The organism is Gillisella vitis (assembly GCF_021559775.1).
In the GTDB taxonomy this organism is placed as follows: domain Bacteria; phylum Pseudomonadota; class Alphaproteobacteria; order Rhizobiales; family Rhizobiaceae; genus Allorhizobium; species Allorhizobium ampelinum.
Genome location: NZ_CP056047.1, coordinates 1314771 through 1372441, shown reverse-complemented (window position 1 = coordinate 1372441; position 57671 = coordinate 1314771). Strand labels below are relative to the sequence as shown.

53 protein-coding genes and 1 tRNA gene (1 of these 54 only partly in view) are annotated in these 57671 nt (G+C 58.1%); 21 read left to right on the top strand and 33 right to left on the bottom strand.

Annotated features, from left to right (window positions below):
* The first annotated feature begins 101 nt into the window (after nt 1-101).
* The 8 genes from AVCG78_RS06470 (at nt 102) to AVCG78_RS06435 (ending at nt 8433) form a co-directional block, all read left to right on the top strand.
* Nucleotides 102-2027, top strand: a complete 1926-nt coding sequence (locus tag AVCG78_RS06470) for an acid phosphatase (RefSeq protein WP_071206659.1) — start codon at nt 102-104, stop codon at nt 2025-2027.
* Between the two features lie 220 nt (nt 2028-2247).
* Nucleotides 2248-2859 (top strand): PilZ domain-containing protein, encoded by a 612-nt coding sequence (locus tag AVCG78_RS06465; protein ID WP_015915994.1) that lies wholly within the window; start codon nt 2248-2250, stop codon nt 2857-2859.
* A gap of 619 nt (nt 2860-3478) precedes the next feature.
* Nucleotides 3479-4093, top strand: a complete 615-nt coding sequence (locus AVCG78_RS06460) for a transglutaminase-like cysteine peptidase (RefSeq protein ID WP_071206660.1) — start codon at nt 3479-3481, stop codon at nt 4091-4093.
* A 287-nt stretch (nt 4094-4380) separates the two neighbouring features.
* The gene (locus tag AVCG78_RS06455; protein ID WP_071206661.1) at nt 4381-5136 is read left to right on the top strand and encodes a hypothetical protein; all 756 of its coding nucleotides are present in this window, start codon (nt 4381-4383) and stop codon (nt 5134-5136) included.
* A gap of 279 nt (nt 5137-5415) precedes the next feature.
* Nucleotides 5416-6840 carry a D-alanyl-D-alanine carboxypeptidase gene (locus tag AVCG78_RS06450; protein ID WP_234617888.1) on the top strand — a complete coding sequence of 475 codons (1425 nt, stop codon included), beginning with the start codon at nt 5416-5418 and terminating at the stop codon, nt 6838-6840.
* 90 nt (nt 6841-6930) lie between these two features.
* Nucleotides 6931-7218, top strand: coding sequence for a hypothetical protein (locus AVCG78_RS06445; protein WP_015915990.1), 288 nt, complete (start codon nt 6931-6933; stop codon nt 7216-7218).
* Nucleotides 7219-7400: 182 nt separating this feature from the next.
* The gene (locus AVCG78_RS06440; RefSeq protein WP_015915989.1) at nt 7401-7769 is read left to right on the top strand and encodes a hypothetical protein; all 369 of its coding nucleotides are present in this window, start codon (nt 7401-7403) and stop codon (nt 7767-7769) included.
* A gap of 118 nt (nt 7770-7887) precedes the next feature.
* Nucleotides 7888-8433: a gamma carbonic anhydrase family protein gene (locus tag AVCG78_RS06435; RefSeq protein WP_071206662.1), complete on the top strand. Its 546-nt coding sequence runs from the start codon at nt 7888-7890 to the stop codon at nt 8431-8433.
* A gap of 93 nt (nt 8434-8526) precedes the next feature.
* Here the strand turns inward: AVCG78_RS06435 and AVCG78_RS06430 are convergent, their stop codons facing one another.
* The 3 genes from AVCG78_RS06430 to AVCG78_RS06420 are packed head-to-tail and all read right to left on the bottom strand — an operon-like array spanning nt 8527 to nt 10649.
* Nucleotides 8527-8925: a Fur family transcriptional regulator gene (locus AVCG78_RS06430; protein WP_070150816.1), complete on the bottom strand. Its 399-nt coding sequence runs from the start codon at nt 8923-8925 to the stop codon at nt 8527-8529.
* A 7-nt stretch (nt 8926-8932) separates the two neighbouring features.
* A complete protein-coding gene (znuB, locus tag AVCG78_RS06425) occupies nt 8933-9745 on the bottom strand; it encodes a zinc ABC transporter permease subunit ZnuB (RefSeq protein WP_071585116.1) in 813 nt (270 codons plus the stop codon).
* On the bottom strand, nt 9735-10649 hold the full coding sequence (locus AVCG78_RS06420) for an ATP-binding cassette domain-containing protein (protein WP_071585233.1): 915 nt from the start codon (nt 10647-10649) through the stop codon (nt 9735-9737). The genes znuB and AVCG78_RS06420 overlap by 11 nt, the downstream gene beginning before the upstream one ends.
* A 185-nt stretch (nt 10650-10834) precedes the next feature.
* On the opposite strand from AVCG78_RS06420, the gene znuA reads away from it, so the two are divergent.
* Both znuA and zigA read left to right on the top strand, forming a co-directional pair.
* A complete protein-coding gene (gene znuA, locus AVCG78_RS06415) occupies nt 10835-11767 on the top strand; it encodes a zinc ABC transporter substrate-binding protein ZnuA (RefSeq protein WP_139191566.1) in 933 nt (310 codons plus the stop codon).
* Nucleotides 11768-11851: 84 nt separating this feature from the next.
* Nucleotides 11852-13066, top strand: a complete 1215-nt coding sequence (zigA, locus tag AVCG78_RS06410) for a zinc metallochaperone GTPase ZigA (protein WP_071585115.1) — start codon at nt 11852-11854, stop codon at nt 13064-13066.
* Between the two features lie 12 nt (nt 13067-13078).
* Here zigA and AVCG78_RS06405 read toward each other — a convergent pair whose 3' ends face one another.
* Nucleotides 13079-14227: an ROK family transcriptional regulator gene (locus AVCG78_RS06405; protein ID WP_071206666.1), complete on the bottom strand. Its 1149-nt coding sequence runs from the start codon at nt 14225-14227 to the stop codon at nt 13079-13081.
* A 138-nt stretch (nt 14228-14365) separates the two neighbouring features.
* Here AVCG78_RS06405 and AVCG78_RS06400 point away from each other — a divergent pair, with 138 nt between their 5' ends.
* Genes AVCG78_RS06400 through AVCG78_RS06380 form a run of 5 tightly spaced genes read left to right on the top strand, consistent with a single transcriptional unit; the run spans nt 14366 to nt 19303 of the window.
* Nucleotides 14366-15595: an extracellular solute-binding protein gene (locus AVCG78_RS06400; protein ID WP_071585114.1), complete on the top strand. Its 1230-nt coding sequence runs from the start codon at nt 14366-14368 to the stop codon at nt 15593-15595.
* A gap of 33 nt (nt 15596-15628) precedes the next feature.
* Nucleotides 15629-16669, top strand: coding sequence for an ABC transporter ATP-binding protein (locus AVCG78_RS06395; protein ID WP_071206668.1), 1041 nt, complete (start codon nt 15629-15631; stop codon nt 16667-16669).
* Nucleotides 16669-17523, top strand: a complete 855-nt coding sequence (locus AVCG78_RS06390) for an ABC transporter permease (protein ID WP_071206669.1) — start codon at nt 16669-16671, stop codon at nt 17521-17523. Before AVCG78_RS06395 ends, AVCG78_RS06390 begins: the two co-directional genes overlap by 1 nt.
* Nucleotides 17523-18386 (top strand): ABC transporter permease, encoded by an 864-nt coding sequence (locus tag AVCG78_RS06385; protein WP_071585113.1) that lies wholly within the window; start codon nt 17523-17525, stop codon nt 18384-18386. The genes AVCG78_RS06390 and AVCG78_RS06385 overlap by 1 nt, the downstream gene beginning before the upstream one ends.
* Nucleotides 18387-18421: 35 nt before the next feature.
* Nucleotides 18422-19303, top strand: a complete 882-nt coding sequence (locus AVCG78_RS06380) for a glycerophosphodiester phosphodiesterase family protein (protein WP_071206671.1) — start codon at nt 18422-18424, stop codon at nt 19301-19303.
* A gap of 69 nt (nt 19304-19372) precedes the next feature.
* Here AVCG78_RS06380 and AVCG78_RS06375 read toward each other — a convergent pair whose 3' ends face one another.
* The 10 genes from AVCG78_RS06375 to pcsA all read right to left on the bottom strand — a co-directional run bounded on the left by AVCG78_RS06375 (nt 19373) and on the right by pcsA (nt 31186).
* Nucleotides 19373-20848, bottom strand: coding sequence for an esterase-like activity of phytase family protein (locus AVCG78_RS06375; RefSeq protein WP_139191560.1), 1476 nt, complete (start codon nt 20846-20848; stop codon nt 19373-19375).
* A 157-nt stretch (nt 20849-21005) separates the two neighbouring features.
* Nucleotides 21006-21713, bottom strand: coding sequence for a DUF502 domain-containing protein (locus tag AVCG78_RS06370; RefSeq protein WP_015915975.1), 708 nt, complete (start codon nt 21711-21713; stop codon nt 21006-21008).
* A gap of 116 nt (nt 21714-21829) precedes the next feature.
* Complete coding sequence (gene glmS, locus AVCG78_RS06365; RefSeq protein WP_071206673.1) at nt 21830-23656, bottom strand: glutamine--fructose-6-phosphate transaminase (isomerizing); 1827 nt, start codon at nt 23654-23656, stop codon at nt 21830-21832.
* A gap of 110 nt (nt 23657-23766) precedes the next feature.
* Nucleotides 23767-25128, bottom strand: a complete 1362-nt coding sequence (glmU, locus tag AVCG78_RS06360; protein ID WP_071585112.1) for a bifunctional UDP-N-acetylglucosamine diphosphorylase/glucosamine-1-phosphate N-acetyltransferase GlmU — start codon at nt 25126-25128, stop codon at nt 23767-23769.
* A 96-nt stretch (nt 25129-25224) separates the two neighbouring features.
* The gene (locus AVCG78_RS06355) at nt 25225-25485 is read right to left on the bottom strand and encodes a pentapeptide repeat-containing protein (protein WP_071206675.1); all 261 of its coding nucleotides are present in this window, start codon (nt 25483-25485) and stop codon (nt 25225-25227) included.
* An 84-nt stretch (nt 25486-25569) separates the two neighbouring features.
* Nucleotides 25570-26643, bottom strand: a complete 1074-nt coding sequence (locus tag AVCG78_RS06350) for a BMP family ABC transporter substrate-binding protein (protein WP_071206676.1) — start codon at nt 26641-26643, stop codon at nt 25570-25572.
* 36 nt (nt 26644-26679) lie between these two features.
* Nucleotides 26680-27597 (bottom strand): ABC transporter permease, encoded by a 918-nt coding sequence (locus tag AVCG78_RS06345; protein WP_071206677.1) that lies wholly within the window; start codon nt 27595-27597, stop codon nt 26680-26682.
* On the bottom strand, nt 27594-28703 hold the full coding sequence (locus tag AVCG78_RS06340; RefSeq protein WP_071206678.1) for an ABC transporter permease: 1110 nt from the start codon (nt 28701-28703) through the stop codon (nt 27594-27596). Before AVCG78_RS06340 ends, AVCG78_RS06345 begins: the two co-directional genes overlap by 4 nt.
* A complete protein-coding gene (locus AVCG78_RS06335; protein ID WP_071206679.1) occupies nt 28693-30291 on the bottom strand; it encodes an ABC transporter ATP-binding protein in 1599 nt (532 codons plus the stop codon). Before AVCG78_RS06335 ends, AVCG78_RS06340 begins: the two co-directional genes overlap by 11 nt.
* 169 nt (nt 30292-30460) lie before the next feature.
* On the bottom strand, nt 30461-31186 hold the full coding sequence (pcsA, locus tag AVCG78_RS06330) for a phosphatidylcholine synthase (RefSeq protein WP_015915968.1): 726 nt from the start codon (nt 31184-31186) through the stop codon (nt 30461-30463).
* A 197-nt stretch (nt 31187-31383) separates the two neighbouring features.
* Between pcsA and AVCG78_RS06325 the strand changes: the two genes are divergently transcribed.
* On the top strand, nt 31384-32592 hold the full coding sequence (locus AVCG78_RS06325) for a UbiH/UbiF family hydroxylase (RefSeq protein WP_071206680.1): 1209 nt from the start codon (nt 31384-31386) through the stop codon (nt 32590-32592).
* A 24-nt stretch (nt 32593-32616) separates the two neighbouring features.
* On the opposite strand, the gene AVCG78_RS06320 is transcribed toward AVCG78_RS06325, so the two are convergent.
* Complete coding sequence (locus AVCG78_RS06320) at nt 32617-33363, bottom strand: cytochrome c biogenesis CcdA family protein (RefSeq protein ID WP_015915966.1); 747 nt, start codon at nt 33361-33363, stop codon at nt 32617-32619.
* 193 nt (nt 33364-33556) lie between these two features.
* Between AVCG78_RS06320 and AVCG78_RS06315 the strand changes: the two genes are divergently transcribed.
* Nucleotides 33557-33632, top strand: a tRNA-Lys gene (locus tag AVCG78_RS06315).
* A gap of 44 nt (nt 33633-33676) precedes the next feature.
* Here AVCG78_RS06315 and AVCG78_RS06310 read toward each other — a convergent pair.
* Genes AVCG78_RS06310 through metG form a run of 4 tightly spaced genes read right to left on the bottom strand, consistent with a single transcriptional unit; the run spans nt 33677 to nt 38685 of the window.
* Entirely contained in the window at nt 33677-35461 is a 1785-nt protein-coding gene (locus AVCG78_RS06310) for a chloride channel protein (RefSeq protein ID WP_071206681.1), read from the bottom strand.
* A 34-nt stretch (nt 35462-35495) separates the two neighbouring features.
* The gene (locus tag AVCG78_RS06305) at nt 35496-36314 is read right to left on the bottom strand and encodes an MBL fold metallo-hydrolase (RefSeq protein WP_071206682.1); all 819 of its coding nucleotides are present in this window, start codon (nt 36312-36314) and stop codon (nt 35496-35498) included.
* Between the two features lie 7 nt (nt 36315-36321).
* The gene (locus AVCG78_RS06300) at nt 36322-37104 is read right to left on the bottom strand and encodes a TatD family hydrolase (protein WP_071206683.1); all 783 of its coding nucleotides are present in this window, start codon (nt 37102-37104) and stop codon (nt 36322-36324) included.
* 3 nt (nt 37105-37107) lie between these two features.
* Nucleotides 37108-38685 carry a methionine--tRNA ligase gene (gene metG, locus AVCG78_RS06295; protein ID WP_071585109.1) on the bottom strand — a complete coding sequence of 526 codons (1578 nt, stop codon included), beginning with the start codon at nt 38683-38685 and terminating at the stop codon, nt 37108-37110.
* Between the two features lie 204 nt (nt 38686-38889).
* Between metG and AVCG78_RS06290 the strand changes: the two genes are divergently transcribed.
* On the top strand, nt 38890-39660 hold the full coding sequence (locus AVCG78_RS06290) for a sulfite exporter TauE/SafE family protein (RefSeq protein WP_234665110.1): 771 nt from the start codon (nt 38890-38892) through the stop codon (nt 39658-39660).
* A 7-nt stretch (nt 39661-39667) separates the two neighbouring features.
* Here the strand turns inward: AVCG78_RS06290 and AVCG78_RS06285 are convergent, their stop codons facing one another.
* The 10 genes from AVCG78_RS06285 to cysG all read right to left on the bottom strand — a co-directional run bounded on the left by AVCG78_RS06285 (nt 39668) and on the right by cysG (nt 50314).
* The gene (locus tag AVCG78_RS06285) at nt 39668-40690 is read right to left on the bottom strand and encodes a DNA polymerase III subunit delta' (RefSeq protein ID WP_409065473.1); all 1023 of its coding nucleotides are present in this window, start codon (nt 40688-40690) and stop codon (nt 39668-39670) included.
* A gap of 1 nt (nt 40691) precedes the next feature.
* Nucleotides 40692-41357, bottom strand: a complete 666-nt coding sequence (gene tmk, locus AVCG78_RS06280) for a dTMP kinase (protein ID WP_015915959.1) — start codon at nt 41355-41357, stop codon at nt 40692-40694.
* A gap of 221 nt (nt 41358-41578) precedes the next feature.
* Nucleotides 41579-42745 (bottom strand): D-alanyl-D-alanine carboxypeptidase family protein, encoded by a 1167-nt coding sequence (locus AVCG78_RS06275; RefSeq protein WP_234665111.1) that lies wholly within the window; start codon nt 42743-42745, stop codon nt 41579-41581.
* Between the two features lie 212 nt (nt 42746-42957).
* On the bottom strand, nt 42958-44067 hold the full coding sequence (locus tag AVCG78_RS06270) for a septal ring lytic transglycosylase RlpA family protein (RefSeq protein ID WP_071206686.1): 1110 nt from the start codon (nt 44065-44067) through the stop codon (nt 42958-42960).
* Nucleotides 44068-44325: 258 nt separating this feature from the next.
* Nucleotides 44326-45030 carry an SDR family oxidoreductase gene (locus tag AVCG78_RS06265; protein WP_071206687.1) on the bottom strand — a complete coding sequence of 235 codons (705 nt, stop codon included), beginning with the start codon at nt 45028-45030 and terminating at the stop codon, nt 44326-44328.
* Between the two features lie 148 nt (nt 45031-45178).
* Complete coding sequence (locus tag AVCG78_RS06260; RefSeq protein ID WP_060715569.1) at nt 45179-45991, bottom strand: ferredoxin--NADP reductase; 813 nt, start codon at nt 45989-45991, stop codon at nt 45179-45181.
* 240 nt (nt 45992-46231) lie between these two features.
* On the bottom strand, nt 46232-46738 hold the full coding sequence (locus AVCG78_RS06255) for a DUF934 domain-containing protein (RefSeq protein ID WP_071206688.1): 507 nt from the start codon (nt 46736-46738) through the stop codon (nt 46232-46234).
* 11 nt (nt 46739-46749) lie between these two features.
* Nucleotides 46750-48423 carry a nitrite/sulfite reductase gene (locus AVCG78_RS06250; protein ID WP_071206689.1) on the bottom strand — a complete coding sequence of 558 codons (1674 nt, stop codon included), beginning with the start codon at nt 48421-48423 and terminating at the stop codon, nt 46750-46752.
* A 116-nt stretch (nt 48424-48539) separates the two neighbouring features.
* Nucleotides 48540-48854 (bottom strand): DUF2849 domain-containing protein, encoded by a 315-nt coding sequence (locus AVCG78_RS06245; RefSeq protein WP_070164641.1) that lies wholly within the window; start codon nt 48852-48854, stop codon nt 48540-48542.
* Between the two features lie 2 nt (nt 48855-48856).
* Nucleotides 48857-50314, bottom strand: a complete 1458-nt coding sequence (cysG, locus tag AVCG78_RS06240; protein WP_071206690.1) for a siroheme synthase CysG — start codon at nt 50312-50314, stop codon at nt 48857-48859.
* A gap of 274 nt (nt 50315-50588) precedes the next feature.
* Here cysG and AVCG78_RS06235 point away from each other — a divergent pair, with 274 nt between their 5' ends.
* The 3 genes from AVCG78_RS06235 to AVCG78_RS06225 all read left to right on the top strand — a co-directional run bounded on the left by AVCG78_RS06235 (nt 50589) and on the right by AVCG78_RS06225 (nt 53324).
* The gene (locus tag AVCG78_RS06235; protein ID WP_071206691.1) at nt 50589-51176 is read left to right on the top strand and encodes a deaminase; all 588 of its coding nucleotides are present in this window, start codon (nt 50589-50591) and stop codon (nt 51174-51176) included.
* 23 nt (nt 51177-51199) lie between these two features.
* A complete protein-coding gene (gene mazG / locus AVCG78_RS06230; protein WP_071206692.1) occupies nt 51200-52042 on the top strand; it encodes a nucleoside triphosphate pyrophosphohydrolase in 843 nt (280 codons plus the stop codon).
* A 211-nt stretch (nt 52043-52253) separates the two neighbouring features.
* A complete protein-coding gene (locus AVCG78_RS06225; RefSeq protein WP_071206693.1) occupies nt 52254-53324 on the top strand; it encodes a hypothetical protein in 1071 nt (356 codons plus the stop codon).
* A 25-nt stretch (nt 53325-53349) separates the two neighbouring features.
* Here the strand turns inward: AVCG78_RS06225 and hflX are convergent, their stop codons facing one another.
* The 4 genes from hflX to AVCG78_RS06205 form a co-directional block, all read right to left on the bottom strand.
* Nucleotides 53350-54699, bottom strand: a complete 1350-nt coding sequence (gene hflX / locus AVCG78_RS06220; RefSeq protein ID WP_143049425.1) for a GTPase HflX — start codon at nt 54697-54699, stop codon at nt 53350-53352.
* Nucleotides 54700-54841: 142 nt separating this feature from the next.
* Nucleotides 54842-55084, bottom strand: coding sequence for an RNA chaperone Hfq (gene hfq, locus AVCG78_RS06215; protein ID WP_003539403.1), 243 nt, complete (start codon nt 55082-55084; stop codon nt 54842-54844).
* A 193-nt stretch (nt 55085-55277) separates the two neighbouring features.
* A complete protein-coding gene (ntrX, locus tag AVCG78_RS06210; RefSeq protein ID WP_015915945.1) occupies nt 55278-56642 on the bottom strand; it encodes a nitrogen assimilation response regulator NtrX in 1365 nt (454 codons plus the stop codon).
* Nucleotides 56632-57671, bottom strand: partial view of a sensor histidine kinase NtrY-like gene (locus tag AVCG78_RS06205; protein ID WP_071206696.1) — the 3' portion only. It continues 1240 nt past the right edge of the window; only the last 1040 of its 2280 coding nucleotides appear in the window; its start codon lies beyond the right edge, outside the window — the gene reads right to left on this strand; it ends in the stop codon at nt 56632-56634. Before AVCG78_RS06205 ends, ntrX begins: the two co-directional genes overlap by 11 nt.

The window sequence follows — 57671 nt, the reverse complement described above, 5'->3', positions numbered from 1 at the left end:
ATAACATCCGCCGCTGCGCGCCTCTACTGAAGCGCAGAGAAACTCGGTAAAACCGCATCTCGTTATTGCAGGGCTTCCAAGCCTCAAGAGAAAGGCCATCCATGAAAAAACTCTCTTCAATCGCCGCTTTCGCGGCTGTCCTTTCACTTGCAACAGCGCTGACGCCAGCCTTGGCAGATGGCCTCACCCTGCCCCCAGTTCCAGCCGGTGTCGGCCATGCCGATAGCGCGCCGCCACCGGCAGGCGTTATGGCCTATGTGGATACCGGCGCCACCAACCAGCGCGGCGATGCCTGCCATGCGACACCACAAACCAATGCTGGCGTGCGGGTTCTGTCCGGTTTCCTGGAGCTTTGGACCCCTCGCACACCCTTTGTCGATGCCGATCAGGAAGCAGCGGCCAAGGATGGCTGCCCGGCGATTGCCAAATCGGACTGGAGCGGCATTCCCGGCAGCCCGACCGATGGCGTCAAGAAGCTCCCGCAATTACATGAGCAGAATCTCGCCTATTCCATCAAGGTCACCGGCGAACATACGCCGGAACGCGATCTGGCCGCCTATCTCGATGACCGGCGTGGCAAGAATGTCAGCATTACCGATGGTCTTGGTCCCCTGGCCGATGCCTGGCGCCAGGGCGTGCGGCAAACAACGACCATCACCGGCATGCCTGCTGACGCGACCACCGTCAAATATGACGACAAGGGCAATAATCGCGGTGTCGGCTCCAAGGACAATACCGATCTCGGCAAGGCCGTCGATCTTATCGAGGCGGGCAGCGCCGATGGTTCGACTGAGCCTGCCAAGCGCTATTACAAATATGCCCGTCCCTACCGCGCTAGCGACAAGGTGCGGATCGTGCCGCAACTGGAACTGGCCAAGAACGACAAACCGGCCTCCGATGGCGGGTTCCCCTCCGGCCATACCGCCGAAGGCTGGCGCGATGCGCTGGTGATGGCCTATCTGGTGCCGCAGCGCTATCAGGAAATGTTGACCCGCGCCGCCATGCTGGGCGAAAACCGCATTCGCGCTGGCATGCACCAAACCTTCGACGTGCTGGGCGGGCGGGTGTTGGCCACCGCCATCGTCGCCTACAATCTAAACCGGCCAGACTATACGCCGCTGCGCGGCGAAGCCTATCAGCAGAGCCAGACATGGCTGATGAAGCAAACCGGTGCAAAAGACGGCCAAGCGCTGCTGGCGGCAGCCCATGCCCTGCCGAAATCGACGGACGCCTATGCCGATTACGCCTGGAACAAGCAATTTTTCGAACCACGCCTGACCTATGGCTATAAGCAGATCGGCGATCCATCCTTGGCGCCCAGCGTGCCCAAGGGTGCCGAAGTGCTGCTGGAAACCCGCCTGCCCTATCTTAGTGCCGATCAGCGCCGGGTCGTCTTGAAAACCACGGAAATTGCCTCCGGCTATCCAATCATCAATGATCCGGAAGGCTGGGGTCGTCTCGACCTGTTCCGGGCCGCCGATGGTTATGGTGCGTTCGACGGTGATGTTACCCTTATTATGGATGGTACCAAAGGCGGCTTTAACGCCGACGACACCTGGAAAAACCCGATTTCAGGCAAAGGCAAGCTGACCAAGCAGGGCAGCGGCACACTGACGCTGTCAGCCAACAACAGCTGGACTGGCGGCACGGTGATCGAGGACGGTCGCCTTGTTGCGCAATCACCGACTGCCTTTGGCAAGGGCGATGTGTATCTTGCTGGCGGCACGATGGACATTGCCTCCGCGCCTCTGACCGTGACCGGCACCCTGACGCTGCGCAAGGATGCGACCCTGGAAATTACCTCCACCAAAGCCACGAAAGCGCCAAGCCTTGTGGTCAACAAGACGCTGTTCATCGACGGTGGAAAACTGGTGGTCAAACATGACGGTCAATGGAAAGCCGGACAGACCATAAAGTTGATCACTGCCACCAGGATTGCTGGAAAATTCGGCGCTATCGAAGTTGATGGCCATAAGGTCAAGGCGGTTTACGGTAAGAAAACCATCTCCCTGCGCATCGAAGGATAAGCCCAATAGCCGGTAGCCTGTCAGGTTCGGATAGAACCAGGCAGGCTACCGTTTCCTTTGTTTTCGCTTGTCTTTTCGAGAAGACCGTTTCATTTCTCTCAGGTCCTATCTTTAGCTTCAGCCCCTGAAGATCTGTGGACAGATCGGTGAAGAGCAAAACACTCTGTTAACGCATAGCGCCTAATATTTCAGGCGACTCAAAGCGTTGAAGAATCGTTGCATGTATTCCTATAACCAGGCTCCCAATAGCGGTTCAGCACGCCCCCCGGTTCAGCGGGCGTTTCAGCGCGTCTCCGTGAGTCTTGAGGGTCGGCTGATGGTGCCGAGCGAGGATGAATATGTCTGCCTGACGGTGGATATGTCACCGGGCGACGTCCGGGTGATCTGCGCTGCCCGCCCCGTGCCAGGCGAAAGGATCATTGCCTATATCGACCATATCGGCCGCATCGAAGGCACCGTGATCAAGACCACCGATGATGGCTTTGTCATCAGCATTGTTGCAACGGAGCGCAAACGCGAAAAGCTTGCTGCTCAATTGACCTGGATTGCCAACAAGCACGAACTGGGCCTGCCGGAAGACCGCCGTCATGACCGACTGACACCAAAGCAACCGCGCACCGAACTGGTCTTTGATGACGGACGCAAATATAGCTGCCGGATCATGGACCTGTCCCTTTCCGGTGCGGCGATCGATATCGATATTCGCCCACCGCTTGGCACTGCGGTACGCCTGGGCAGCATGCGTGGCCGCGTCGTGCGCCACTTCTTGGAAGGCGTTGCCATCGAGTTCACCACCCTGCAATCCCGCGAGGCCCTGACAGAGTTTCTGTAGGACCCATCAGGTTCATATTGAACCAGACTGCCGCTTGATAGTCGCTATCTTTTCGCGAAATCGGGATTCGCTTCGCCCCGGCAGTTTCGAGCATGCGCAGAGGATTTCGTCCTCGGCCCTCTGTTGCCTTCCAAATCTCCCGTGTCATCTCGCTTATCCAGCCAAGGCGAAAACCTCTGTGTATTTTTCGGCCTGATGCTAGATCCCAATCCCGTTCATCCATCATTCACCAAAACCCATGCATTTTTGGAGTAATTCGAGTATTCCCTGCGGTTTTTTGGCGATAAATCCCTTTTTGGGTCCACTCGACATCCACCTCCACTTAAACTCGTGGGACAATGATGCGTTCTTTCGGCACAACACGCCACACTTTTCCCGGCGTGCCTTTCTGTTTTTTTTCAATATTTTTCAGATAGATAACAATCCTGTTTACGATGCAGGCATCGTCATTCGCACCCGCCCGCCTTGTCAATTCCCATAGAAAACAGGAGTAAATTGCCTAAAATTTTATTTTAATTTTATACTTATTTTCTTCGATTTTGTACTTATTTCTACCTTCCAATTTTGCCAGACGGCAAAGTATCACTGTCATTGTACTCCCATAACGGGGAGACACCCAATGACGAACAAGAAGACGACAACAGGTTTCGCCATCATCGCCGCTATCGTGGCCTTCGCCAGCGCACAAGCGGCTTTTGCCGGCCAGCCTTCGATGAAAATCAATGGCAGAGCCAGCCAGCCGATAGGCCATTACGAGTTCTGCCAGCGTTACGCCAGCGAATGCCGTCCCTCCGGCAGCGACAGAGGTCCGCAACAGCTGACGCCCGCGCTCTGGCAAGACATTCTTGCCGTGAACTACACCGTCAACACCACGATCAAGCCGGAAACCGATATGGATCTTTACGGTGTCGAGGAATGGTGGGAATACCCAACCGTTGCCGGCGACTGCGAAGATTACGCCCTGCTCAAGCGCCGTCAGTTGATTGCGAAAGGCGTAGACGAATCCAACCTGCTGATAACAGTGGTGCTGCAACCGAATGGCGACGGCCATGCCGTGCTGACCGTCCGCACCGATCGCGGTGATTTCATCCTCGACAACATGCGCAACAAAGTACTGCTCTGGTCGGATACGGAATATACGTTCCTGAAACGCCAGTCCTCCGACAATCCGGGTCAATGGATGAAGATCCAGGATGGGCGCGCGCCAACGGTTGCCGCCCTTCCGAAAAACTGACCGCCAAGGCGAGGACGCGACCGCATCCACGACGTCTGGCAGATATTGGCCCCGGTCGTCCCCGCATCTCCGTCCGACCAAGGCCAAGAGCCGGTTCCGCTGCCACGGAGCCGGCTCACTTTTTTGGAAATTTGCGGACGGGCGCAAGGGCACCATTAACGTGCCATTAACCATGCCCTGACCATGCTTCTACGCGCGACTCGGGTCCCGTCTTTCAGGTTGTTGGCCAGTGCCTCACCCATGATGACGTGGAACGGTTGCGCAGCCAAGAGAAGGCCAGTCAAAGCATGGACCACGCCGTCAAGTTACCCACAACCAACATGGAAAAGCCCCTGATTTCCACCAGGGCGCTGACGGTTTGCTTTGTGGGTCTCGCCCTTCTCCTGGTCTTTTCCCTGGCGCTGTTTCTAGGCAGTGACTGGATTGGCCGGGCGCTGACAAGTGATCGGCGCAGCGAGAGCACGACACCGCGGGCGATCACCATTGGCCTTGATCATTTGCGCATTGAAGACAACGCCATAAGGTTCCAACGCCAGCGCCAGGATGGCGCCCTAGCCCGCGTGGATTTGGCCCTGACATGGCCGGAAATGCGCGGCTACAGCCAGGCAGACCGACTGCGTTTCGATGATATCAGCCAATCGAACGATTTGATTTTCCTCCAGATTTCCCAGAGCACCATGTCACGCGACATGTCCGGCCGGATCGAGCCGATCTACAAGCAATTGTTCGAAGGAGCGCCGCAGCCAGGCCCCTTTGGCCTGACCGGCCACCGCTTTCGCGCGGGCAGCGGCTATGACGGCGAAATTCTCTATACGGCACCACGGCCGGGTCGCCCGGACTTCGCCATCCGCTGCCTTTCCCCCGATCAAGCCGGGCTGCAACAGGACGGCCCCGCCGTCGACACCTGCCAGCGCGACCTGAACGCCGGTCACGATCTCAGTGTGCTTTACCGGTTCTCGCGCCAGAAATTGGCCGACTGGCGGCAAATTGATACCGCCGTCGAAGCATTCGTCGCTTCCCGACTGACCGTGTCGAGTGAGTAGATCCGAACCTTGTCCAGACTTGGCGCAGATTTTTATGGGCATCGGCAAAATTTTAGAAAAATGCAGCAGGGACCGGCAACCTGTTGTTCATCATAAACCACTTGGTAACGCTGTGGTGTTAGCGTCAGGAAATATGTCGCTGGGGGGCGGCCAAAGCAAGAATTCATACGCATAGCACCAGACCGGGCATGTTGCCCCGACCCTATGCGTGATCAGGGCTGGAATTCAGGAAAGAGTGCAGTGGTGAATATGCGAGTTGCTAGCCTCCTTGGTCGAAACATGATTGTTCGGCCTGTCATGCGTGTCTCTCTCACCGTGGCTCTGGTCTGTGCCACGTTGGTGGCTCCGGCTCCCGAGGCTGCTGCTGCATCGCGCTATGCCGACATTGTCGTGGATGTGAATAACGGCAAGGTTTTGCGCGCCACCGATGCTGACAGCCTGCGTTATCCGGCATCGCTCACCAAGATGATGACCCTGTATCTGGTTTTCGAAGCGCTGGAGAAAGGCCGGATCCGGTTGAATTCCTCTGTTCCCGTGTCGGCCCATGCTGCCTCCGAGCCACCATCCAAGCTTGGCCTTAGGCCCGGCGGCAGCTTTACCGTAGAGCAAGGCATTCAGGCCCTCGTCACCCGCTCCGCCAATGACGCGGCCACTGCGTTCGGCGAATATCTCGGCGGCTCCGAAGCTCGTTTTGCCCAGATGATGACATCCAAGGCACGCGCACTTGGCATGTCCCGCACCACCTATCGCAATGCGAATGGCCTGCCAAACTCCGGCCAGATGACCACGGCCCGCGATCAGGCGCGGCTGGGCATGGCGCTAAGACAGCATTTTCCGCAATATTACGCTTACTTTTCCACCCGCAGCTTCACCTATGGTCGCCAGGTGATCGGCAATCACAATCGTCTCATCGGCTCGGTGCGCGGCGTGGACGGGATCAAGACCGGCTTTACCAATGCCTCCGGCTTCAACCTCGTCACCTCGCTGCAGATCGATGGTAAATCCGTGGTTGGCGTGGTGCTGGGCGGTGCCTCAGGTGCCGCGCGCGACAACCAGATGCGGAAGCTGATGGCAACCTATGTACCGGAAGCCTCCCGTCGTGGTGGCGCAAGTCCGCTTATTGCCCGCCAAAGCACCGTGCCGGAGCCGATGGCGCCTGTTGCCCGCGAAACCGCCGTTGCACCCCAATTGCCGCAATCCGGTGTGCCCGTACCCGGCGGACGCTACGACACAGGTAGCCTAAGCGAAACAGCTTATGCCGGTGGAGGAGGCGCCAATGATGCGGTTGCCGCCCTTGCGAAGCAAGCGGAGGCAAGCCAGGCCCTGGAAACAGAATCGGCTCCCATGCCGCAGACCCGCAAAAGTGCGTCGCGCCACTCCAAGTCATCTGGCCCCAAGCCGCCAGCCGATGTCGACAACACAGTCACGTTCTCCACCAAGGCCCCAACTGCGGCACCTTCGGGCTGGACCGTCCAGATCGGTGTTTCGGATAGCCAGGAAGCGGCGATGGACCTGCTGAAAAGCGCCCGTGCCAAGAGCGGTATTTCCCTCAAGGGTGCGCGGCCTTTCGCCATGGCCTATGGCGAAGGAGCATCTCAGGTCTATCGCGCCCGGTTTGTCGGCTTCGATGATCAGAAGTCTGCGGTCAATGCCTGCAATCGCTTGAAAAAGGCAGGCGTCAGCTGCTGGGCCGCAATGCAGTAATCACTCTGTCTTACCGAGGCTTCAGCATATGTATCTATGCAGGTCTCGGTCAGTTCACCTCGAAATGTAATGCGTACGAGGATGTAATCCATGGCAAGCAATGAAAACCACCGGAATGCGGGCCAGACCGAAGACCACCATAGCGCAGACGAGCAGGCGCTTCGCTTCAATCCCCGCGCCAGCCTCAATCCACTGCATGAGGCGGCGATGCGGCTGGCAGACGGCATCAACAAGCCACGCGCAAGAACGAAGGAATTGATGAGCCTATTGCTCTGCCACGGTGCCCGCGCCTGGCGCTATTCTCAGCCGGAAGCGAATATTCACCTTCATGTGGCCCCCCATTCAAGGCGGCTGCCGTTGAAGCTGCGGCTGCGGTAAAACCACAAGCCTTGAGTCAACGAGTTTGAGCAGACCACATGTCCGCTGTCTCAGCGAACATGACGAAGAATTAATCCAATCTCACTCGCTGGTGAATTGGATTTGAACGGATTAAGCGCGAGGATCTCCTTCACCGGCTAACGAGTTTTTCTCGCCGGTTTTGTTCCTGGAGGAGTGAACCCATGTCTCGTATTGCCAACTCTCGCACTGCCATGTCTCGCATTGCCAAAATTTCTCTTGCCGCCGTTCTCGCAACCGCCGCCATGACTGGAATCAGCCATGCAGCCATGTCTGCCGCTGACAGGGCGCTGGCAACAGATCACAATCCCCGCTTCATGATCAGCACGCCGGATGAGATCGAAAAGCATGACACATTTCAGGACTTTCTCGGATCTCTGACGCCAACCAGCCCTGAGGCTCGCGAAGTCCAGGCCGCCATTCGCGAAAACCCGGTTCTGCGCAGGCAATTGCTGTCACAAAATGTTGAGCTCAAAAATGTGATTTACGCTGACGAAGCATCCGATGGCAGCTTCGTGCTGTATGTCCGCTGACATATCCACAGTGATAGGGGCCGGACATGCACGCCCGGTCCCAACGGGTTCAAAGCCCTTGCTTTTCTAAGGCTTATCCCGAAAGATCGGTGGCAGATCGATAAAAGGACCTGCCACCATGCCACTTTACGCCCTCGGGGATCTGAAACCGCACCTGCCTTCCGCCGACCGTTACTGGGTCGCGCCCAATGCGCAGGTCATCGGCAATGTGATCATCGGTGAGGATGTCGGCATTTGGTTCGGTGCTGTGCTGCGAGGCGATAATGAGCCGATCACCATCGGCGCAGGCTCCAATGTGCAGGAAAACGTCACCATTCACACCGATATGGGCTTTCCGACGACCATCGGCCAAGGCTGCACAATCGGCCATAATGCCATCATTCACGGCTGCACTCTGGGCAACAACACGCTGGTGGGCATGGGAGCGACCGTGCTGAACGGTGCCAGGATCGGCAATAACTGCCTTATCGGTGCCAATGCGCTGATTACCGAGGGCAAGGAATTTCCCGACAACTCCCTGATTGTCGGCTCACCGGCCCGCGCGATACGCACTCTTGATGACAAGGCCGTGGAAGGCCTGAAGCGCTCCGCGCAAAACTACATCGCCAACTGGCAACGGTTTGCTAGAGACTGTCAGGTTCATATTGAACCAGACAGTCTCTAGATTCCTTTGTTTTCGTTTGTCATATCGGGAAAACCGGTTTCCACTTTTCCCTGACAAACTCTAGTGAACTGAAACCGCTCTGAAGGCGTGATTTCAGACGAGGCACTCTGCGCAGACGCCGCGAATTTCGATGGTGGTTTTCTCGGCCTTGAAGCCTTGGCCCTTCGACCAGTCTCCCAGCCGATGGTCAATCGAGTGATCGTGAAACTCCTTGACCTGCCCGCATTTGCTACAGATCGCGAATGCCACGGTTCCGTGGTCGCAGCAATCATGCTGGAGGTGGGAGCAGACGACAAAGGCGTTGAGGCTTTCCAGCCGGTGGACAAGGCCGAATTCCAGCAGCTTTTCGAGCGCCCGGTAGACCTGTAGCGGCGCACGAAAGCCGCTGTCGCGCAGCTTGTCGAGGATCGTATAGGCCGAAAGCGGCCCTTCTGCTTTTTCAAGCGCTTGAAATACCAGGGACTGATTGCGGGTCAATTGCGGTGTGGACATCGGACGATCATCCTTTCTTCACGGCAGCCGTTGAAAAACGGCGTATCGGCAGCAAGCTGAGAACAAACAGGACAAGGGCGGCCACCACGATGGACGGGCCGGAAGGCGTGTCATAGGTCAGTGACCCGAACAGGCCGCCAACCACGGCAACCGCGCCGATGACAGATGCCAGAACCGCCATGATTTCCGGCGTCATGGAAAACCGCCGGGCGGTGGCGGCCGGAATGATCAGCAGCGCGGTGATCAGCAGAATGCCGACAACTTTCATGGCAATGGCAATCACCACGGCCATCAGCAGCATGAAGATCAGCCTGGCCCGCGCTGGCTTCAAGCCTTCCGCCTCAGCGACATCCTCGTTGACGGTGGCCGCCAGCAGGGGCCGCCACAATAGGCAAAGGCACAGGATGACGCCAAGCCCGCCAATCCAGACGGTGGCGATATCCTGCGGCGTCACGGCCAGAATATCCCCGAATAAATAAGCCATCAGATCGACCCGCACCCAGGTCATGAAGGCCACCAGAACAAGGCCGATCGCCAGTGTCGCGTGGCTGAGAATACCCAGCAGCGCATCGGCGGAAAGCCCGCGCCGGTTCTGCAATAACAACAGCAGCAGTGATACAATCGCCGCGACCAGAAACACACTCAGCGTCAGATTGACCGAAAACAACAGCGACAGCGCCACGCCCAGCAGCGAGGAATGCGCCATCGTATCGCCGAAATAGGCCATGCGCCGCCAGATGACGAAACAGCCGAGCGGCCCAACCGTCAGCGCCAACCCGACACCCGCCAGCAATGCCCGAACGAAGAAATCATCCATCATGACGATCACCCCTCCCCGAAGTCACCGACGGCCCTTCGCCGTGGTGGTGATGATTATGATGGTTCTCTTCAAGCTCAAGCGAATCCTCATGATGATGCTCCGCACCCCGACCATGGTGATGGCCGTCATCAGGATGGCAGTGATCGGTGACCGATCCATCCAGATGCTGAACCCGGCCATCCGGCAGATGGGTGTGATCATGGCGGTGATTGTAGACCGCTAGCGTGCGCGCCGCAGCAGCCCCGAACAGCCGCTGATATTCCGGGCTTTGGCTGACGACATCCGGCGTGCCACGGCAGCAGACATGGCCATTCAGGCAAACGACGATATCAGTCTCTGCCATCACCATATGCAGATCATGGGAAATCAACAGCACGCCACAACCGGTCTTGCGCCTGATATCGGCGATCAATTCGTAAAGGGCGATTTCACCGGCAAAGTCTACGCCCTGCACCGGCTCATCCAGCACCAGCAGGTCCGGCTTGCGGGCCAGAGCGCGGGCCAGAAGCGCCCGCTGAAACTCGCCACCGGACAGATGCTGGACTTCGGCGCGCAGCAGATGGGCAATGCCGACAGAATCCAAGGCAGCCTCGATCTCCGCCTTGGACAGCTTTACAGTCAGGGTCATCAGCCGATCAACCGTAAGCGGCATGGTCCAGTCGATGCTCAATTTTTGCGGCACATAACCAACCGTAAACGGCCGCTCGCGCACCACCTCACCCTCATCGGGCTTCAGCACGCCAAGCGCCATTTTCGCTGTCGTCGATTTACCCGATCCGTTTGGACCGATCAGGGTGACAAGTTCGCCTTTGCGGATCGAAAGCTCAACGCCGCGCACCAGCCAGCGCCCGCCGCGCCTGATGCCGGCATTGCGCAGTGTCACCAATGGCTTTTCACCCAGCACCTTCAACACGGATACCGAAACTCCACAGATTGAGTGTTGCAACCGGCTATGACACACGTTATAGCGTTACGCAATCAATGTAATAACATTACATACCCCATACAAGGAACCGTCCTTGCTTTGGCTTATATAAATTGGAGACCGCCTTGCCTGTGAAGACAATGCCCCTGCTCAGCCTTATCCCCATGCTTCTGCTTGCCCCTGGCATGGCTGCCGCCGCCCCTGATGTGGTTGCCTCGATCAAGCCGGTCAATTCCATCGTCGCCGCGATCATGAAGGGTGCTGGCACGCCGCATCTTCTGGTGGAAGGCGCAGGCTCCCCGCATGATTATAGCCTGAAGCCCTCCAAGGCCAAAGCGCTGCAACAGGCTGACCTGATATTCTGGGTTGGACCAGGGTTGGAAACCTTTCTCGACAAGCCGTTGGATGCGCTGGCAGGCAAGGCCAAAGTGGTGGCGCTGGCCGAGGCCAAGGGCGTGGAACTGTTGCCCCTGCGCGAAGGTGGACCATTCGAGGCCCATGACGATGGCGATGCGCACGAAGCCGGGCATGGACATGACCACGATAAAGACCACGGGCATAGCCATGACGACGAGCATGGCACCCATGACATGCATATCTGGCTCGACCCTGATAATGCCAAGGCCATGGCCGCAACCATAGCCGAAACCTTGAGCACTGCGGACAAGGCCAATGCCCCACTTTATGCGGAAAATTTGACCCGCTTCCAAGCGCAGGTCGATGCCATGGACAAGCAGATTGCCACCATGCTGGCCCCGGTCAAGGACAAGCCTTTCATCGTCTTTCATGACGCCTATCAATATTTTGAGCGCCGCTACCATGTGACGGTTGCCGGTTCCGTCACCGTCAGCCCGGAAAAAGCCCCCGGTGCCGAACGGGTGTCGGCGCTCCACGCCAAGATCAAATCTCTGGATGCCGCCTGCATTTTCGCAGAGCCGCAATTTACGCCGAAATTGATCAAGGTGGTGTCTGAAGGCAGCAATGCCCGCACCGGCACGCTCGACCCGCTTGGCACAGGGCTGGCAGATGGCCCTGACCTCTATCCCGCCCTGATGACGGACCTGGCAACCGCCATGGCCACCTGCCTGAAGGGCTGACAGACGCAACAACCAAAAAGGCGAGCGCCCTGCTCGCCTTTTTCAGAACCATCAATGTAATGTTATTACATTAAGGAGTTGAAGATGGACAACAAGCTTCCCGTGACTGTGCTGTCCGGCTTTCTCGGTGCCGGTAAAACCACGGTTCTCAATCATCTTCTTGGCAACCGGGCTGGGCTGAAGGTCGCGGTGATCGTCAATGACATGAGCGAGGTCAATATCGATGCCGCCCTGGTACGCGATGGCGGAGCCAATCTATCGCGCACCGACGAGCAATTGGTGGAAATGAGCAATGGCTGCATCTGCTGCACCCTGCGCGAAGACCTGCTGACGGAAGTGCGGCAACTGGCCGATTCTGGCCGGTTCGATTATCTGCTGATCGAAGCGACCGGCATTGCCGAGCCACTGCCGATTGCCAGCACGTTTGAGTTTCGTGACGAAGACGGCAACAGCCTCTCCGACATCGCCCGGCTGGATACGATGGTTACGGTGGTCGATGCCGCCAACCTGTTGCGTGATTACAGTTCCAGCGATTTCCTCTCCGACCGGGGCGAAACGGCGGGCGAAGATGATAACCGCACGCTCGTTGACCTTCTGGTCGAACAGATCGAGTTTGCCGACGTGGTCGTCCTCAACAAGGCCGAAACCGCCGGCTCTGCCCGGCTGGATGCAGCCCGCAAGATCATCGTCGGCCTCAACCCGGATGCGCGGATCATTGAGACCGATTTCGGCCAAATCGAACCGAAGGACGTGCTGGGAACCGGGCGGTTCGACCTTGGCCGGGCGGAAACCCATCCACTGTGGTTCAAGGAATTGCACGGCTTCAAGGACCATGTGCCTGAAACCGAAGAATATGGCATTCGCAGCTTTGTCTATCGCGCCCGCCGTCCACTCGATCCTCAGAGGTTTCAGGACTTTATCGATAGCGACTGGCCGGGCGTAATCCGCGCCAAGGGCTTTTTCTGGCTGGCCACCCGGCCCCATCATGTTGGAGAACTGAGCCAGGCCGGACCGCTGGTGCGCACCGGGCGCATGGGCCTGTGGTGGGCCTCCGTACCCAAACAGCAATGGCCGCAGGACAAGGGCTTTCTCAATGCCATGAAACCCTATCTCGACCCGGTCTGGGGTGATCGACGCCAGGAACTCGTGTTTATCGGTTCTGATCCCATGGATGAAGCCGAAATCAGCGCCCGGCTGGACGCCTGTCTGGTGCCTGCGGATCGCTTCACGCCCGGTGCTTGGCGCGACATGCAGGACCCGTTCCCCAACTGGGCACCGCCGCAATTTGCCGAGGCTTGAGCCTGCTTCGGTCTAAATGAAATACCGCATCTTGAGCGGCAGAAGTGCGGCACCAATGACTGCGGCATCACCCTTCACTTCACTAAGCACCAGTCGGGCCTCCTTTGGCCCGACACCATAACGATGAACCCGCTGCGAGGGCATCGGGCATCTTTCGATCATCATCGCGCCCAGCGCTGGCGGCAATTGGCCGCCGAAAACGATGGCCTGCGGATCGATCACGGCGATCAATACCGCCACCAAGCGTTCGACCTGTGGCATGGTTGCTTCCAGCCACGCTTCCACGCCTGGCCAACCTGGGTCGAATGTCCGGTAAAGGGTATCGACGGAATCAATCTCGATGCCGTGGTCTTGAAGGCTCCGAAGCAAATATTGCAGGGCTGGACGCCGAGGTGCCTCGGTCGGGTCGTAAATCCCCGACAATTCAGCGGCATTGCCATGGAATCCGTAAAACGGCTGACCATTGAGGATCAACCCGCCACCGAAGCCATAGTTGAACGACAGATAGGCAAAGGTCTGGCACCATCGCCCAACGCCTTGCAAGCTTTCGCCGATAGCGCCTGTGGTCGCATTGTTCTCCTGCCAGACGGGAAGCTGAAACGTCTGTTCAAGGATCGGGCGAAGATCCATCAGCGACCAGTCCTGCAAGGGTTCCGGCGCATTGAATATCCGGTCATCGGCAACGGAAAAACCCGACATGGCAAAACCCAGCCCCAGCAGCCGGTCGCGCGGCAGATTATGGGCCTCAAGCATCTCGTCCAAGGTCCCTGACAAGGCAGCAAGGGTGGCCTCACGGCTGAGCGGCAGGAGATTGAGTTTCTTCTGGGCAATCACGCCGCAGCTGAAATCAGCAAGGCAGATAATCGCCGAATCGGTGTTGATCGATATGCCCAGCGACGCCACGGATTCCACCGCAAGTTCGATGGTCGGGCTTGGCTGGCCGCGTGCGCCCTTCAGCGGCGCGCCGGTGCGCAGCAAACCGCGCTCGATCAGCCCCTCAATCAACCGATGCACCGATTGCTGCGTCAGGTTGGTATGGGTGGTGATCACTGAGCGGGCAATGGGTCCGTGGCGGCGGACGATGTCCAGAATCAGGCGTTCGTTCTCGCTGGCAAGCGGGTTTCTGTCAAAACGAGAGGGCTGTTTATCTTGGGTCGTCATGGTTGAACATCTATCCGGCGTCTCGCGGTCAGGCAATCGCAACTCGCCTGCGGGACCAAATTTCGTGGCCTGTCACAAATATTACACTCAAAGTGTATTATTAGACCTGCAATTGATCCAGCTCTGATGGAGACCCCAATGCAGATGAAATTCCTGGCCATCGCGGCGCTGACGCTCGCGGCTTCCGTCGCCCCGTGTTTGAGCGCCGAAACCAATATGAAAAATCTTGATTTCGATCTCTCCAAGGTCACAAGGGAGAATTTTTACGACATCGTCGTTCCCGCCGCCAAAGCCGAGGGAACGGTGACTATGTATAATTTTGCCGGTAGCTTCGCTGACACCTGGAAAAACCTGACCGACAGTTTCACCGCCAAGTACGGCATCAAGGTCGTCTATAGCGACGTCAACGGCGATCAGGCCAACCAGCAGCTGATCGCGGTCCAGGCATCGGGGCAGGATGCGCCAGTCGATGCCTATTTCGCTGGCGGCGGCAGCTATCCGCTGCTCTCGGCCAAAGGTGTCATCGGTAAGATTCCACTGACGCAAATCCTGCCGAACATGGCAACCTATGATCCGGTCCTGGCGCAGACATTGTTCGGACGCCAGCATGGCGGCACTTTTCCGCTCGTGCATCTCAACCAGACGGCAATCGGCTATGACAGCGCCTTCGTCAAACCGAATGAGGTTCCCAAGAGTTTTGACGAACTGTTGGCCTGGGCAGAAAGCCATCCCAAGCGCCTGGGCGTCACTTTGCCAGCCAAGGGCGGATCGGGTGGAGGTTTCATCTATTCCGTGGCGCTCAATTATCTGACTGGCGATTGCCGCACAGCCCTGACCGACTACAGCAAAACGCTTCAACAAGCCGAAGACTGGGCAATGACCTCCGAATGCCTGACGCCTGTCTGGGACTATTACCGCCGCCTGCTGAAGGCTGCGGAACTGACCAATGGCAATGCCGATACGCTGAACCTGATCAACAACCAACAGCTCTATATGGGGACGGTCTGGGAAGATCAGGTGATGAGCTTTCTCGGCAACAAGCAATTGCCCGAAACCTTCCGTCTGACTCTGCTGGAAAAGGGACAGGTCGGCTCTGGCGACGCGATGTTCGTCCCCGCAAATGCCAAGCATGTCGCCGCCGCCCTGCTGCTGATCGATATGGCGATGAGCAAGGAATTCCAGACCTTCAAGCTGGAAACCAAGGCATCGCGTTCGCCGCGCACCGATATCACCAACGATCTGATCCCGGCTGCCCTCCAGGATCATGTTCTGCCGAAAAGTGTCTATCCCCGCCTGTCGGTGTCAGCTTTCTGGGACATGTCAACCGCCCTTGCCGAAGCGCTCGATGAAAAAGTCCTGAACCAGTAATCCCAGTCGATTCCGACGAAGAGGGACAGAGAGATGAGTGAGCTAGACATCAACGACATCACCAAGGACTTCGGGTCAGCCCGCGTCCTCCATCCGGTTTCGCTTACCGTCGAAAAGGGTGAGTTCGTCACCATTCTCGGTCCCTCCGGCTGCGGAAAATCGACGCTGCTGCGCATCCTGATGGGGATCAGCGAGGCATCCGGCGGGGACATCCGGCTGGCGGGCAAGCGGATTGATGGACTTGCCCCCGAAGCCCGCGATATCGCCATGGTGTTCCAGTCCTATGCGCTGTTTCCGCATATGTCGGTCGCCAAAAACCTTGGCTTTGGCCTGAAGATGAAGAATGTGCCAAAGGACGAGCGGGCGCGGCGCATCGCCCATGTGCTGGAGATCTGCAATCTCGGCGCGTTGGTTGATCGTATGCCCCGGCAATTGTCCGGCGGCCAGCAGCAGCGCGTGGCGCTGGCCCGCGCCATCGTCATGCAGCCAAGTCTTTTGCTGTTTGATGAACCGCTGTCTAATCTCGATGCCAAGCTACGTGACAGCCTGCGCCACGAGCTGGTCGAACTGCATCGCCGCATCGGCGCGACAAGCCTTTACGTCACCCATGACCAGGCCGAGGCCATGGCGATGTCCGACCGGATCGTGGTGATGAATGGCGGACAGGTTGTCGAAATCGGCACGCCGCTTGAGCTGTACCGGTCGCCAAAAGCGGCCTTTACAGCCAGCTTCCTCGGCCAGACCAATCTTCTCTCCGTCAAGGCGTCCGGCATGGATGCGCTGCTCCCCTGGGGTCAGAACGTGGTGCTGGACCGTCCCGCTGCCGGACCTATGCAGATTTCGGTCCGCCCGGAAAATATCGGTATCGAGCGCGACGAAAACGGATCGGCAACCGTCACCTCCGTCTCCTTCATGGGTGCTAATATCCTCTACACCGCCGATATCGGCGCGGTCAGGATCAAGATCAGCCAGTCAGGCGGCGCGATACCGATAGAGATGGGCAACCGGGTTTCACTGGCTTTCCACGATGCCGTGCATCTGCTCGAAGACCAGCCGTCGATGGAGGCCGCCTAATGCCATCACTGCTTCGCCGCCGCTCGATCCAACTCCTGATATTGCTCCTGCCGGGGGTCGGCTATCTGCTGTTCTTCTTCGGCCTGCCGCTGCTGTCGGCGCTGGTCGGCAGCTTCCGGCTGGAAGATGGCAGTTTTACACTGAGCTGGTATCAGCGGATCTTCACCCGGCCCTCCATGCAGCGCGGCCTGTCCATCTCAATCTATTACGGCGTCATGCCGGTTCTGGTGTCGCTGGCGCTCTCCGTGCCGCTGGCGCTTCTGCTGCGCAAAAGTTTTATCGGGCGCAAGCTGTTCAGCGGCCTTTACAAGCTACCGATGGCCGTTCCGAGCATTATCGTCGGGCTGATGATTATCGTCGTCTTCGAGCGTGGCGGCTTTTTCGACCGCCTGCTGGGCCCACTCGGCTTTACCCTGCCAAAACTGGTCCGCGACGACCTGGGTGCTGGCGTCATCATCGCCAATTCCTGGAAGCAGATCCCGTTCATGACGCTGATCATTACCAGCGCCTTTGCCGCCATTCCCGAGGATATCCGCTTTGCCGCCCGCACGCTTGGCGCATCCCGGCTTCGGACATTCTTGGCTGTAGACGTGCCGCTTGCCATGCCGGGCATTACCGCCGCCATTCTCCTGACCTTCATCGGCTCGATGGGCTCCTATGCCATTCCCGATATCGTCGGCCCACCGACGGCGCGGCCACTTTCTGTCCTGATGGTTCAGGAATTCAAACAGGGACGGTTCGAGCAGGTCTATGCGATGGGCATGGTGCTCAGCCTGTTCGCTGTCATCGTTCTCCTGACCTATTATGCCCTGACCAGCCGGATCGGTGCTGGCAATGCGCGAGGGAATGCGTGATGGCTGTTCTTGAGCTCCATACCCCTGTTGCAGCAAGACGCCGCATGTTCCGGCCCGAAGACCGCCTGCTGGTTTCCATCGGCCTGTTTGGTACGCTGGCCCTTGCCATCGCCCTGCCGCTTGCCCTGATGTTCGTCTGGAGCATTGCCGATGGCTGGCAGCCGCCGCATGTGCTGCCGCAAGTCTATACGATCAGCCGCTGGGCCAGCGTGCTCAGCGATCAGGGCCTGATCCAGGCCATGATCACCAGCCTCGCCATCGCCTTCACGGTCACATTCGCAACGGCACTTATCGCCTTGCCGACTGCCTGGGCCATGGCCCGTTTTCCTTTCCGGCTGAAACGGCTGGTGGAAATCTTCATTCTCGCGCCAGTCATCATTCCCGGTCTGGTGGTCGCGGTCGGCATTGGCCAGGTGTTTCTGGCGCTGGGCCTTGCCTATTCGGTGGCTGGCGTCATCATCGTCCAGATCGTCGGCACCCTGCCACTGATGATCCGGCTGATGACCGCAACGCTTGAGACCATTCCCGACGAATTGATCCATGCGGCCCGCTCGCTGGGTGCCGGAACAGTTGGCATTGTCGCACATATCATCCTGCCGCTGGCCGTGCCCGGGCTGCTGGCGGGCGGGTTGATATCGTTCATTGGCAGTTTCGAGGAATTCGACAAATCCTTCATCGTCGGCGCGCCTGTGGTCCAGACCCTGCCGATCAAGCTTTACATGTATCTCGACCCCTATTCGATGCAGCTACCGCTGGCCGCCATCGTTTCCTTCATCCTGCTTTTGCCAGCCCTCATCGTCTTCATCATCGCCGGTCGCATCCTGCGCGACGACCTGATGGCGGCAGGCATGGGCAAGATCTGATTTCTCACAAACCGTAACAGCCGAAAGTCCAAACCATGCCTGTCCAGACGTCCACGCTCGCACACCAATCCTTGGCCGCCCGTCCCTGCTCAATTGCCGAAATGGCATCGCGCACCAATCCCACCATTCTCACCATCGCCCATCGCGGCCTGTGGAAAAGCACGGCGGAAAACTCGCTGGCCTCGATCCGGGCAGCAATTGCCCAAGGTGTGGATATGGTGGAAATCGATACCCAGGCCAGTGCCGATGGCCATCTCGTAGTTATTCACGACGCAACCCTGGATCGGACAACGACCGGCAGCGGCACGGTCAGCGAATTGCCATTCGATGTCATCCATCGGGCAAAGTTGCGCAGCGGCGCGGGCGGCCCGGAGGCTGATATAACGGAGGAATGCGTTCCGACACTGGAGGAAATTCTTGAAGAGGCTCGCGGTCGGATTACCGTCAATATCGACACGAAGTTCACCCGTGATCTACCGCAGGTGATGGAAACAGTGCTGCGGATGAACATTGCCGATCAGGTTCTGGTCAAGACCGACATCGATCCAGACGCAGACCATTTCGCCATTGTCGATGCCGACTGGTTTGGAAAAATCCCGCATATGCCGATGTTCCCCGTCCGTCAGAGCCGGTTTGCCGAAGACCTGCGCCGCATCGAGAGCCTCAAGGCACCAATGATCGAAGTGAAATTCACGGATCTCGCCGATATCGCCCATGCTCGCGCCGAACTGGAGCGCCAGAACATCCGCGTCTGGATCAACACGCTCGACGTCTCGCATTGCCTCGATTTCAACGACACCCGCGCCCTTTCCGATCCGGATGGTGTCTGGACCGCGCTGGTAGAGGCAGGCGTCGGCGCCATCCAGACCGACGAGGTCGATGCATTCAAGGCTTGGCTGCACGCCAGACAGGCGTAGTCATAAACGGAAACGCCGTGCATTCCTTCGGATGCACGGCGTTTATTAGCGAGTAATCTTGATTGATAATTACTTAGCAGTCATGCCCGGCAGTGTCACGCGGAACACCTGGAACATGGTATCAACATCGGCACCACCTTCGGCCTTGTAAGCCGCGCCGACCTGATAGCCATCCTGGGTCAGGAAGTCGTTGTCATTGGCGACAAACAGGAAATAGTCGTCCGGAGCGGCTGGATCGAGGGCCGATGCGACCGACATCGCCTCCCATTTTTCGGAGAGATTGTTGGCATCGTTCGGTGCGCCATTGTGCAGGCCGAAGCGGGCGAGGTCCTTGTTGTCGTTGATGTCGATAAAGGGTGTGACCGCTGCCACCTTGACGGAGGCATCCACCACGCCCTTCGGGGCAACAGGCTTAGCATCATCGAATTCGCTATTGGCAATGTCAGTGGCCGCTGACAGATCGACCAGATCAATCTTGCGGTAGACCGATGTGTCGTTCTTCATGCCCTGCCCGCTATTGCTGTCACGGGCCAGCATCAGGAAGGTCTTGTCCGACAAGGCCAGGATTTCGCTCTGGGCGGCCACGGCGACCTTGCCCTTGTTGTCGAAGGTCGGCAACGGCACGACATATTCATGCACCAGCTTCAGATGATCCATATCGGCTGCATCATAAACCAGGGCGCGGGTATTCATCCGGGTGGAGCTGCTATCGCCTCCATCCTGACGGGTCGCAGTTTGCAAAAGCGCGATCAGGAACTTGCCATCGGGCGTCAGCGACATGCCTTCGAGGCCCTGGTTGTTCTGGCGGCCGGTATCAGGGTCCTTCGGGTCCGGCTTTTTGCCGCCTTCACCGACATTGTTAGACGAGAAGTTCAGCTCACCCTTGCGCATCGGCAGAAGGGCTTTCGGCGGCTGGGTGGCGGAAATCAATTTTCCCATTGCCGAGAAATGATAGATATAGGGGCCATATTCGTCGCTGATCATCATCGAGCCGTCCTTCAACAGGACCACGGCTTCCGGATCGAGCGAGATCTTGCCGGTGGTTGCTTGCGGCAAGGCTGGCAATGTCTTGGTCGCAGCGCGAACACCCGATTCCGGGTCCAGGCCTGTCAGGCTCTTGCCCTCGCCATCCGTCAACAGGATCGTATCGGCAAGCTTTGCGTCAAAGCCCTTCTGCTGCTTATCGGCTGGCAGAGTGGTTCCTGCCGGTGCTGGCGCCAGGGTAAAATCAATCTTGTTGATACGGGTGTTGTAATCCGTCGTGCCTTCGACATTGTAGCCACGATCCGGCAGGAGCCAAAGCGAACCGGAATAGGTCTCGCCCTGCTTTTTCCATTGGGTCAGATCGACTGCCATGCCGGAGCCGGAGCCGAAAGTTTCCTTGAACTTGTCGCGCTCGTTGGCCGGAATGCGGCCGATTGCGACAAGGCCCTTGTTGGCGATCGTCACTCCATTGGCGCTGACCGTTCCTTCCGCCAGAACGAAACCAGCCGAAGAGACCAGAACAGTTGCAGCCAGAAGCAATGCCTTGCGTGAAAATACCATGATCCCGATCCTTTGCATCAACCGGGGCAGCGCTCAGCCTTGATGGGATACGGCATATCTGTCTGCCGTATCACTGCTCCCCCATCAGGGCCATTAGAAGCTTCCCGTGACAGGATCGTGACAAGATCATACAGCAAACGGGCATTCTGACGAAAGCCTAGAGCCCCGTTTTTCCCGTTGCGACATCCACGACGGGCGGCATGGCAATCGTGCCGGAAGCCGGTTTCCATGCGGGCATGACCAATCCCCCGGAAATCAGCAGCTTGGCGCCTTCTTCCGGCGTCATATCCAGCAATTTCAGGCGGCTGCGGGGAACGAACATCAGGAAGCCAGCCGTAGGCACCGGGGTCGGCGGCATGAAGACAGCAATCATCTCCTCGCCCTCCTCGTTCAGCCGGGCAGCGATTTCGCCGGTCACTTCGGTGGCGATAAACACCATGGCCCAGGTGCCGGGAGCCGGGAACTCGATCAGCCCGACCTTCTTGAAGGAACTGGACTGTTCCTTCAGCACCGTTTCAAAAATCTGCTTCAGGCTTTTATAGAGGGTGCGGACCAGCGGCATCCGGTTGAGGATCGACTCCCCGAAATTGACGACAGATCGCCCGACGAGATTGCGCCCCAGAAAGCCGATCATGGTGATGCCGACCACCGCAATCACCAGGCCGGTGCCGGGAATGGCGATATTGAAGTAATATTCCGGATTGTAGCGCTGCGGAATATAGGGCGTGACCCAGCTATCCGCCCAATCGATGAAGGTAAAGGTCAGCCAGACGGTGATCGCCAAGGGCGCACAGATGATCATGCCGGTCAGGAAATTGGTCCTTAGCCGGCTGGCAAAAGAAATTCGTTCTGGTTTATCCGACATATGACCCGATTTTTAATGAAATGGCCTGCTTCGCCGCATAAACGCACACCGAAGCAGTCTGGTCAAACTGTGCGGCACCTTGCCCGCCAAGGCAAGGTGTGCAGTGCATAAATCGATCACTCAACCGTGACGGATTTCGCCAGATTGCGCGGCTGATCGACATCCGTGCCCATGAACACCGCCGTATGATAGGCGAGTAACTGGATTGGCAGTGAAAACACCATGGGCGCGATGATTTCCGCCACATCGGGCAGAACGATGGTCGCCATGGTTTCAAGCTTGGAGGATGCCGCGCCCTTGTCATCGGTGATGAAAATGATCCTGCCGCCGCGCGCCGCCACTTCCTGCATGTTGGAGACGGTCTTTTCAAAGAACCGGTCATGCGGAGCGATGACGATGACCGGCATGTTTTCATCGATCAGCGCAATCGGGCCATGCTTCAGCTCGCCTGCGGCATAGCCCTCAGCATGAATATAGGAAATCTCCTTGAGCTTCAGCGCCCCTTCCAAGGCCAGCGGATAGCTGGTGCCGCGACCGAGATAGAGCACGTCCTTGAATTTCGACAGGTCCCGCGACAGGCTTTCCATCTGCGGCTGGATCAGGTTGACCACCCGGCTCATGATGCGCGGCAGTTCGGACAGATGCCGCACCATCTCCTTTTCTTCTTGGTTGCCGATCAGGCCACGCGCCTTCCCGGCGGCAATCGCCAGCGAAGCCATGACGGCGAGCTGGCAGGTGAAAGCCTTGGTGGAGGCAACGCCGATCTCCGGCCCGGCCAAAATTGGAAAGACCGCATCGGCCTCGCGGGCAATGGTCGATTCCTGCACATTGACGACAGCGCCGATTTTCAGCCCTGCCTCCTTGCAATAGCGCAGCGAGGCCAGCGTATCGGCAGTTTCACCCGATTGCGAAATGAACAGCGCCGCCTGATCCGGCGACAGCGGCATTTCCCGGTAACGGAATTCGGATGCGACATCGATTTCGACAGGCAGGCGGGCATAGCGCTCAAACCAGTATTTGCCGATCAGACCCGCCAGATAGGCCGTCCCGCAGGCCGAAATCGCCAGCCCGCGCAGGCGCGCAAAATCCAGGCCGATCACATCGCTCTTCACCGTATGGGCAGCCAGATCGACATAATGCGCCAGCGCATGGGAGATCACCTCCGGCTGTTCATAGATTTCCTTCTCCATGAAATGGCGATGATTGCCCTTATCGACCAGATAGGCGCTGCCCTGGGAGACCTGCTTGATACGCTTGACCGGCTTGCCAGCGAAATCCATGATCTGGGCACTGCGATGGCCAATCACAGCGAAATCCCCATCGACTAGATAGGTGATCTGGTTGGTGAAAGGCGACAGGGCGATGGCGTCGGAGCCCAGGAACATTTCACCTTTGCCATGGCCGATGGCCAGCGGCGGGCCGAACCGGGCGGCGAAAAGCTGGGTCGGATCATCGGCAAACATCACCACCAGTGCATAGGCACCGGTAATCCGGTTCAGCATCGCCAGCATCGCGGCCTTATGATCCATTCCTTGACGGCGGGAACGAGCAAGAAGCTGGGCGACAACTTCTGTGTCGGTCTGGCTGGTGAACGTAGCGCCGTCAGCGACAAGCTCGTCGCGCAGCTCGGAAAAATTCTCGATAATGCCGTTGTGAACGACCGCGACGCCTTCGACGAAATGCGGATGGGCATTGGCTTCATTTGGCACGCCATGCGTGGCCCAGCGGGTATGGGCAATGCCGATTGTGCCTGGAAGCGGCTGTTGCGCAAGCTTGGTTTCCAGATTGAACAGCTTGCCCTCGGCGCGGCGGCGATCCATCACGCCATGGTCGAGCGTCGCAACGCCTGCCGAATCATACCCCCGGTATTCCAGCCGCTTCAGGGCGTCCACCAAGCGTTCCGAAACCGGCCGGTCACCGACAATTCCGACAATACCGCACATGCAATTCTCCTTCTCGCGCTTACGCGAGGCCAGTCCTACCAATTCCAGAGGATTTCTCAATTCCAGGGATGGTCAATTTGGATATCGTGACGTTACGAAAATATCCGTGATCACGAACCGGATTTTTTCATGGCCTTAATTGCAAGATTCCGCTCCCGGATCGCTTTTGCCCGCTCCGGTTTGACTTCCTGACGCGCCCGGCCAAGTGCCAACGCATCGGCAGGCACATCATCCGTAATCACGCTGCCAGAGGCGATCAACGCGCCATCACCAATCGTCACCGGGGCGACGAGGGCGCTGTTGGAGCCGATAAAGGCGTTGGCACCAATCCGGGTCTCATGCTTGTTCACCCCATCGTAATTGCAGGTAATCGTGCCTGCGCCAATGTTGGTTTCCGCGCCAATAAAGGCATCACCGATATAGGTGAGATGGTTGATCTTTGCACCAGCGCCAATCTCGGCCTTTTTCACCTCGCAGAAATTGCCGACCTTGGATCCCTCGCCCAGATTGGCCCCGGGCCGCAGCCGCGCAAACGGGCCAACCGTGGCACCAGACGCCACATGCGCACCTTCCAGATGCGAAAAGGCATGGATCACTGCACCGCTTTCCACCGTCACGCCGGGGCCGAACACTACATTCGGCTCGATCAGCACATCCTGGGCCAGCACAGTATCATAGGCCAAAAACACGGTTTCCGGGGCAATCATCGAGACGCCTGACAGCATCAGTTCATGACGCCGACGCTCCTGCCAGAGCTTTTCGATCACCGCCAGTTCGGCGCGATTGTTGCACCCGGCCAGCTCGGCTTCCGGCGCATCGACGGCGACCGCCTTGCCACCCAGAGACCTGATGATTTCGACGAGATCGGTCAGGTAATATTCACCCTTGGCGTTGGCATTGCCGATCTGCCCCAGAAGGTCCAGCGCCTTCGCCCCATTGATGGCCATCAAGCCACTATTGCACCACGTCACCTTGCGCTCTTCGTCGCTGGCATCCTTTTCTTCGCGGATGGCGACCAATTCACCGTCCTCGACCAGAAGACGGCCATAGCCGGTCGGCTTTTCAGTGTGAAAACCGATCACCGCAATGTCATTGCCGTCAGCCAAAGCCGCACGTGCCGCCAGCAGCGGACCTGGCGTAATCAGCGGCGCATCGCCATAGGCCACCAGAATATCGTCATAGCCTCTGGCCAGTGCCTCACGCGCCGTTAGAACGGCATGGCCGGTGCCAAGCCGCTCGGTCTGCTCGAAGGGCGTGACCGACAGGCCTTTGATGCTGGCGGCTTGTGTGACCTTATCGGCATCGCGCCCGACGACCAGTGCTACATCGGCAATATCGCTGGCGGCAATCGCCTGCATCACATGGGCAATCATCGGCAGGCCCGCCACCGGATGCAGCACCTTGGACATCGCGGATTTCATTCGCGTGCTATCGCCTGCGGCGAGAATGACGGCAAGACAGGTGCGGCTCATCAGGTATCTCCAGCCAGTATAGGGTCCAGCATGCACGGCAAGGCGACCGGCGAACGCTGTTTACCAGCTTGAATGAAAACTACAAATGGAGAAATATCAGCCGTCTTCGCTACGGGCTGACGAATGGACGGAACGATAAGCTGCCAGCAGCTCTTCAACAGAGATCCCATCGATGGTGGCGCCAGTCATCCGGCAGCCGACGATTTGCAGGCCGGACAGATTGGCGTCGTGAATTTCCGCGCCAGACAAGTTCACATCATTGACCCGCAGACCCGAGAGATTGGCATCCAGAAATTCCGACCCAGACAGATCGCAATCCTTAACATCCAGTCGGTCCGTCACACCATGAAGCTGCATGTTTTGAGATCCTTGTTCGCAAAAAAAGCCGCCCGGCCTTGACCGAGCGGCTCAAACTAACTGGATCGGACCGTCAGGCCAAGATCACTTCGGCAGCTTGTCGTCCACGCCTTCGACATAGAAGTTCATGCCGAGCAGCGTCTTGTCATCAGCCTTTTCACCAGCCTTCAGCCAAGCCGTGCCATCCTGCTTGTTCACAGGACCGGTGAAGGGATGCAATTCGCCGGACTTGATCTTGGCTTCGGTGTCTTCGGCCAGCTTCTTCACATCATCAGGCATGTTGGTGTAGGGCGCCATGGTCAGGATGCCGTCCTTCAGGCCGTCGAAGCTCTGTTCAGAGGTCCATTTGCCGTCCAGCAGGGCCTGCGTGCGCTTGATGTAATAAGCGCCCCAGGTGTCCTTGATGGCTGTTAGCTGCGAGGTCGGGCCAGCAGCGATCATGTCGGAGGCCTGGCCGAACGCCTTGATGCCGCGCTCCTGCGCGATCTGCATTGGAGCCGTGGTGTCGGTGTGCTGGGTCAGGATATCGACGCCCTGGTCCAGCAGCGCCTTGGCGGCATCGGCTTCCTTGCCGGGGTCGAACCAGGTGTTGACCCAGATAACCTTCATTTTGAAATTCGGATTGACGGATTTCGCGCCCTGCTCAAAGGCATTGATGCCCATGACAACTTCGGGAATCGGGAAGGAGGCGATGTAACCGGCCTCACCCTTCGTTGACATCTTACCGGCAATCACGCCGGAAATGTAGCGGCCTTCGTAAAAGCGCGAATTGTAGGTCGCAACATTTTCAGCCGATTTGAAGCCGGTCGCATGTTCGAATTTCACCTTCGGGAATTTCTTGGCGACCTTGACGGTGGCATCCATGAAACCGAAGGAGGTGGTGAAGATCAGCTTGCAGTCTTCGCGGGCCAGACGCTCGATGGCGCGTTCAGCATCCGGGCCTTCCGGCACGTTTTCCAGGAACGGCGTGTCGATCTTGTCGCCGAAATGCTTCTGCAATTCCTGGCGGCCCAGCTCGTGAGCCTGGGTCCAGCCGCCATCCGTCTTGCTGCCGACGTAAACGAAGCAGATCTTGGTCTTGTCGGCGGCGCTGGCGCTACCGGCAACGGAAAGCATTGTGGCGACGGAGGCCGCAAATGCGAGTGCGAGTTTTTTCATAGTTTCCCCTGATTGCATGAGAGTGAAGACGATGGGTCAGCGATCCGGAACGAAAGGCTTTCCCAGAGAAGCGGGCGTATTGATCAACGTCGTGCGCCGATTATGCGAAATCGCGATCAAAACGACAATGGTGGCAGCATAAGGAAGTGCTGATAAAAATTGCGATGGCAATCCGATGCCGAAGGCCTGCGCATGCAGCTGGCCGATGGTGACGGCCCCAAACAGATAGCCGCCCGCCAGCACGCGCCCCGGTCGCCAGGAGGCAAACACCACCAGCGCCAATGCGATCCAGCCGCGACCGGCCGACATGTTTTCCACCCATTGCGGCGTATAGACCAGCGACAATTGCGCCCCGGCCAGCCCCGAACAGGCACCGCCGAACATCACTGCCAGGTAGCGGGTGCGGATGACTTTCAGCCCCAATGTATGCGCAGAGGCCGGGCTATCGCCCACCGCCCGCAGCATCAGCCCAGCCCGGCTTTTAAACAGGAACCAGTGGACGCCAATGACAAGGACAATCGCCAGATAAAAGATCAGATCCTGCCGAAACAGCAGAGGGCCGATGACGGGAATATCCGACAGTACCGGAAACTCAATGGCCTGAAGCTTGATGCCAGGCTTACCGACAAAGCTCTCACCCAACTGGCCGGACACGCCAAGCCCCAGAATAGTCAGCGCCAACCCGGTAGCCACCTGGTTGGTGACAAGCGTCAGCGTCAGAAATCCAAACAGCAGCGAAAATCCTGCCCCGGCGACAATGCCCGCCACCACGCCCAGAAGCGGTGATCCGGTGGAATAGGCAGTCGCGAAAGCGGCAACCGCGCCCATGACCATCATGCCTTCGACGCCGAGATTGAGCACACCGGCGCGCTCAGTGACAAGCTCGCCAAGGGCAGCGATAACCAGCGGGGTTGAGGCAGTGATAACCGTCAGAAGAATGGCTTCGAGGATCATTTCGCACCCTCTGCCACGGAGGAGCGGGTTTTGGAAAACACCAGCCTGATCCTATAATAAATCAACGTGTCGCAGGAGAGCACGAAGAACAGCAACAGCCCCTGAAACACCCGCGCCACCTTATCCGAAACGCCAATGGCCAGCTGCGCGCCCTCGCCGCCCAGATAGGTCAGTGCCAGAACCAAACCGGCAATAATGATACCGAGCGGATTGAGCCTGCCCAGAAACGCGACAATGATCGCCGTAAAGCCATAGCCGGGCGAAATCGACGGCTGCAAGTGATTGATCGACCCAGAAACTTCCGAAATCCCGGCAAGACCGGCCAGGGCGCCGGAAAACAGCATGGAAAACCACACCATGCCCCTGGAGGAAAAGCCAGCAAACCGCCCTGCCCGTTCCGATTGGCCAAGCACGACGATTTCAAAGCCCTTCAGCGTATAGCGCATCATCAACCAGACGCCGACAGCCGCAATCAAGGCAAAGACAAAGCCCCAATGGGCGCGTCCTGAGTCTTCCCAGATGGCAGGCAGAATGCCCTCCGTGACGAATTCGCGGGTCTGGGGAAAATTGAAGCCTTGCGGGTCGCGCCACGGACCGCGCACCAGGTAATCCAGAATGAACTGGGCAATATAGACCAGCATCAGGCTGGTGAGAATTTCATTGGTGTTAAAGCGGGTTTTCAAAAGCGCCGGGATGGCGGCGTAAAGCGCACCACCAATCATGCCCATCACCATCATCAGCGGCAAAAGCAGCGGCAAAAGCAGCGGCGATTGCCATTCGTAAAAGATCACCGGAATGATCGACCCGCAAATCGCCCCAACCGTGAACTGGCCTTCCGCGCCGATATTCCAATTGTTCGAGCGATAACAGACCGACAGTCCAACAGCGATCAGTATCAGCGGTGCCGCCTTGATCGCCAGCTCATGCAGCGACCAGACCTCGGTGAGCGGCGCAATGAAGAAGCTGTAAAGCGCAAAGAACGGGTCCTTGCCCAGCGCTGCAAACATCAACCCGCCGAAAAACAGGGTCAAAGCCAGCGCCAGCAAGGGTGAGACCAGCGTAAACAGCCCGGAAGCGCGGGCGCGCTTTTCCAGTTCAATGCGCATCGGCGCTCTCCAGACCATGCAAGCCGCCCATCAACAGACCGATCTTCTCGCGGTTCATCACGCCACTTGGATAGACTTTCGACAGCCTGCCCTCCGAAATCGCCGCAATCGATGTCGAGACTTCAAAAATCTCGTCCAGATCCTGGCTGATGATCACCACCGCCGAGCCTTGCGCCGCAAGATCGATCAGGGCCTGGCGAATACGGCTGGCCGCACCGGCATCCACACCCCAGGTCGGCTGGTTGACGACCAGCACCGCCGGTTTGCGGTCCAGCTCACGCCCGACAATGAATTTTTGCAGGTTGCCGCCCGAAAGCGATCCGGCGACCGGGTCCTCACCGCTCTTTCGCACATCCATCGCCTCGCAAATCTGCCGGGTGGACGACTTGATGGCGCTGTGGCGGATCAGGCCAAACAGACCTGAGACATAACGCCCACGATCCGAGCGATGCCGCGCCAACAGCAGATTGTCCGACAGCGAAAGCCCGGTAACGGCGGCATGGCCATGGCGCTCTTCCGGCACGAAACCAGCGCCGATCAACCGGCGCCGGTTGATACCGAAGCGCCCAACCGGCTGGCCGCATAGCTGGATGGCCTGATGGTCACGCACGGTATATTCACCCGACAGCACATCGAACAATTCGCTCTGGCCATTGCCAGCCACGCCCGCCAGTCCGAGGATTTCACCCGCGCGGACATTCAGCGACACATCCTTCAACGCCATGGAAAACGGCGTGCGTGCATCGACGCTGAGATTGCGAACAGTGAGTAGGTCCGCACCAACAGGAGCCGCGACATCCGGCGTCACACCGATGACGTCCGCGCCTACCATCATTCGCGCCAGCGTGGACGGGGTTTCCTGACGTGGATCGCAGGTGCCTGTCACCTTGCCGTGGCGCAAAACCGTGGCACGGTCGCAAATGCGCTGCACCTCTTCCAACCGGTGGCTGATATAGAGCACCGAGCGCCCTTCGGCCCGCAGCTTTTCCAGCGTTTCAAACAGCTTGTCGGCCTCCTGCGGGGTCAGCACCGAAGTCGGCTCATCGAGAATGATCAGTTTCGGATTTTGCAACAATGCCCGGACGATTTCGATCCGCTGACGCTCACCCACAGAAAGATCCGCGACATGGGCCGAAGGATCGAGCGGCAAACCGTAAGAGAGCGACAAGGTCCGCGCTTGTTCGGAGATTTCACCAATCGAAACCGAGCGATCCAAGGACAAGGCGATGTTCTCAGCCACGGTCAGCGCTTCAAACAGCGAAAAATGCTGGAAGACCATGCCTATACCAAGCTTGCGTGCCTGCGCTGGTGAGGCAATCTCCACGACACCCTGGTTATCCCAAAGGATCTCGCCAGCGCTCGGGGTCAGCACGCCAAACAGCATTTTGACGAGCGTTGATTTGCCAGCGCCATTTTCCCCCAGCAGGGCATGGATTTCGCCGGGAAGAATGTCAAGATCAATGCCATCGCAGGCGGCAAATGTGCCGAATCGCTTCGTCAGGCTGCGAACCGAAAGCAGCGGAGATGGCGCTACTTCTTTGCTATGCGACACTCGACCCCCTTGCTCCGCCTCGGTTGGGACGAACATCCACAACAAGGAGACGAAACGGATACCTAAACCATTTCAACACCTTCACGTCATGACCCTGCGTGAAGTATAGATTGCTGATCGTATTGATACCGGTTTTATTGCCGCTTACAACTACCGGAAAGGTTATTTTTTGGGTCTTGCCCGTTTTTAAGGCAGAGCATTGTTTTCAACTGCGGCCAAGCGACGGAAAAGCCTGGAGAATTCCACCAATCACATAGAGGTAAATGCCGCTAATAATGAAGGGGATGACCAGGAAAGACGGCGTTTGGAAATGCATCAGCAACGCCGCGCCACCCAGTCCGCACCACAGGAAGAACACCGCCAGATTAAGCGGTCGCAGCCGCTTGACCCGGACGGGATGCAGAAAGCTGATCGGCAGGAAGGTCAGCGCTACGGAAATGCCGACCACAATCATCGCGGTCGTTGCAGAGGCATCGATGACGAACAGGGTAAAAACGATCATATTCCAAACGACTGGAAAGCCGGAGAAGAAATATTCGTCGGTCTTCATGCCCATATCGGCATAGTAGATGGCGCTGGACACCACGATCATTCCGGCAGCGACGAAAGACCAAGGCTGGCCGATCATACCGCTCTGGTAAAGCGCAAAAGCGGGTAGCAGCACATAGGTCACATAGTCGATGATATTATCGAGCGTATCGCCGGACCAATTGGGCAGGACTTCCTTGACCTTGACCTTGCGGGCAATTGGCCCGTCAATGCCATCCACAGCCAGCGCCAGGCCAAGCCACCAGAACATATCGACAAAGCGATGTTCCGCCGCAGCGACGACGCCCAAAAATGCCAGGAACGAGCCGGAGGCTGTCAGAATATGCACGGAGAACGCGCGCATCTCTGCATAGGGTACGCGCTTATAGTTGAAAATCTTCATAATCCGCCGGTAAAAACCCCTTTGATCGGTTGGGGGATATTCTCCGAATCTGCCCCAAATGCAACCTTTCTTCCGGGCTTTACCCGATTTCCAGCGCCATGCCGCGACACAATGCCATTCGCTAGCGCCACGCAAGCCCATGGATTTTCAGCGTCCGACACCCTATTTTGCACATGAACCTATGCAGGGAGAAAACGATGGAAACGGTCGATGTCACGGTAATTGGCGCAGGTCTGGCTGGGTCCGTCGCGGCACTGGCACTGGCCCGACGCGGGCGCAAGGTAACGTTGGTTGCCGGGGATACCCGCCCGAAAGATCGCCGCACCACGGCTCTGATGGATCAATCCATCCGCTTTCTTGACCGTCTCGGCCTATGGGAAGAGCTCAAATCCCAAGGCGAAGCGCTTTCGACCATGCAGATCATCGATGGCACAAAGCGACTGCTGCGCGCGCCGCCCGTCGCGTTTCGCAGTTCTGAAATCGGGCTGGCCGCCTTCGGCTATAATTTTCAAAACAGCGATCTTCTCGATGTGTTCGATGCTGCCCTGGCACGCGAATCCAACCTTACCGTTTTGCATCAACAGGCTGCGTCCATTGATTTCTCCCAGGACAATGCTCGCGTAACACTTGCCGATAACACGGTTATCGAATGCGATCTGGTGGTCGGGGCCGATGGCCGGCACTCTATGACACGCGGCGCGGCCAATGTGGCGGTGCGGACCTGGTCCTATCCGCAAACGGCTGTGGTGCTGAATTTCACCCACACCCTGCCCCACAATAATGTCTCGACCGAATTTCATACGGAAACCGGGCCGTTCACCCAGGTGCCGCTCAAAGGCAATCATTCCAGCCTGGTCTGGGTGGTCGAGCCTGAGGAAGCGGAACGGCTGACGTCCCTGCCGCTCGACGATCTCAGCGCTCTGGTCGAAGCGCGCATGCAGTCTCTGCTGGGCCAAGTCACAGTCGAGGCACCGGCCCAGGCCTGGCCGCTTTCAGGCATGAGCGCCAACCGCTACGGCAAGGGCCGGGCTGTCTTCATAGGCGAGGCAGCGCACGCTTTCCCGCCCATCGGCGCGCAAGGCCTCAATCTCAGCCTGCGCGACATCATGGCGCTGGAGGATTTGGTCGGGCATGAGCCGCAAAAACCGCTCGGCTCGACGCTGGGCGACCGTTTCGATCGCCGCCGCAAGGTGGATGTCTGGAGCCGCACCGCCAGCGTCGATCTTTTAAACCGCTCGCTGCTGTCGTCCTTCCTGCCGGTGCAAATGGTGCGCGCCGCAGGAATTCATCTTCTCTCAAACCTGTCGCCTCTGCGCCATTTTGCCATGCGCGAAGGCGTCGCACCGGGCTGTGGCTTCGGCGCGTTTCCGCAGATGATCCGCGACAAGATCAAATCGCGATTCTGAGATCAGGCGTGATGGACAGAAAACTTATCCGATCCGTGACAGGATCGGAAAGCTTTGCTGGAACCAGATCGCCAGATCGGACACAAAACCAAAGATGAAGGCAAGCCCGGTTACGACCAGAAGCAGCCCCATGAGCTTTTCCACCAGACCGAGATGGCGGCGAAACCGGGTGAGAAACCGCATGAAAGCCCCTGAAAAGCCAGCGGCGATCCAGAACGGAATGGCAAGCCCCAGCGAATAGACCGCCAGCAACACTGCCCCCTGTCCGACCGTGTCACGGGCTGCGGCGACCGCGAGAATAGCACCCAGCACAGGGCCGATGCAGGGCGTCCAGCCAAAGGCAAAGGCTAGCCCCATCACATAGGCCCCTGTCAGGGTCGCGGGCTTGCCGCCACCTGCAAAGCGCATTTCGCGCGCCAAAAGCCCGATGCGAAACAGGCCTAGAAAATTCAGCCCCATAACGATGATGATCAAGCCGCCAATCTTCGACAGGAGATCAAGATGCTGACGCAACATCATACCGATGGAGGACGCGCCCGCCCCGAGCGCCACGAAGACCGTTGCAAAGCCCAGGGTGAAACACAGGGCCGAAAAAATCACCGCCGAGCGCGCCCGCCGGTCAACCGCTACCGCTTCACCGCGAAACTGCTCGACGCTGACGCCCGCCATATAGCAGAGGTAAGGCGGCACCAGCGGCAAAACACAGGGCGAGAGAAAGGACAGGGTCCCGGCCACAAGCGCTGTCAGAAATGGAATTTCAGCAATCGTCACAATGTCCTCACCGCCCGGTATCTATTTTAATCGGTGTGGTAGCCCCGATGGCAATGACGTGCCAATCACCTTTTTGCCAAAGCCATAAAAACCTCTGGTGAAAATGTGAAAAAAGCTGTTTTTTTGGGTTGACCGAAAACATCGCCCTGCATATGGTCCGCGCACTTCCAGAGGGGCAGTTGCTCCGCTTCGGGAGCGCGTAGCTCAGCCGGTAGAGCAACTGACTTTTAATCAGTAGGTCCAGGGTTCGAATCCCTGCGCGCTCACCACTTTCCTAGAAGATACCACCACATCATCTTGGCCCCCGAAGGGTTTAAAACTCGCCTGCAACCTCCCGGCGTCTGAGGTCGAGTTCTTCACTATAGCGGCGAAGCGTGTGGCTTTCGGTCAGCAAGCCGATGGGACGGTTCTGCACACGGTCGTTCATTACGGCCAGCGCTTCACTCTGGGTGGAATCAAAGATGGCGGCGGCCTGCTTGACGTTCATGGTCGGCAAAAGCACATCCTTGGTATAGCGCAGATAGGTTTCCAGGCTGCGGCTCTCATCCTCGCGGTCCATTGGATCGGCATAGATTTCCGGCAAAAGCACGATACCGGCATAGCGTCCGTCGTCATTGACCATGATGACCCGCTGGGTCGAGCCCAATGGAAATTGCTTGCAGAATTCCTCAAGCCCCATGGAGAGCTTGGCGGTGCGGACATCGGCGCGCATCATCTTGGCCACCGTCAGGTCTCGTATCCAGCCGACATCCTGGGCGCTGCGAATGGTTTCTCCGCGCAGGTGAAAACGCCAAGTGGCGAAGGAATAGCCGAACGACACCCTCACCACCAGCGAGGTGGTGATAACAGAGGCAAGCACCAGCGCGGTGATCGGAAAGTCGCCGGTTAGTTCCAGAGCCAGGAAGGTCATGGTCAGCGGTCCACCAATGACGGCGGCGGCAAAGGCGCTCATGCCGACCACGGCATAAATCACCGGCGTCAGCGTCAGAACTGGAAACAGCATGGCCGCAAAGGCAAAGATCTTGCCGAGCAGCGCGCCCATGAACAGCGATGCGAAAAACAGGCCGCCACGAAAGCCGGAGCCGATGGAGATGGCACTGGCAATGGATTTCAGCACGAACAACAGAACCAGTGCATAAAGGCTGCTCTGGGTATTGAGGTTGATATGCAGCGCGCCGTGGCCACCGGCCAGAACCTGTGGGGAAACCAGCGCCAGAAGGCCGATAATGATTCCGCCGATCATCGGCCTGAAGGGCTGGGAGATGAAGCTTTTGCGGGCGGTTTCCTCGATGAAGGAGACGGCCTGCATGAGGACGATGCCGACGCCCGCGCAAACGATGCCGAGCATGACGGCGGGCAGATAATCGATTGGGGTAATATTGCCGACCGCGCCGATATCGATGGACAGCCCCTGCCCGCCGATCTGGCTGGTAACGATTTTTGCCACCAGCGCCGAGACGATCACCGGGGCGAGCGTCACGACGGTATAGGAGCCAATGATCAGTTCAACCGCATAGAAGGCGCCGGTCAGCGGTGCGTCGAAAGCCGCAGCAATGGCGCCTGCCGCCCCGCAGCCGACCAGCAGCCGTAAGTCACCGCGCCGCAGCTTCAGCTTGACGCCGAGCTTGGAGGCAAAGCCGGAGGCGATCTGGGTATAACCGGCCTCCAGCCCGACCGAAGCCCCGAAGCCGTTCGAAATGATATTCTGCACGCAAACGATGATGCTGTCGGTCAGCGACAGCCGTCCACCATGCAACGCATTGGCCTCGATGGGGTCAACCATCGGTTTTTTACGGGTTTTGGACAGAATGAAGACAATGACGCCGAGGATGATGCCGCCGATAATGGGGCCACCCAGCACGATAGGTCCGGTAATGCCGCTGCCACTCAACGTGCCCTCAACGCCGAAGACCAGAAAATGCAGACTGGCGCTTAAGAAACTGACCAGCGACACCAGCAAACCCGCGAGTATGCCGATAATGGCGGCCAGCACCACCAGCCCCAGCTCGCCCCGCCGCAGCAGCGCCTGAAGCCGGGAGGCTTTCAGATTGTTGAGAAAGCTGGCCGTGCTGGGAGATTGAAAGGGCTTGTTCAACATCGTCTATCCTGGCCCGCGCCACGTTTTCAAGAAATCAGGCCGGCAGCGTGACCTCGAATTGCATCTGGTCATACGCCGGCTCGACATGATCAGGCGTTTCGCGCAGGACGGTCTCGTAATCGAGTGGAATATGCATATGGGTCAATATCGCCCGCTTTGGGGCAAGCCTGTCGATCCAGGCCAGCGATTGCGACAGGGACAAATGGCTCGGATGCTCTCTATATTGCAGGGCATCGATAACAAGTACATCCAGCCCAGCCAGACGCGGCACGGTGTGCGCCGGAAAATCGCTGACATCGCTGCAATAGGCGACATCACCGATGCGAAAGCCGAGTGAAATAATGTCGCCATGCTGCTGTTCCAGCGGCATGAGCGCAATGCGCCCGCCTGCGCCATCAATCTCAATCAGACTGTCCATGTCCTCGATGATATGGGGACGCACGATGGGTGGATAATTGCTACCATCAGGGGTCTTCAGGCAGTAACCGAACCCCGTCTCTATCCGGCGCATGGTCTCCGGCTCGGCATAGATCGGAATGCGTCCGCGCTGCATCAAGGAATAGCCGCGCAGGTCGTCGATGCCATGCAAGTGGTCGGCATGGGCGTGGCTATAGACGACGGCGTCCAGGGATTGGACACCCGCACGGATCATCTGCTCACGAAAATCCGGGCCAGTATCGACTAGAACCACGGTCTTGCCGCCATCCGGGCCGATCTGCTCGATCAGGAAAGACGCGCGTGTGCGCCGGTTTTTCGGGTTCGACGGATCGCAATCTCCCCAGTCACCATTGATCCGCGGCACGCCCGGCGAGGATGAGCATCCCAGAATGGTGAAGCGGCGGAGATAGGTCATCGGTCACTCAAAGCCTTGGCATTTTCGAAAACAGTCTCAATGCATTATCCGTGGTGATCGCGGCGATGTCCGCGTAGCTGACACCTTTGACCTCGGCCAGCACCTCCGCCGTATTGACGACATAGGAGGGCTCGTTGCGTTTTCCACGCCAGCGTTTCGGCGCAAGGTAAGGCGCGTCTGTTTCCACCAAAAGGCGATCCAGAGGAATTTCCTTGGCGATATCGCGCAGCTCCTGCGATTTCGGAAAGGTCAGGATGCCGGAAAAGGAAATATAGCCACCCAGCTCGACCCCGGTTTTAGCCAAAGCCACGCCCGCCGAAAAGCAATGCAGAATGAAGGGAAACGCACCCTTGGCGGTCTCGTCGCGCAAGATGTGACCCATGTCGTCATCGGCGCTGCGGCTATGGATCACCAGCGGCAATTGTGTGCGGCGCGATGCCTCGATATGGCGCAGGAAGCCGGTCTTCTGGTCCTCAGGTGTCTGGGTATCGTAGAAATAGTCCAGACCACATTCGCCGATAGCAACGACTTTCTCATGCGTCTCGGCCAGCCGCACCAGATCATCAGCACCAATCTCCAGCTCTTCATTGGCATTGTTGGGATGGGTGCCGACCGAGCAGAATACCGAAGGGTAGCGCTCGGTCAGCGCCAACAGCGCCGGAAGCTTGGCGACACGGGTGGAGATCGTCACCATCTGCTTGACGCCCGCATCATGGGCGCGCTTCACCAGCGCGTCGCGCTCTTCTTCGAAATCGGCGAAATCCAGATGGCAATGGGTATCGATCAACATCACTCAGGCCCTGTCCGCTGCTTTGTCTGCTGCTTTGTCTGCGTCAGTGGCGACGTAGCGCGGGAAGACCGGTGAGACGGCAGGAAGTTCCGTGCCGGGCGTCAGGCGACCGGCCTTGCCCAGTTTGGCGAACACCCGATCATCAGGCGCGATTGCCACGAGATCAAGCAGCTTCGCAGCACTGTCGGGCATGATCGGCTGGAACAGGATGGCAATCTGCCGTACCACTTCCGCTGTCACATACAGCACCGTTTCCATGCGCGGCACATCCGTCTTGCGCAGCACCCAGGGTGCCTGGGCGGCGAAATAACGATCGGCTTCGTTGACGATGTTCATGATCGCGCCCACGGCCTTGTGGATCTGCTGGCGAGACATTTCCTCACGGCAAATGGCAATCGCTTCATCCGCCGTGGCGAGAATAGCCTCGTCAGCCTCGGTCAGAGGGCCGGGCTGCGGCACCTTGCCGTCAAGATTCTTGGCGATCATCGACAGCGAACGGCTGGCGAGATTGCCGATGCCGTTGGCGAGATCGGCATTGATACGCGGAGCAATAAGCTCAGCATTACAGTTGCCGTCCTGCCCAAAAGAAATTTCGCGGCACAGGAAATAACGGACGTTATCAAGACCGAACTGCTGCAACAGGTCAAAGGGGTCAACCACATTCCCGAGCGATTTTGACATCTTCTCGCCCTTGTTCAGAACGAATCCATGGGCAAAAATTCGCTTAGGCAACGCAACACCCGCCGACAGCAGGAAAGCTGGCCAATAGACGGCGTGGAATCGAATGATATCCTTACCGATGATATGGGCGTCTGCCGGCCAGTATTTGGCGCGCGGCCCATTTTCATCGGTCAGATAGCCGGTGGCGGTGATGTAATTGGTCAGCGCATCAACCCAGACATACATCACATGCTTGTCATCGCCGGGCACCTTGATACCCCAATCGAAGGTGGTGCGCGACATCGACAGGTCCTTGAGACCGGACTTAACGAAGGACAGCACCTCGTTGCGGCGCTCATTGGGGCCAATGAAATCCGGCTGATCCTCGTAGAGCTTCAGCAGCTTGTCTTCATAGGCTGAAAGTCGGAAGAAATAGCTCTCCTCCTCCACCCATTCCACCGGCGTGCCTTGCGGCCCATAGCGAACGCCATCGGCGCGCATTTCGGTTTCGTCTTCGGCGTAATAGGCCTCGTCGCGCACCGAATACCAGCCCGCATAGCTGTCCTTGTAGATATCGCCGTTTTTCTCCATCCGCTTCCAGATTTCCTGGCTGGCGGCGTGGTGGCGGGCTTCCGTGGTGCGGATGAAATCGTCGTTGGAGGCATTGAGCAGCTTGCCCATGGCGCGGAATTCGTCAGAATTGCGCTTCGCCAGTTCCTCTGGCGCAATGCCTTCGTTGCGGGCGGTCTGCTGCATTTTCTGGCCATGTTCGTCGGTGCCGGTCAGGAAGAACACATCCTTGCCATCCAGCCGCTGGAAGCGCGCCATCGCATCCGTGGCGATCAGCTCATAGGCATGGCCGATATGCGGCTTGCCGTTCGGGTAGGAAATGGCGGTGGTGATGTAGAACGTATCTTTCATGGGTCGGCCCTTGCAAGTCCGCTTTATCGATCAGGAATGTCCGCCGCTCTTAGCGCATGTCGCCGCGTTGCGAAACAACAAGTTTCTCGACCACGCGCTTTGATAGGGTCTCGCACCTTGACCGCTGCACCCGGCTTTCGCTAGATCGGCCATGTCCGAATCCGAGGAGGTGCCGTTCTGACCGGTTTTTCGTTTGACCCCCTGGTGTCGCTGTCGGGCTTTGTCGTCGGGTGTCTGGTTGGCATTACCGGCGTCGGCGGCGCGTCGCTGATGACACCGCTGATGGTGCTGTTGTTCGGCGTTCATCCGGCAACCGCCGTAGGGACTGATCTGCTCTATGCCGCCGTGACCAAGATGGCGGGTGCCGCTGTGCATCATCGCCACGGCCATATCCGCTGGCGGCTGGTCGGCCTGCTGGCATTGGGCAGCGTTCCAGCAACGTCCGTGACCCTCTGGCTGATGAGCGGCGTTGATCGAAAAAGCGCCCATTCCACCGATCTCCTGACCACCAGCCTCGGAATCATGCTGATGATGACAGCACTCATCCTGCTGTTTCGAGATCTGCTGATGCGCTATGAAATCAACTGGCTTCAAGCCCATCCCAGCCCAAGCCCACGCACCATTGCAATCGGCACCTTCGTTCTTGGCCTGGTTCTGGGTGCCGTCGTCACGCTGACATCGGTCGGTGCTGGGGCCATCGGCGTGACCGTGCTGCTGTTTCTCTATCCCCGCTCCACCATCAACGACATTGTCGGCTCAGATATTGCCCATGCCATTCCGCTGACGCTGATCGGCGGTATCGGCTATTGGGTGATCGGCGATGTCAACTGGGTGCTGCTGGGCTCACTGCTGATCGGCTCCATCCCCGGTATCGTGTTGGGCAGCTATGCCGCACCACGCCTGCCGGAAAAGGCAGTGAGAATTATCCTCGCCCTCATTCTGGTGATCGTCGCGGCGAAATTGATCTCGTTGTAGGAACCGCTTATACAGCCGCGACCTCGCCAAGAATTTCCAGCAGCGTCTGCTTACGGTCGAGGTTATAGGCCCCGGCCACACCAAGCTTTTCAATGATGGCGCTGGAAAGCCGCGATAGCCGCTCGGCCCGGGCAAGATCACCCGCCATCGCCACCTGCCGCGCATTGTCCATCAGGAATTCGGACAGGTGCTCGATAAAGAAGTGGTAGATAACGTCGCTGTCCTTGGCTGACAGCGCATCAGCCAGCTTGTGCATCTGCTTTCGCGCCGCCGGGCCTTCACTGGCAAGGATAGCATTGAAGGCAGCAATGATTTCCATGCCGCCATAGTTGATCAGTTTCAACGCCTGCGACACGCTGCCCTTGGAGAGATCAGAAAGCGCCGCCATCTGCTCCACAGGTGGCGAGACCCCCAGATGCGCCAGCGCGCTGGCCAGATCGTCCACGCCAAGCGTTTGTAATTTCAGCGGCATGCAGCGTGAGCGAATGGTGGGCAAAAGCTTGCCGGGCGCATGGGACAGGACCAGAAACAGCGACCGTTTCGGCGGCTCTTCCAGCACTTTCAAAATGGCATTGGCCGCATTGCGGTTCATGTCGTCGGCAGGATCGAGGATGACGATCCGCCAATTGCCACCACCTGAGGTCTGGGAAAAGAAATGACCAGCCTTGCGGATTTCCTCCACGGTAATCGAGGATTTTACCCTGCCGGTCTTTTCATCCACCGGTCGGGCAATATGCAGGAGGTTATGCGAGGCCCCGGACGCAATCTGCCGCCCAACCAGCGAATTGGGGTCCGGGTCGGCGATGACAAAGGGCGCACTGGCGGGGTCGGGATGCGATAGAACATGATGAGCGAAACGGAAGGCCAGCGTTGCCTTGCCGATCCCCTCCGGCCCTTCTATCAAGATCGCATGATGAAGCTTGCCGGATTGGTAGGAACTGGCCAGAAACTGTTCCGCAGCGCCATGGCCAAACATCCTGTCATTGGCAAAAGGCGCAATGGCACCATCGAGAAGACCGGGCTTTTCCATTCTAGCGCCTTCCGACATTGTGAGGCAGGAGCGGTTTCACCGCTGCAAAAATCTCCTCGGCGATCTGCTCGATCCCGGCGCGCGCATCCACCACTCTGCAACGCGCAGGCTCGGCCCGCGCAATGGCTAGAAAAGCCTCGCGGCGGCGTTCGTGAATGGCGATTTCCTCTTTCTCGAAACGGTCCGGCGCATCTTCTCCCAAAGCCCCGGCCCGGTTTTTGGCCCGCGCCAGTCCAATATTGGCTGGCAGATCGAGGATGATCGTCAGGTCCGGCACCACGCCATCAACGGCAATGGCTTGCAGTCGCTCGATGAAGGCTGAAGAGAGATTGCCGGTCGCGCCCTGATAGACCCGTGAGGAATCCATGAACCGGTCACAAAGGACCATATCGCCCCGCAGTAGCGCTGGGCGCAAACGCGCCTCGACATGGTCATTGCGGGCGGCGGCAAACAGGATGGCTTCCATTTCCACCCCGAACGGCTCGGCGGCACCCGACAGCAGCACATGTCGCAAGGCCTCGGCGCAGGGTGAGCCACCAGGTTCACGGCTGGTGACAACGGCAAAGCCGAGCGCCTCCAGCGCATTCGCCAAAAGCCTGATCTGGGTGGACTTGCCCGCCCCCTCGCCGCCTTCGAATGTTACAAATAATCCGCTGCCAACCGACACTGATCCGCTTTCTTTCCTGTTTAGAGTGTTTCCGGACGGGAAACCGGTTCCCACGTTTCGGTCCGACGCTCTAGAGTCTGTCAGGTTCAGATTGAACCAGACAGACTCTAGCTACTCTTGTTTTCGTTTGTATTTTCGGGAAAATCGGTTTCCACTTTCCCCTGACAAACTCTAGAACCGCTGTGTAACGCAAGCTTGCGCCCTGGGAAACCTCTGTCGGATCAAACCCAGGAAAACAGCAGTTCCACCAGTGCGTCACGGGTGCGTTTGACCAGCGAGCCCAGCGTTGACGGCGATCCGGCCTGAAGCGGCATGTCACGCAGCAGCTTATCGCCGAGCATGACCTTCAAATGCCCGACCTGCTGGCCTTGCGCAACGCCGGGACGCAATGGCCAGGGATAAATCACCTTGGCTTCCAACTTATCGCTGGCGCCAACCGGCAGATAGACATCAACCGGCTGCGGCGACACCAGCGGCACCTGTGCCGGTTCCCCGCCATAAACGCTGGCCTCGCCAATCACTTGCCCCGCCTCAAACAGGCGGCGTTTTTCAAAGGCGGAAAAGCCCCAGGCGAGTGCCTTTGCAGCATCCTCCTGCCGGGATTTGTCGCTTTCGCTGCCCGCCAGGCCCAGATAGAGCCGCACGCCATTCTGCTGCGCGGAGGCGACGATGGAATAACCTTCCCCCTCGGCAAACCCTGCCGCCAGGCCATCCACACCGGGTGACTGGCCAAGAAGCGGATTGCGATTGCGCTGGAAGATCTTGTTCCATTCGAAATCCGGCTGGGCGTAGAGCGCATAGAAATCCGGGTAATTGGTCTTGAGCGCCTGCGCCAGCGTGATCATATCCCTCAGGCTGACTTTATTGCCGGGATCTGGAAGACCGGTTGCATTGGCAAAATGGCTGTCCTTAAGACCAAGCGCCGCTGCCCGCTCATTCATAAGCTTGACGAAACCCTGCTCCGACCCAGCCATGCCTTCGGCAAGGATCAGGCAGGCATCATTGGCCATTTGCACCATGACACCCTTCAGCAGCGCCTCCACCGGCACGCGCGAGCGCACGGCAGCAAACATCGTCGCCGTGCGCGACGGCGCGCCACCGGTGCGCCAGGCGAATTCGGAAACGGGAAAGTCCTGGGACAGCGTCAGGCGACCGGATTTCAGCGCATCGAGCACCACTTCCGCAACCATCATCTTGGAGAGAGAAGCCGAGGTAAAGGGCTGATCGCTGTTCTTTTCAAACAGCACGCTGCCGGTTTCAGCCTCGATCAGCAGGACCTGCTTGGCCTCGGTGGCGTAAACGGCGGGCGTTGCCGCGTCGGTCGCCGCTGCTTGTGCAAAGGCGCTGGTCTGGAGGCTTGCTCCGTAGAAAAGTGCCGCAAGCAGCACAACAATCTTTCTATCGTATGATCCAGCATACGCCCAAAAGCGCTTTGTGACCGGCAAGCCGATATGCATCGCCATCCTTCACCAATAATAGGATGCCGGAGAGCGAGAATCGCCACCGGCATCTATAATGGATAGGTTTTATGGAGGAAGGCGTCTACCCTTGAAAACGGCTAGAGCAAGGCTCGAACAAGCCTCACCAGCGCCAGTTGGGATCAGCCTTCATTGGGATTGGAATAGGCATTGGCTGTCACAGGAGCCGGGCCGACATGCCAGCCGGGCGGCAGGCCGCCACCAGACGGTGCCGCCACCGGCTTCTGACGGGTCGCAGTGGCGCGAGCCGGCTGCGGTGCGGCCACAGGCGCCATCTCCCGGCGAGCCACGCCGGTGCTGGCAGCATTGCGCGGCTGCGGCATCGGCTCAGCCGAGGCAATGGCCGGAGCCTGCCATTCGCGGGTCGGTTCAATGCGGGTCGGTTCTGGCCGCGATACGGCGACCGGCTGACGCTGGACCGGGCGCGGTGCATTGGCGCTGGCGGAAACCGGATAGGAGTTGCTGCCGTAAGCCGAGGCTGACGCCGGCGCAACAACCGGTTTTGCCGTTTTCGGCTGCGGTGCAGACGCGCTGGCCGGGCCTGCGAAACGGCCGAAGAAATTCTGCTGCGGCGCATTCGACGCCACCATCACGCCACTGGCGATCTGGCCACCACCGAAGGGATCGACGCCGGGAACGCGCTGGCCCTTGCGGACATAAGATGCCATCAGATAGGGCATGTCGTGGCCCGTCATGTCGGCTGGGCCGACATATTTGACCTTCACATTAGCTGTGCCGTGGCCCTTGACGTCAAGAAGTTCGGCTGCCTTGTCGGAGAGATCGATCAGGCGATTGGCGTGGAACGGGCCACGATCGTTGACGCGGACAATGACCGAACTGCCGGTATCGAGATTGGTAACACGGGCGTAGCTGGGGAGCGGCATGGTCGGATGGGCGGCGGAAATGCCGTATTGGTCATAGACTTCGCCATTGGCCGTGTAGCGCCCATGGAAAGCCGAGCCATACCAGGAGGCAAGCCCGGATGCTTCGTAATTGGGGTTCTCGCGTGGCTTATAGACCTTGCCTGCCACCACGTAGGGGTTCCCGACCAGACGGCGACCGCCGCCCTTCGGCACAGGGCCGTTTTCCACCACACGGGGGCTGGCCTTCACGCCATAGGCGGATTCGGCAAAATATTCCTTGCTGCGTTTCTTGGTCGTGCTGACCTTGCTCACATCATGGTTGGCGCCGCAGGACGTCACCGCCACGCCCGCCAGAATAACCCATGCCATCCGCAAACATCCGGAAACTGAACGCCGCTGCAAAACCATTTTTACCGTCATCGCACCGACACACCAATCAGGACCGCGACGCGGCCATTGCAAAGAATAAATGTCAAATTTTAGTCCCCCGAAGTGACACAGGACTGTGCCACAATAGAAATGGGGATAAAATGGCGAAAATGCGATTATGGTTAAGGCGTTAGGGGGAATAGTTCGCGTTATGGTTAATGAAGGCTTAAGCGGAGGCGGACCTCCCCCTCCAAACGGTCATACCGACCGGGTCAATCCACCATCCACTTTAAGATTTTGACCAGTGATATACCCTGCGCCCTCGGACGACAGAAAAGCGACGGTCGCGGCGATCTCCGCGCTTGTGCCATATCGCTTCATCGGAACGGCATCCCGGCGCTGTTCGGTCGCGGGCAGGCTGTCGATCCAGCCCGGCAGAACATTGTTCATGCGAATATTGTCCTCAGCATAGGTATCGGCGAAAATCTTCGTATAGGCAGCAAGGCCAGCGCGAAACACCGCCGAGGTCGGGAACATCGATGAGGGCTCAAACGCCCAGGCGGTGGAAATATTGATAATAGCGCCCGATTTTTGCGCCTGCATGATCGGCGTAACGAGACGGACAGGCCGGATGACGTTCAACAGATAGACGTCCATGCCCATATGCCATTGCTCATCGGTGATCTCGATGATCTGGGCGCGAGGACCGTGACCGGCGCTGTTGACCAGCACATCGATCCGCCCCCAGGTTTCCATGGTGATATTGGTCAGACGCGCCAAGTCGTCATTGGATTGATTGGACCCGGTTACGCCAATACCGCCAAGCTCAGTCGCCAGCGCCTCGCCCTTGCCGGAAGATGACAGGATGGCGACCTTGTAGCCATCACCGGCAAGACGTCTGGCGCATTCGGCTCCCATGCCGCTTCCACCAGCCGTAACAACAGCAACTTTCTCTGCGGACATCATATCTCTCCCAAGGACGAACCGGAAAATTATGCAGTCTATACACTTGGTGAAACGCACAATGCTCTAGACGCAGCAAGCCATGATCCATTCGTGCGGCAGCAACGCTGCCGCACGAAACTCGGAAGCGACGATACAGCGCCGAAAATCAGCCGACGAACGCCCGCTCGATGACGAATTCGGCTGGCTTGTTGTTGGCACCTTCGGTCAGCCCGGCCTTTTCCAGCAGCGCCTTGGTGTCCTTCAACATCGCTGTCGAGCCGCAAATCATTCCACGGTCAATGGCCGGGTCCAGCGCCGGGACGCCGAGGTCGGTAAACAGCTTGCCGTTTTCGATCAGGTCGGTGATCCGGCCCATGAAGGGATAGTCTTCGCGGGTGGCGGTGGCGTAATGTTTCAACTTGTCGCCGACGATTTCGCTCAGCATCTCATCGGCCTTGATTTCGGAAATCAGGTCGAACCCATATTTCAGCTCGGCGACATCGCGGCAGGTATGGGTGAGGATGACCTCCTCGAATTTCTCATAGGTTTCCGGGTCGCGGATCAGGCTGGCGAAGGGCGCAATGCCGGTGCCGGTCGAGAACATATAGAGCCGCTTGCCGGGCGTCAGCGCGTCCAGCACCAGGGTGCCGGTCGGCTTCTTGCGCATCAGCACCCGGTCGCCCGGCTGGATGCGTTGCAAATGCTGGGTCAGCGGCCCATTCGGCACCTTGATCGAGAAAAATTCCAGTTCCTCGTCCCAGGAGGGGCTGGCGATAGAATAGGCGCGGTAGAGCGGCTTGCCCTCCACCATCAGGCCAATCATCGCGAACTCGCCCGAACGGAAACGAAAACCGGCAGGCCGGGTCATCCGGAAGCGGAACAAGTGGTCGGTATAATGCGTCACGCTCAGCACCGTTTCGGCATAGACGCCTTCCGGGACGATCAGTTCGGCATTATCGGTCTTTGCAGGAGCATTCATCAGCGTTCGAGTCCTTCAAATCGCATGTTGAACCGCCGCGGATCAGGGCGTATTCGGGCATGCATTATCCGCCTTGGCGGGCCTGTTACTGTAAAATCCCAAGCATGGCCAGAGGCCACACGCGGATGCGATCATAAACCGCAGCAGAGCACGCCTTCCGGATGACAGAAAGCGTGCAACCGACAGTGAGGCGAGACGCGCAGCAAGGCCATTACATCGTTCCTTATGAGTAAACCGGCGTCAAGAAGCCGACCGGCGGCGCCAGCTATAACCGCCAACCTCGTCCGCTGGCCGGGCAGTTGGCTGATAATGATTGGCAATCCCCGGCAGACGCCCCTCTTCCAGCCGTTTCACCGCCACCGCATTGGTAACAGCAAAGCTGTCGAAGCCGGTGCGCAGCATCAGCGGCACCTGATCGATCAGCACGTCGCCCACCGCCCGCAATTCGCCCTGATAACCAAGCCTGTCGCGCAACAGCGAAGCATGGCTAAAGCCACGCCCGTCGTTATAGGCCGGGAATTTCACGGCAATGATGGCGATACGGTCGAGATAGGGTTTCAGCTTCGTCACGTCATCGGCTGGCGCGATTACCACGCCGAGATCGACGGCATTGCTCTCTTCAGCCGCAGCGATAAAGGCGTCCAGCGGCAGAAGCGCTTTCTGGCCCTCAGCCACTTTCAGCTCTTCGGTCTCCTCCAGCCAGACGTCCTGTGCGGCAAAACCGGTTTCGGTCCAGATACGGGTCATAATCGCGCTCCTCAGGCGGCTTCGGCGGATGCGCCGCCATACAGGGCTTCCTTGAAGGGCTTTGGCCCGACACGGCGATAAGCCTCAAGGAAGGTTTCCTTCGGATCGAGCCGTAGTGCCAGATAGGTATCGACCACCGTCTCCACCGCATCCGTCACCTTTTCCGGCTCGAAACCACGACCGATGATTTCCCCGATGGACGAGTTTTCATCCCCCGATCCGCCCAGCGTGATCTGGTAAAGCTCCGCACCCTTCTTTTCCACACCCAACAGACCAATATGCCCGACATGGTGATGGCCGCAGGCATTGATACAGCCGGAAATCTTGATTTTCAGCTCACCAATCTCAGCCTGGCGCGCCTGGGAGCCGAAGCGCGAGGAAATCGCCTGCGCCACCGGAATGGCGCGGGCATTGGCCAGCGCGCAATAATCCAGCCCGGGACAGGCAATAATGTCGGTGATCAGGCCCGCATTGGCGGTGCCAAGATTAGCACCTGATAGTGCCTGATACAGCGCTGGCAGATCGGCCATCGCCACATGCGGCAGGATCAGGTTCTGTTCGTGGCTGACGCGGATTTCGTCAAAGCCGTAGCGCTCGGCCAGATCCGCCACCAGATCCATCTGGGCATCGCTGGCATCGCCGGGAATGCCGCCGATCGGCTTCAACGAAATTGTCACCATGCCGTAATCGGGATGCTTATGCGGCTGCACATTCTGCGCAAGCCAGGTGGCAAAGCCCTCATCCGCCTTCTTGGATTTGGCCAGAACTTCCCAGCCTTCCGGGCGCTCAACCAGATCAGGCAGGGCAAAATAGCTCTCGATGGCGCGAATGTCGGCATCGGGCAGCTTCAGCACACTGTCCTTCAGGTTTGCGAATTCCGCATCGATCTGGCGGGTCAGTTCTTCCGTGCCGGTTTCATGCACCAGGATCTTGATCCGCGCCTTGTATTTGTTGTCGCGACGGCCATGCAGATTATAAACCCGGACAATGGCGGTGATATAGGACAGCATATCCTCTTCGGGCAGGAAATCCTTGATCTTCTTGGCAATCATCGGCGTTCTGCCCTGACCGCCGCCGACATAGACGGCAAAGCCAAGATTTCCGCTCGCGTCCTTCTTCACATGCAAGCCGATATCATGCACCTGAATGGCAGCGCGGTCGCGCTCAGCCCCAGTCACGGCAATCTTGAACTTGCGCGGCAGGAAGGAAAATTCCGGGTGGACCGAAGACCATTGCCGCAGGATTTCAGCATAAGGGCGTGGATCGGCAACCTCGTCCTGCGCTGCACCGGCAAAATGGTCGGCGGTGACATTGCGGATACAGTTGCCGGATGTCTGGATGGCGTGCATCTCCACGCTGGCGAGTTCTTGCAGAATATCGGGCGTATCAGACAGTTTCGGCCAATTATACTGGATGTTCTGCCGCGTGGTGAAATGACCATAGCCACGGTCATATTTGCGCGCCACATGGGCCAGCATCCGCATTTGCTTGGCGTTCAACGTGCCATAGGGAATGGCGACGCGCAACATATAGGCGTGCAACTGCAAATATACGCCGTTCATCAACCGAAGCGGCTTGAACGCATCTTCCGCCAACTCGCCGGACAAGCGGCGACCGACCTGATCGCGAAACTGGTCCACGCGGGCCGCAACAAAGGCATGGTCAAATTCATCGTAACGATACATGTCTTTCCTCAGGCTCTATAGTCGGTCAGGTTCAGATTGAACCAAACAAACTCTAGATCTTTTTTGTTTTCGTTTATCTTTCGGGAAAACCGGGTCTCACTTTTCCCTGATAAACTTTAGACGGCGACAAAATCAGGATCAGCATGACCATGCCCATCCGCATAGGGAATGGTCGGGCCTGCGGCGCGAATACGCTCACGCAGGCGCAGCGGCCAGAGCTTTCCATCCCGCTCTTCCACATCGACCACGGCGACGTCAACAACGAGGTTATTGGTAAAGTCCCGCTTGCCGCTAGCTTCCAGCGCCGCGACAGCCTCGGCATGACGAGCAACCAGCGACGATTGCAGGTCTTCCACCCACTGGCCGGAGGCATCGAGCCAGACGGCGATGCCATCGCTCAAACGGTTGGCGGTCAAGACTTTTTCTGCCATTGTCAAACCCTCGTCATCTGCTGTTGATCGACATTCGCCAGGCCAACACGCGCCTGCGCCAACGGCATCGACCGCTCGAAATTCGCACCCGCCACCGCATCGCCGATAATGACCATAACCGGCCCAGTCAATTCCGTCATGGCTTCCAGACCCGGCAATTCCCGCAGCGTGCCATGCAGCAGGCGACGGTCGCCGCGCCCGGCATTTTCCACCACAGCAACCGTCGTGTCCTGCGCCAGACCACCGGCAATCAGCCGTTCGGCGACGGAAGCCGCCACCGTGCGGCCCATATAGACGGCCACGGTTGCGCCCGATAGCGCCAACCGCGCCCAATCGGGCAAAACATCGCCAGTCAGGTCATGGCCTGTGGTAAAGACCAGCGAAGAGGATACGCCGCGCAAGGTCAAGGGCAATTCAAAATCGGCAGCCGCTGCCAGCGCAGAGGTAACACCGGGCACGATCTCATAGGCGATACCGGCATCGCGCAGCGCCGCCATTTCCTCACCAGCCCGACCGAAGATCAAGGGATCACCGGACTTCAGCCGCACGACACGCTTGCCAGCCTGACCGAGCGACACGAGGAGATCATTGATCTCACTCTGTGACTTGGAATGACAGCCCTTGCGCTTGCCGACTGGAATACGGTCCGCATCACGCCGACCCATATCGACAACGGCCTGTGGCACCAAAGCATCATAAACAATGGCGTCGGCTTCCATCATCAGTCGATGGGCGCGCAGGGTCAGCAGGTCTTCCGCCCCCGGCCCTGCCCCGACCAGAAAGATCCGACCTTCCGGCACGGTATTGGCCGCCGTCTTTAACAATTTTGTCGCCCGGCGACGAGCAGCCTTCACATCCCCACCTTCCATTGCATCGGCCACGTCGCCTTGAAAGAAAGAACGCCAGAACAAACGGCGTGCCACACCACGCGGCAACAGCCTGTCAACAGCATGACGATAACTATTGGCCAACCGCCCCAGCTTACCCAGCGACCTCGGCAATTGTCGGTCGATCCCGGCGCGGATCATCTGGGCCAACACCGGCCCCACACCTTCCGTGCCAATTGCCACCGCAATCGGCGCACGATTGACAAGAGCTGGCGTATAGAAATCACAATAATCCGGCTGGTCGACGGCATTGGCCGGAATTTTTTGCAGCCGGGCCGCTTCAACAATCATCCGATCCGCCGCACCATCACCGGTGGCGGCAAAAACCAGCTTCATTCCCGCCAGCAGATCAGGAGAAAACGGCGATGGATCGATCTCGATGGTTTTACGCTTCAAAAAGGCTGCATATGCAGGGGCGGGATCCTGGGTGAAGGCAATGATGGTCGCGGAGGTGTTGGCGATCAGTCTAGCCTTGGCAAACGCCTCGTCGCCATCGCCGAACACAGCCAATTTCGCGCCGGAAACGCGAAAAAACGCCGGAAAAACCGCCAGCTTGTCAGACTCGATGCTCAAAGACCCATTCCTTGTTATCTCGCCATTATCCGGGAAAACAACGCTGTTATGAAGAAACACGAATCTGCCTTACCAACGGCATCGATATTTCTATCCTAACGCATTTGAGGATAAGAGCAAAACCAACCCCTCCCGGCAATTTTCAATCAATACGCAGAGGAAGGCTTTCCCTTGGCCGCCGCTTGCCGCTAAATGTGCTGCGAGTTTGTCCTGTAAAAGTGTCCACCGGTTTTACCGAAAAGACAAAGACGGATTTCAAGGAGCGCTGCCCATCATGACCGATCAAAATCTCACTGCCAGATTGCTTGACGTGATCGAACAGGACATCATCCCGCTGACGGAAAAAGGCGTGGCCGAGGGCAACAAGATTTTCGGCGCGGCAATCCTGCGCAAAGCGGACCTTTCGCTGGTGCTGGCGGAAACCAATAACGAGCTGGAAAATCCACTCTGGCATGGCGAAGTTCATACGCTGAAGCGCTTTTACGAACTGGGCGAGCGCCCACCGACATCAGACCTGATTTTCCTCTCCACCCACGAACCCTGCACCATGTGTATGTCGGCGATCACCTGGGCTGGTTTTGACAATTTCTATTATTTCTTCAGCCATGAAGATAGCCGCGATGCCTTCGCCATTCCCCATGACCTGAAAATTCTGAAGGAAGTGTTCGGACTGGAGCCCGGCAGCTATCGCAAGCAGAACGCCTTCTGGCACAGTTTCGCCATCAACGACATGATTGAAGTGGAAGACGATGCAATCAGAGGCGAACTGCTGACCCAGGCCCAGAAGATCCGTGGTCTCTATGGCAATCTGTCCGGCCAGTACCAATCAGCCAAGAGCGGTAACGACATTCCGCTAAACTGATCTTTGTTGAATAAGGAAAAACCATGCAGCCTTCACAGGATATCGCCCGGCTGATCGAAATCATGGCGGCGCTTCGCGATCCGCAAACCGGCTGCCCCTGGGACATTGTCCAGACCTTCGAGACCATCAAGCCTTATACGTTGGAAGAAGCCTATGAAGTGGCCGACGCCATCGAGCGCAACGATCCGGACGATCTCTGCGAAGAATTGGGTGATCTTCTGCTGCAAGTGGTGTTTCACGCCCGGATTGCCGAGGAGGCCGGACTGTTTTCCTTCGGCGACGTGGTCGAGGCGGTAACCTCCAAGATGATCCGTCGTCATCCGCATGTGTTTGCCCGCTCAGAGGCCGATACGCCCGAGGCCGTCAAGCTGCAATGGGATGCGATTAAAAAACAGGAAAAGCAGGAAAGAGCAGAACGCCGCGCAGCGCGTGGTATGGCCGAGGTGTTTAAAGACGGTCATCTCGGCTCAGTGCAGAGAACGTTTCCGGCCCTGACGGAAGCCGTCAAACTTCAGGAACAGGCTGCAAAGGTCGGGTTCGATTGGGCTGAGGCCGAACCCATTCTCGACAAGATCGAGGAGGAGATCGCTGAACTGCGCGAAGCGCTCCAAGCCGGGCAGCCAGACAAGATAAAGGACGAGTTGGGAGATCTGATTTTCGCTCTGGTCAATATCGGTCGACACACCGGCAGCGATCCCGAGCAAGCCCTGCGGGGAACGAATGTGAAATTCAGACGGCGCTTCGGCCATATCGAAAAATCCTTGTCCGCCGAAAAATCATCGCTGAATGAGGCCAGCCTTGAGCGGATGGAGGAGCTCTGGCAGGCTGCAAAGCAGCTGGAACGCAGCGGCAAAACTGATGGCTAGCCAAAATCCAATCGTGGACCACACGCCACGATTTTGACTTTAAAACACTCACTGGATTTCCTTAAAAGCGCAATCGTATCGGTGGATGCGATTGCGCACATGGTCGCAGAACTCCATTCTCGCACAAGTTATCATTTATAATTATTTTCAATAAATATTATATCGACCACGCTTGCCCTTGAGCTGGCCAGTCGCTTGTGGAGCTCGCATCATGAACGTACATGTCAAGACCAGGCCGCCCGGACAGTCACCGCAGCCCGAAGACATTGCCCATTTCATGCAAATTCTCTCCTGTATCCCGGATGCGCAGACGGCATGTTGGATGGGAACGGAGTTCCTTGCTCAACTGGCGCCGCAGGACCTCCAGGAGGCAACGGTCGCGTTGTCGCACGTTCACCCGTTCTTCTTGCCCGATATCGACAACGATGCAGCAGAAAACCTCAAACTCTGCCTTGGTCGGTTTGCCGAGACTGTCCTTCAGGCGCGATTGACCGCTAACAGGGCGAAAAATCTCAACCTGCTAGTGGCTGGCACGCCGGGATCGGCAGACATTGTCGGACATGCTCTTCGCAGGCCGCTTGGGTTGCGCTCAGCCAATCTGGTGACCATGGCCTATTCGGATTATTCCGCCTCCCTGTTTGGAGCCAATCTCAGCTCAAAAGAGCTGGACGAACTGGCCTTGCAGCGCAACGGGCTGGACGGTGTCGGATATGTGGCAGAGCATCCGGTGCTTTGCACACCCTATGTTGCCCAACAAATGGCGCTCTATGGCATCAGGCCCATCGTTATCACCCGCAATTTTTTCGTTTCCCTGATCTGCACGGATGACGCGCTGATGCAAGCAAGAGGCTTGCAGAACAGCATGGGTGAAGGCTTTTTCGATGATGGACTGCCCGCCTGCTATCAGGATCTACCCTTGGAAAAACGTCTGGATCTGCTGGTGGACGCGCAAGCCGTCTGGTACGCGCAATTCGTCGCCAGCTGGCAGAAATGCGAGGCGAGTGGACAGGTGAAGCCGCTCTGGATTTCCTATGAAAAGGATATTCTCGGAGATCCCTTACCTCTGGCCGAGAAAATTGCCGATTTCATTGGTGGTCATCAGGCTGACGCGACGGCCATTGCCCAGGCACTGACCGATGAGAAAGCTGCCAACACAATTATCGCTGACAAAAGTCTGGCATATCGGGCAAAGATCATACCGGCGCTAATCCGCGACCGCGCCATGTCGATCTTTGAACGCTATGCGGGGGACGCTGATCTGAAAAATCTGATTGGAGAATAGGTCCGCCGATCATCCGGGCTATTCATCAGTCCCAATCCTCGCTGCGAACCGGCTGGATCAGGCCAAGCTTGCGCTCCAACGCGCTGGCTTGCTGCTCTGACAGGCGTAAATCGAGCGAAACCGAGCCATCATCTCGGTCCTCCCGGCTGTCCACCATGGTGTTCTCATAGACCCAGGAGATCAGGGAGAGCTTATCTGGCGGCAAAATCACCGTGGTTTCCGTCACCACACAGGAAAGCCGTTGAGCGATCTCGGCCATCAGGGCGTCAACCCCCTCACCCGTAACTGCCGAAACAGCCATCACGTTTTGCCGGCCAGCGGCCTTTTCAGCAATCGCCTGATGCGCTTCCGGCTCCAGCCGGTCGATCTTATTCCAGACCTCGATAATGCGTTCGTCACGCTCTTTTTCATTAATGCCAAGGTCGGAGAGAATCCGCATAACATCACCCGCCTGCGCGCCGTTATCCGGGTCGGCCATGTCACGCACATGCAGGATCAGGTCCGCTTCCAGCACTTCTTCAAGCGTAGCGCGAAAGGCTGCGACCAGATGGGTCGGCAGGTCCGAGATGAAGCCAACCGTATCCGAGAGAATGACGGTGCGGCCCTGTGGCAATTTCATGCGGCGCAGCGTTGGGTCCAGCGTGGCAAACAGCATATCCTCGGCCAGTACACCTGCCCCGGTGATCCGATTAAACAGTGTCGATTTTCCGGCATTGGTATAGCCGACAAGGGCAACGATCGGATGCGGCACCTTGCGGCGTTTGGCGCGGTGCAATTGGCGGGTGCGCACCACCTGTTCCAGTTCGCGTTCCAGCCGCACGATGCGATCCTGCAACATCCGCCGGTCGGCCTCGATCTGGGTTTCGCCGGGACCGCCCATGAAACCCGCACCACCGCGCTGACGCTCCAAGTGGGTCCAGCTGCGCACCAGGCGGCCCTTCTGGTAATTCAGATGGGCGAGATCGACCTGCAATGTGCCTTCCTTGGTGGAGGCGCGGCGACCGAAGATTTCCAGGATCAGACCCGTGCGGTCGATGACCTTGGCGTTCCATTGCTTTTCCAGATTGCGCTGCTGCACCGGCGTCAATGGATGGTCGACAATGACCAGACCAGCATCATGGTTATCGAGCAGCGCCTTGATTTCCTCGATCTTGCCGCTGCCGATCAGGGTCGCCGGACGCGGCTGATTGACGGCAACGATCAGGCCTTGCACGATTGTCAGATCGATGGCGCGGGCAAGGCCCATGGCCTCTTCCAATCGGCTCTCGTGGCTGCGGGTCGTGGTCGGACCATGCTCAGCCGAGGCCTTTTCAGTGGATCGGGCCTGCTTCAACACCGGAACAAGAACCACGGCGCGCATGTCGTCGCGGTGCATTTCCTGTTCGGGAATAATGCTATCGGATGTGGTGTCTCGATTGGCTATAGCCGTTGTCCTGTTGTTAAACGCCAAAAATGGATTGTTCCGCCTGTCCAACGGAAATCAACCCATTCTGTTCCGGCAGGAAGTCTTGTCGAATTTATGATGCGGCTTCTTCGCTTTCGAACATCTGCATGGGCTGGCCCGGCATGATGGTCGAAATGGCGTGCTTGTAGACGAGCTGGGAATGCCCATCGCGACGCAACAGCACGCAGAAATTATCGAACGAGGTGACGACGCCGGTCAGCTTCACGCCGTTGATCAGGAAAATAGTGAGGGAAATCTTCTGCTTGCGAACCGTATTGAGAAATAGGTCCTGCAAATTCTGAGAACGTTCCGCCATGGCGCCGCTTCTTTCTATCTTGCCGGTCGGGGGTGCCGGTTGCAATTTTCTAATTTTTTTGGACAGGCTTCCCCAAATGCCCATCAGTCATGTTTGGTATCAAATCGGAAGTCGTTCCGCAATCGAGAAAACCCCAAGCAAATTCATTGTCAAATTGCAATGGTTTCCCTTTCCAGCCAATGCCCAGGCCAGCTCAAACGCCCAGGGACTTCAACTTCCGATGTAGCGCCGATCGCTCCATGCCGACAAATTCCGCCGTCCGGGAAATATTGCCGCCAAAGCGGTTGATCTGGGCGATCAGATAATCGCGCTCGAACATTTCGCGGGCTTCGCGCAGCGGCAAAGTCATAATCTGGTAATCGCTGCGACCGGAGACTTTTGGCAGCATCTCACCAAGATCCGTCGGCAGCATTTCAGCGCTGATCGGTACATCTGCCCCATCGTTCTGGGTCAGGATCAACAGCCGCTCGATGTTGTTGCGCAATTGCCGGATATTGCCCGGCCAGTCATGGGCCTGCAACACTGCCATCGCGTCCTCGCCGATCTTGCGCTGGCGAATGCCCGCCTGTTCGGCGATATGGCGCATCAGCATATCGACGAGGAAGGGAATATCCTCACGCCGTTCAGCCAGCGGCGGAACCCGCACAGGCACCACTGCCAGACGGTGAAACAGATCCTCACGGAACCGGCCTTCGGCAATCAGGCTTTCGAGATTATAAGCGCTGGAGGAAATGATCCGCACATCAACCTTGACCCGCTTGTTGCCACCGACGCGCTCGAATTGCTGGTCAACCAGCACCCGCAGGATCTTGTTCTGGGTCTCGCGCGGCATTTCGCCGACTTCATCCAGATAGAGAATTCCGCGATGCGCCTCTTCCAACGCACCGATGCGGCGCGACTGGCCGGGACCGCCTTCGGTGCCGAACAGCGCCACTTCCATGCGGTCAGGGGTGATGGCTGCGGCATTCAGCGTCACGAACGGCCCGGCGGCGCGGGCCGAGCGCTTGTGGATCATCCGCGCCACCAACTCCTTACCGCTACCGGACGGGCCGACGATCATGATCCGGCTATTGGTCGGTGCGACCTTCTCGATGGTTTGGCGCAGTTGCGAGACTGCTACCGAACTGCCGATCAATTCATTGGCATCGCCGGTGCGTCGTTTCAATTCGGTCACTTCACGTTTCAGCTTAGAATTTTCCAGCGCCCGCTCGGCAATCAGGATCAAACGGTCGGCCTTGAACGGCTTTTCGATGAAGTCGAAAGCGCCGCGCTTGATGGCCGAAACCGCCGTCTCGACATTGCCATGACCGGAAATCATCACCACCGGCAGGTCGGGATGCCGGGCCTTGATTTCATCCAGCAAGGCCAGCCCGTCCAACCGACTGCCATGCATCCAGATATCGAGAAAGATCAGCCGGGGCGCCCGGTCGGAAATTGCCGCGAGAGCGCTGTCGGCATCGTGCGCCGTGCGGGTTTCATGTCCTTCGTCGCTCAAGATACCGGAGACGATGTCGCGGATGTCTTCCTCGTCGTCAACCACCAGGATGTCAGAGGCCATAAGCTGCTTCCTTATCATGTTCTTCAGTGGCGGCAGAGGCTGCCCCGGCTTGTCGCGGCAGCACAACGCGGATCATCGCGCCACGCCCGCCGTCGAACTCAGCCGGTGCATCATGCAATTCAAGCTGACCACCATGCTCTTCAATGATTTTCTTGACGATGGCGAGACCGAGGCCCGTGCCCTTCTCCCGCATCGTCATATAGGGCTCCAGAATGCGGTGGCGATTATCGACCGGAAGTCCCTTGCCGTTATCGATGATATCCACCACGAAACCGTCACGCCCTTCGTCCGTTGCCGCCCTGATCCACACCCGGCCCGGCAGTTTCTCAGCATCGGCGGGTACCGCTTCAATTGCTTCCACCGCATTCTTGATCAGATTGCCGAAGGCCTGGGCCAGCATGCGGGCATCGAACGAACCTTCAAGCGGAAACTCGCCAACGTCGCGGATGAATTCACAATCGCTATGGCCCATTTCCCGCAGGAAGATTGCGTCCTTCAAGACGTCGCGCAGATCGGCCGGCTGCTTGGTCGGCTTCGGCATCCGGGCAAAGGACGAGAACTCATCCACCATCCGGCCGATATCCTCGACCTGACGGACGATCGTATCGGTACATTGGTCAAAGACCTGGCGGTCCTCGCTGGCGATCTGCTTGCCGAAGCGGCGCTTCAATCGCTCTGCCGAGAGCTGAATTGGGGTTAGCGGATTCTTGATCTCATGGGCGATCCGTCGCGCCACATCGGCCCAGGCGGTGGAGCGCTGGGCAATCACCAAGTCTGTAATGTCATCCAGCGTGATCACATAGGATTCGGTGGCGTTGCGGGTTTCCTCGCGCGTCACCTGCACCGACAAAGTCCGCTCCTTGCCGCTGCGCACCAGATTGATCTGCTTGCGGAAATCACCGCGATGGCGAAGCCCGGCTTCGGCAAATACCGTGTTGATCTCCGGGGCAACCGTTTCCAGCTTCTCGCCCAGCAATTGCTCGGCGCCGCGCGCCAGAAACAGTTCCGCCGAAGGATTGACGATGGTGA

Excerpts from the sequence above, each read along its gene's own strand:
- AVCG78_RS06430 (WP_070150816.1), bottom strand. The coding sequence starts at position 8,925 with ATGTCCACACCGCAATTGACCCGCAATCAGTCCCTGGTATTTCAAGCG.
- znuB (WP_071585116.1), bottom strand. The coding sequence starts at position 9,745 with ATGATGGATGATTTCTTCGTTCGGGCATTGCTGGCGGGTGTCGGGTTG.
- AVCG78_RS06370 (WP_015915975.1), bottom strand. The coding sequence starts at position 21,713 with ATGTCGGATAAACCAGAACGAATTTCTTTTGCCAGCCGGCTAAGGACC.
- AVCG78_RS06325 (WP_071206680.1), top strand. The coding sequence starts at position 31,384 with ATGGAAACGGTCGATGTCACGGTAATTGGCGCAGGTCTGGCTGGGTCC.
- hflX (WP_143049425.1), bottom strand. The coding sequence starts at position 54,699 with ATGCACCGCGACGACATGCGCGCCGTGGTTCTTGTTCCGGTGTTGAAG.
- znuA (WP_139191566.1), top strand. The coding sequence starts at position 10,835 with ATGCTTCTGCTTGCCCCTGGCATGGCTGCCGCCGCCCCTGATGTGGTT.
- AVCG78_RS06385 (WP_071585113.1), top strand. The coding sequence starts at position 17,523 with ATGGCTGTTCTTGAGCTCCATACCCCTGTTGCAGCAAGACGCCGCATG.
- hfq (WP_003539403.1), bottom strand. The coding sequence starts at position 55,084 with ATGGCGGAACGTTCTCAGAATTTGCAGGACCTATTTCTCAATACGGTT.
- AVCG78_RS06465 (WP_015915994.1), top strand. The coding sequence starts at position 2,248 with ATGTATTCCTATAACCAGGCTCCCAATAGCGGTTCAGCACGCCCCCCG.
- glmU (WP_071585112.1), bottom strand. The coding sequence starts at position 25,128 with ATGAGCCGCACCTGTCTTGCCGTCATTCTCGCCGCAGGCGATAGCACG.
- AVCG78_RS06335 (WP_071206679.1), bottom strand. The coding sequence starts at position 30,291 with ATGTTCGTCCCAACCGAGGCGGAGCAAGGGGGTCGAGTGTCGCATAGC.
- AVCG78_RS06435 (WP_071206662.1), top strand. The coding sequence starts at position 7,888 with ATGCCACTTTACGCCCTCGGGGATCTGAAACCGCACCTGCCTTCCGCC.
- mazG (WP_071206692.1), top strand. The coding sequence starts at position 51,200 with ATGCAGCCTTCACAGGATATCGCCCGGCTGATCGAAATCATGGCGGCG.
- AVCG78_RS06440 (WP_015915989.1), top strand. The coding sequence starts at position 7,401 with ATGTCTCGTATTGCCAACTCTCGCACTGCCATGTCTCGCATTGCCAAA.
- AVCG78_RS06265 (WP_071206687.1), bottom strand. The coding sequence starts at position 45,030 with ATGTCCGCAGAGAAAGTTGCTGTTGTTACGGCTGGTGGAAGCGGCATG.
- AVCG78_RS06250 (WP_071206689.1), bottom strand. The coding sequence starts at position 48,423 with ATGTATCGTTACGATGAATTTGACCATGCCTTTGTTGCGGCCCGCGTG.
- AVCG78_RS06380 (WP_071206671.1), top strand. The coding sequence starts at position 18,422 with ATGCCTGTCCAGACGTCCACGCTCGCACACCAATCCTTGGCCGCCCGT.
- AVCG78_RS06350 (WP_071206676.1), bottom strand. The coding sequence starts at position 26,643 with ATGAAAAAACTCGCACTCGCATTTGCGGCCTCCGTCGCCACAATGCTT.
- AVCG78_RS06390 (WP_071206669.1), top strand. The coding sequence starts at position 16,669 with ATGCCATCACTGCTTCGCCGCCGCTCGATCCAACTCCTGATATTGCTC.
- AVCG78_RS06310 (WP_071206681.1), bottom strand. The coding sequence starts at position 35,461 with ATGTTGAACAAGCCCTTTCAATCTCCCAGCACGGCCAGCTTTCTCAAC.
- AVCG78_RS06355 (WP_071206675.1), bottom strand. The coding sequence starts at position 25,485 with ATGCAGCTTCATGGTGTGACGGACCGACTGGATGTTAAGGATTGCGAT.
- ntrX (WP_015915945.1), bottom strand. The coding sequence starts at position 56,642 with ATGGCCTCTGACATCCTGGTGGTTGACGACGAGGAAGACATCCGCGAC.
- AVCG78_RS06450 (WP_234617888.1), top strand. The coding sequence starts at position 5,416 with ATGATTGTTCGGCCTGTCATGCGTGTCTCTCTCACCGTGGCTCTGGTC.
- AVCG78_RS06305 (WP_071206682.1), bottom strand. The coding sequence starts at position 36,314 with ATGACCTATCTCCGCCGCTTCACCATTCTGGGATGCTCATCCTCGCCG.
- AVCG78_RS06470 (WP_071206659.1), top strand. The coding sequence starts at position 102 with ATGAAAAAACTCTCTTCAATCGCCGCTTTCGCGGCTGTCCTTTCACTT.
- AVCG78_RS06455 (WP_071206661.1), top strand. The coding sequence starts at position 4,381 with ATGGACCACGCCGTCAAGTTACCCACAACCAACATGGAAAAGCCCCTG.
- AVCG78_RS06445 (WP_015915990.1), top strand. The coding sequence starts at position 6,931 with ATGGCAAGCAATGAAAACCACCGGAATGCGGGCCAGACCGAAGACCAC.
- AVCG78_RS06270 (WP_071206686.1), bottom strand. The coding sequence starts at position 44,067 with ATGGCATGGGTTATTCTGGCGGGCGTGGCGGTGACGTCCTGCGGCGCC.
- AVCG78_RS06375 (WP_139191560.1), bottom strand. The coding sequence starts at position 20,848 with ATGGTATTTTCACGCAAGGCATTGCTTCTGGCTGCAACTGTTCTGGTC.
- AVCG78_RS06405 (WP_071206666.1), bottom strand. The coding sequence starts at position 14,227 with ATGACGACCCAAGATAAACAGCCCTCTCGTTTTGACAGAAACCCGCTT.
- pcsA (WP_015915968.1), bottom strand. The coding sequence starts at position 31,186 with ATGAAGATTTTCAACTATAAGCGCGTACCCTATGCAGAGATGCGCGCG.
- AVCG78_RS06300 (WP_071206683.1), bottom strand. The coding sequence starts at position 37,104 with ATGTTGATCGATACCCATTGCCATCTGGATTTCGCCGATTTCGAAGAA.
- AVCG78_RS06285 (WP_409065473.1), bottom strand. The coding sequence starts at position 40,690 with ATGGAAAAGCCCGGTCTTCTCGATGGTGCCATTGCGCCTTTTGCCAAT.
- AVCG78_RS06245 (WP_070164641.1), bottom strand. The coding sequence starts at position 48,854 with ATGGCAGAAAAAGTCTTGACCGCCAACCGTTTGAGCGATGGCATCGCC.
- AVCG78_RS06345 (WP_071206677.1), bottom strand. The coding sequence starts at position 27,597 with ATGATCCTCGAAGCCATTCTTCTGACGGTTATCACTGCCTCAACCCCG.
- AVCG78_RS06395 (WP_071206668.1), top strand. The coding sequence starts at position 15,629 with ATGAGTGAGCTAGACATCAACGACATCACCAAGGACTTCGGGTCAGCC.
- AVCG78_RS06460 (WP_071206660.1), top strand. The coding sequence starts at position 3,479 with ATGACGAACAAGAAGACGACAACAGGTTTCGCCATCATCGCCGCTATC.
- glmS (WP_071206673.1), bottom strand. The coding sequence starts at position 23,656 with ATGTGCGGTATTGTCGGAATTGTCGGTGACCGGCCGGTTTCGGAACGC.
- AVCG78_RS06340 (WP_071206678.1), bottom strand. The coding sequence starts at position 28,703 with ATGCGCATTGAACTGGAAAAGCGCGCCCGCGCTTCCGGGCTGTTTACG.
- AVCG78_RS06225 (WP_071206693.1), top strand. The coding sequence starts at position 52,254 with ATGAACGTACATGTCAAGACCAGGCCGCCCGGACAGTCACCGCAGCCC.
- zigA (WP_071585115.1), top strand. The coding sequence starts at position 11,852 with ATGGACAACAAGCTTCCCGTGACTGTGCTGTCCGGCTTTCTCGGTGCC.
- AVCG78_RS06235 (WP_071206691.1), top strand. The coding sequence starts at position 50,589 with ATGACCGATCAAAATCTCACTGCCAGATTGCTTGACGTGATCGAACAG.
- metG (WP_071585109.1), bottom strand. The coding sequence starts at position 38,685 with ATGAAAGATACGTTCTACATCACCACCGCCATTTCCTACCCGAACGGC.
- AVCG78_RS06400 (WP_071585114.1), top strand. The coding sequence starts at position 14,366 with ATGCAGATGAAATTCCTGGCCATCGCGGCGCTGACGCTCGCGGCTTCC.
- AVCG78_RS06260 (WP_060715569.1), bottom strand. The coding sequence starts at position 45,991 with ATGAATGCTCCTGCAAAGACCGATAATGCCGAACTGATCGTCCCGGAA.
- AVCG78_RS06255 (WP_071206688.1), bottom strand. The coding sequence starts at position 46,738 with ATGACCCGTATCTGGACCGAAACCGGTTTTGCCGCACAGGACGTCTGG.